At 69.3% G+C, this 57,671-nt stretch carries 42 protein-coding genes and 1 pseudogene (2 of these 43 cut by a window edge); 22 read left to right on the top strand and 21 right to left on the bottom strand.

Translation table 11 applies throughout. The features are described 5' to 3' along the window. The 3 genes from KDB89_RS13450 to KDB89_RS13440 all read left to right on the top strand — a co-directional run. On the top strand, window positions 1–632 hold the 3' portion of the coding sequence (locus KDB89_RS13450) for a DUF3800 domain-containing protein (RefSeq protein ID WP_219081860.1). The gene continues 124 nt to the left of window position 1, outside the view; only the last 632 of its 756 coding nucleotides appear in the window; the start codon falls outside the window, past its left edge; the stop codon is at window positions 630–632. 243 nt (window positions 633–875) lie between these two features. Further along, the gene (locus KDB89_RS13445) at window positions 876–1,283 is read left to right on the top strand and encodes an ImmA/IrrE family metallo-endopeptidase (protein ID WP_219081859.1); all 408 of its coding nucleotides are present in this window, start codon (window positions 876–878) and stop codon (window positions 1,281–1,283) included. Between the two features lie 87 nt (window positions 1,284–1,370). Further along, entirely contained in the window at window positions 1,371–1,925 is a 555-nt protein-coding gene (locus KDB89_RS13440; RefSeq protein ID WP_219081856.1) for a hypothetical protein, read from the top strand. 56 nt (window positions 1,926–1,981) lie between these two features. On the opposite strand, the gene KDB89_RS13435 is transcribed toward KDB89_RS13440, so the two are convergent. From KDB89_RS13435 to KDB89_RS13420, 4 genes and pseudogenes are all read right to left on the bottom strand, one after another. Beyond that, the gene (locus KDB89_RS13435) at window positions 1,982–3,496 is read right to left on the bottom strand and encodes a recombinase family protein (protein WP_219081854.1); all 1,515 of its coding nucleotides are present in this window, start codon (window positions 3,494–3,496) and stop codon (window positions 1,982–1,984) included. Window positions 3,497–3,507: 11 nt separating this feature from the next. After that, a pseudogene (locus tag KDB89_RS13430) lies at window positions 3,508–4,602 on the bottom strand (TadA family conjugal transfer-associated ATPase); the annotation flags it as partial. Continuing rightward, a complete protein-coding gene (locus tag KDB89_RS13425) occupies window positions 4,599–5,393 on the bottom strand; it encodes a CpaE/TadZ family protein (protein WP_219081853.1) in 795 nt (264 codons plus the stop codon). The pseudogene KDB89_RS13430 and the gene KDB89_RS13425, both read right to left, overlap by 4 nt. Continuing rightward, window positions 5,393–6,022 (bottom strand): SAF domain-containing protein, encoded by a 630-nt coding sequence (locus KDB89_RS13420; RefSeq protein WP_219081851.1) that lies wholly within the window; start codon window positions 6,020–6,022, stop codon window positions 5,393–5,395. The genes KDB89_RS13425 and KDB89_RS13420 overlap by 1 nt, the downstream gene beginning before the upstream one ends. A 358-nt stretch (window positions 6,023–6,380) precedes the next feature. Here KDB89_RS13420 and KDB89_RS13415 point away from each other — a divergent pair, with 358 nt between their 5' ends. From KDB89_RS13415 to KDB89_RS13400, 4 genes are all read left to right on the top strand, one after another. Next, entirely contained in the window at window positions 6,381–7,211 is an 831-nt protein-coding gene (locus KDB89_RS13415; RefSeq protein ID WP_219081849.1) for a hypothetical protein, read from the top strand. 77 nt (window positions 7,212–7,288) lie between these two features. After that, window positions 7,289–9,220, top strand: a complete 1,932-nt coding sequence (locus KDB89_RS13410; RefSeq protein ID WP_219081847.1) for a BCCT family transporter — start codon at window positions 7,289–7,291, stop codon at window positions 9,218–9,220. Window positions 9,221–9,296: 76 nt separating this feature from the next. After that, window positions 9,297–10,349, top strand: coding sequence for an NAD(P)-dependent alcohol dehydrogenase (locus KDB89_RS13405; RefSeq protein ID WP_219081846.1), 1,053 nt, complete (start codon window positions 9,297–9,299; stop codon window positions 10,347–10,349). A 92-nt stretch (window positions 10,350–10,441) separates the two neighbouring features. Beyond that, window positions 10,442–11,755, top strand: a complete 1,314-nt coding sequence (locus KDB89_RS13400; RefSeq protein WP_219081844.1) for an MFS transporter — start codon at window positions 10,442–10,444, stop codon at window positions 11,753–11,755. A 1-nt stretch (window position 11,756) separates the two neighbouring features. Here the strand turns inward: KDB89_RS13400 and KDB89_RS13395 are convergent, their stop codons facing one another. After that, complete coding sequence (locus KDB89_RS13395) at window positions 11,757–12,734, bottom strand: ribose-phosphate diphosphokinase (RefSeq protein WP_219081842.1); 978 nt, start codon at window positions 12,732–12,734, stop codon at window positions 11,757–11,759. Window positions 12,735–12,914: 180 nt separating this feature from the next. Here KDB89_RS13395 and KDB89_RS13390 point away from each other — a divergent pair, with 180 nt between their 5' ends. The 3 genes from KDB89_RS13390 (at window position 12,915) to KDB89_RS13380 (ending at window position 17,161) form a co-directional block, all read left to right on the top strand. Then, window positions 12,915–14,255, top strand: coding sequence for a hemolysin family protein (locus KDB89_RS13390; RefSeq protein WP_219081840.1), 1,341 nt, complete (start codon window positions 12,915–12,917; stop codon window positions 14,253–14,255). Further along, window positions 14,252–15,295: a CNNM domain-containing protein gene (locus KDB89_RS13385; RefSeq protein WP_219081838.1), complete on the top strand. Its 1,044-nt coding sequence runs from the start codon at window positions 14,252–14,254 to the stop codon at window positions 15,293–15,295. Before KDB89_RS13390 ends, KDB89_RS13385 begins: the two co-directional genes overlap by 4 nt. A 156-nt stretch (window positions 15,296–15,451) precedes the next feature. Then, window positions 15,452–17,161 (top strand): long-chain-fatty-acid--CoA ligase, encoded by a 1,710-nt coding sequence (locus tag KDB89_RS13380; RefSeq protein ID WP_219081836.1) that lies wholly within the window; start codon window positions 15,452–15,454, stop codon window positions 17,159–17,161. Window positions 17,162–17,226: 65 nt separating this feature from the next. On the opposite strand, the gene mmsB is transcribed toward KDB89_RS13380, so the two are convergent. From mmsB to KDB89_RS13360, 4 genes are all read right to left on the bottom strand, one after another. After that, complete coding sequence (mmsB, locus tag KDB89_RS13375; protein WP_219081833.1) at window positions 17,227–18,402, bottom strand: multiple monosaccharide ABC transporter permease; 1,176 nt, start codon at window positions 18,400–18,402, stop codon at window positions 17,227–17,229. Beyond that, the gene (mmsA, locus tag KDB89_RS13370) at window positions 18,403–19,941 is read right to left on the bottom strand and encodes a multiple monosaccharide ABC transporter ATP-binding protein (protein WP_219081831.1); all 1,539 of its coding nucleotides are present in this window, start codon (window positions 19,939–19,941) and stop codon (window positions 18,403–18,405) included. 88 nt (window positions 19,942–20,029) lie between these two features. After that, a complete protein-coding gene (gene chvE / locus KDB89_RS13365) occupies window positions 20,030–21,196 on the bottom strand; it encodes a multiple monosaccharide ABC transporter substrate-binding protein (RefSeq protein ID WP_219081829.1) in 1,167 nt (388 codons plus the stop codon). A 691-nt stretch (window positions 21,197–21,887) separates the two neighbouring features. Then, the gene (locus KDB89_RS13360; RefSeq protein WP_369408086.1) at window positions 21,888–23,222 is read right to left on the bottom strand and encodes an MFS transporter; all 1,335 of its coding nucleotides are present in this window, start codon (window positions 23,220–23,222) and stop codon (window positions 21,888–21,890) included. A gap of 215 nt (window positions 23,223–23,437) precedes the next feature. Here KDB89_RS13360 and KDB89_RS13355 point away from each other — a divergent pair, with 215 nt between their 5' ends. The 7 genes from KDB89_RS13355 (at window position 23,438) to KDB89_RS13325 (ending at window position 32,298) form a co-directional block, all read left to right on the top strand. Continuing rightward, entirely contained in the window at window positions 23,438–24,724 is a 1,287-nt protein-coding gene (locus tag KDB89_RS13355) for a citrate synthase (RefSeq protein ID WP_219081827.1), read from the top strand. Window positions 24,725–24,894: 170 nt separating this feature from the next. Further along, window positions 24,895–25,704, top strand: coding sequence for a hypothetical protein (locus KDB89_RS13350; RefSeq protein ID WP_219081826.1), 810 nt, complete (start codon window positions 24,895–24,897; stop codon window positions 25,702–25,704). A 23-nt stretch (window positions 25,705–25,727) separates the two neighbouring features. After that, window positions 25,728–26,894 (top strand): DUF2207 domain-containing protein, encoded by a 1,167-nt coding sequence (locus KDB89_RS13345; RefSeq protein ID WP_219081824.1) that lies wholly within the window; start codon window positions 25,728–25,730, stop codon window positions 26,892–26,894. Window positions 26,895–27,259: 365 nt separating this feature from the next. Continuing rightward, window positions 27,260–29,065: a glycosyltransferase family 2 protein gene (locus tag KDB89_RS13340; protein ID WP_219081822.1), complete on the top strand. Its 1,806-nt coding sequence runs from the start codon at window positions 27,260–27,262 to the stop codon at window positions 29,063–29,065. After that, complete coding sequence (locus KDB89_RS13335; RefSeq protein WP_219081820.1) at window positions 29,062–29,796, top strand: efflux RND transporter periplasmic adaptor subunit; 735 nt, start codon at window positions 29,062–29,064, stop codon at window positions 29,794–29,796. The genes KDB89_RS13340 and KDB89_RS13335 overlap by 4 nt, the downstream gene beginning before the upstream one ends. Window position 29,797: 1 nt before the next feature. Continuing rightward, complete coding sequence (locus KDB89_RS13330; RefSeq protein ID WP_219081818.1) at window positions 29,798–31,795, top strand: glycosyl hydrolase; 1,998 nt, start codon at window positions 29,798–29,800, stop codon at window positions 31,793–31,795. Window positions 31,796–31,893: 98 nt separating this feature from the next. After that, window positions 31,894–32,298 (top strand): hypothetical protein, encoded by a 405-nt coding sequence (locus KDB89_RS13325; protein WP_219081816.1) that lies wholly within the window; start codon window positions 31,894–31,896, stop codon window positions 32,296–32,298. 300 nt (window positions 32,299–32,598) lie between these two features. Here KDB89_RS13325 and KDB89_RS13320 read toward each other — a convergent pair whose 3' ends face one another. Continuing rightward, window positions 32,599–38,109, bottom strand: a complete 5,511-nt coding sequence (locus KDB89_RS13320) for an ATP-binding protein (protein WP_219081814.1) — start codon at window positions 38,107–38,109, stop codon at window positions 32,599–32,601. A gap of 185 nt (window positions 38,110–38,294) precedes the next feature. Here KDB89_RS13320 and KDB89_RS13315 point away from each other — a divergent pair, with 185 nt between their 5' ends. The 4 genes from KDB89_RS13315 to KDB89_RS13300 all read left to right on the top strand — a co-directional run bounded on the left by KDB89_RS13315 (window position 38,295) and on the right by KDB89_RS13300 (window position 42,920). Further along, a complete protein-coding gene (locus KDB89_RS13315) occupies window positions 38,295–39,749 on the top strand; it encodes a sensor histidine kinase (protein ID WP_219081812.1) in 1,455 nt (484 codons plus the stop codon). Continuing rightward, the gene (locus KDB89_RS13310) at window positions 39,746–40,408 is read left to right on the top strand and encodes a response regulator transcription factor (RefSeq protein WP_219081811.1); all 663 of its coding nucleotides are present in this window, start codon (window positions 39,746–39,748) and stop codon (window positions 40,406–40,408) included. The genes KDB89_RS13315 and KDB89_RS13310 overlap by 4 nt, the downstream gene beginning before the upstream one ends. 80 nt (window positions 40,409–40,488) lie before the next feature. Then, a complete protein-coding gene (locus KDB89_RS13305; RefSeq protein WP_219081810.1) occupies window positions 40,489–40,992 on the top strand; it encodes a macro domain-containing protein in 504 nt (167 codons plus the stop codon). 62 nt (window positions 40,993–41,054) lie between these two features. Then, the gene (locus KDB89_RS13300; RefSeq protein ID WP_219084331.1) at window positions 41,055–42,920 is read left to right on the top strand and encodes a potassium transporter Kup; all 1,866 of its coding nucleotides are present in this window, start codon (window positions 41,055–41,057) and stop codon (window positions 42,918–42,920) included. Window positions 42,921–43,069: 149 nt separating this feature from the next. Here KDB89_RS13300 and KDB89_RS13295 read toward each other — a convergent pair whose 3' ends face one another. Beyond that, a complete protein-coding gene (locus KDB89_RS13295) occupies window positions 43,070–44,308 on the bottom strand; it encodes an MFS transporter (protein ID WP_219081808.1) in 1,239 nt (412 codons plus the stop codon). A 304-nt stretch (window positions 44,309–44,612) separates the two neighbouring features. On the opposite strand from KDB89_RS13295, the gene KDB89_RS13290 reads away from it, so the two are divergent. Then, window positions 44,613–46,349 carry a S8 family serine peptidase gene (locus tag KDB89_RS13290; RefSeq protein ID WP_219081807.1) on the top strand — a complete coding sequence of 579 codons (1,737 nt, stop codon included), beginning with the start codon at window positions 44,613–44,615 and terminating at the stop codon, window positions 46,347–46,349. Between the two features lie 76 nt (window positions 46,350–46,425). Here the strand turns inward: KDB89_RS13290 and KDB89_RS13285 are convergent, their stop codons facing one another. The 10 genes from KDB89_RS13285 to KDB89_RS13240 all read right to left on the bottom strand — a co-directional run. Next, window positions 46,426–48,126, bottom strand: coding sequence for a fumarate hydratase (locus KDB89_RS13285; protein WP_219081806.1), 1,701 nt, complete (start codon window positions 48,124–48,126; stop codon window positions 46,426–46,428). Between the two features lie 475 nt (window positions 48,127–48,601). After that, entirely contained in the window at window positions 48,602–49,618 is a 1,017-nt protein-coding gene (locus KDB89_RS13280; RefSeq protein WP_219081805.1) for a nitronate monooxygenase, read from the bottom strand. A gap of 14 nt (window positions 49,619–49,632) precedes the next feature. Continuing rightward, on the bottom strand, window positions 49,633–50,439 hold the full coding sequence (locus KDB89_RS13275; protein WP_219081804.1) for a siderophore-interacting protein: 807 nt from the start codon (window positions 50,437–50,439) through the stop codon (window positions 49,633–49,635). A gap of 264 nt (window positions 50,440–50,703) precedes the next feature. Further along, window positions 50,704–51,267, bottom strand: coding sequence for a type 4a pilus biogenesis protein PilO (locus KDB89_RS13270; RefSeq protein ID WP_219081803.1), 564 nt, complete (start codon window positions 51,265–51,267; stop codon window positions 50,704–50,706). Window position 51,268: 1 nt separating this feature from the next. After that, a complete protein-coding gene (locus KDB89_RS13265) occupies window positions 51,269–52,099 on the bottom strand; it encodes a hypothetical protein (RefSeq protein WP_219081802.1) in 831 nt (276 codons plus the stop codon). Beyond that, window positions 52,096–53,235: a type IV pilus assembly protein PilM gene (gene pilM / locus KDB89_RS13260; protein WP_219081801.1), complete on the bottom strand. Its 1,140-nt coding sequence runs from the start codon at window positions 53,233–53,235 to the stop codon at window positions 52,096–52,098. The genes KDB89_RS13265 and pilM overlap by 4 nt, the downstream gene beginning before the upstream one ends. A 31-nt stretch (window positions 53,236–53,266) precedes the next feature. After that, a complete protein-coding gene (locus tag KDB89_RS13255) occupies window positions 53,267–54,079 on the bottom strand; it encodes a prepilin peptidase (RefSeq protein WP_255555965.1) in 813 nt (270 codons plus the stop codon). Next, the gene (locus KDB89_RS13250; protein WP_219081800.1) at window positions 54,076–55,878 is read right to left on the bottom strand and encodes a hypothetical protein; all 1,803 of its coding nucleotides are present in this window, start codon (window positions 55,876–55,878) and stop codon (window positions 54,076–54,078) included. Before KDB89_RS13250 ends, KDB89_RS13255 begins: the two co-directional genes overlap by 4 nt. Beyond that, on the bottom strand, window positions 55,878–56,567 hold the full coding sequence (locus KDB89_RS13245) for a PilW family protein (RefSeq protein ID WP_219081799.1): 690 nt from the start codon (window positions 56,565–56,567) through the stop codon (window positions 55,878–55,880). Before KDB89_RS13245 ends, KDB89_RS13250 begins: the two co-directional genes overlap by 1 nt. Further along, window positions 56,564–57,671: the 3' portion of a carboxypeptidase regulatory-like domain-containing protein gene (locus KDB89_RS13240; RefSeq protein ID WP_219081798.1), read on the bottom strand. It continues 242 nt past the right edge of the window; only the last 1,108 of its 1,350 coding nucleotides appear in the window; its start codon lies off the right edge, out of view; the stop codon is at window positions 56,564–56,566. Before KDB89_RS13240 ends, KDB89_RS13245 begins: the two co-directional genes overlap by 4 nt.

Raw genomic sequence — 57,671 nt, 5'->3', positions numbered from 1 at the left:
GCGGGTTCTTTGTCCTTGGGTTCATCAAGGTGAGGGAGCCGGCAAAACTGGATCGTGAGATCAGACACCTGCGCCAGAAGCACAAGTTCTTCAGCGAGGCCAAGTTTGGGTCCATCAACCGAGATCACGTGCTGTTCTACTACGATCTCGTTGAGCTTGTCGCTGAAGCTGACGTGAGGGTCGGTGGCTCGGTCTACGACTCGACGGCGGCCTTTGCGGCACGCAAGGAGACGTGGCGGACCCAAGCGAGGATGTCCGCGCAGTTGATTGCTGCCAATATCAACAAGGGTGAGTTGGTGAATGCGGTTATTGATCTGGTCCAGACGCCTCAGGGGGCCAGCCTTGCGAGGGTGGTTCATGCTGACGTGCATCGGAAGCTGGGACACCGCGCATTGGTTGCTTGCTACGACATGGACTCCCAGTCCACGAACTTGCTCCAGGTGGCAGACGTCATAGCCGGCGCGATCGCTTACGAGCGGCGCCAATGGGCTGGGAGCACTCCTGAGCCGCCGATGTCCAACGACGCGCCCAAGGGTAAAGTATCGGCGCGTCTCCGGCGGGCCCTCGAGTTGGACTCCTTTGCGGATGCCCGAGAGGGGAAAGTCAACATCCTCACCATGGGGAGAGCCTGAAGCCGGGTTGAACTTGAGACGGTCATCAGGCATACTCATGGCTAGACGGTGGCCTTGGGCGTGACCCAGCACCCACCGGCTCGGTCAATGACCCGCATTGACTGTGCGCTATGGTTTGAGCGCGAACATACTTGCCTGTGGGCCCCGCATCTGCGGGGCCCACAGTGCTGTCTGGATTCGGTGCATCGAATACCCATGAGCCGGCCGCCCGCCCTTGTCGGACCTCCTCGCCACGATGGGGACATGTTCGACCCTTGGACCGCACTCGACCACCTCGGATGGAGCCTGCGCATCGCACCCACGCCCCGCCGCGGCCGATGCGACTGGGGCCGGGAGACAATCACCCTCGACCCCGGCCTGACGTCCGCTGAGCAGCGCGCCGTTCTCACCCACGAGCTCGTCCATGCGTGGCGAGGCCCGTTCCAGCGCCGCCGCCTAGCCCGCGAGGAGGCCGCGGTGCGGGCGACAGCGGCCAAGCTTCTCGTCGACGTGCCACGGCTCGCGGACGCCGCTGCCTGGTCGAGGCACCCTCTGGTGATCGCCGACCTGCTCGACGTCGACGCAGCGACCGTGACGACCCGCGCCGAGCAGCTCGACGACGACGAGCGCGCCATCATCGACGCCCGCCTCGCCGACCTCTACCTGCCCTGAAACTGGCCCCACAAGGGAATCTGTCAGTGAGCTGTGCCACGATGAAACCGACTCGTCGCGAAGGTGGCGATGGAGAGGAACCCCATGATGAAGAAGACGATCGGGCTCGCCGCAGTGGCCGTTCTGCTGCTCGCTGGCTGCGGGGCCCAGACTGACACCGCCGAGACCAGCCCCGCTGCTGCCACGAGCAGCCCAGCGCCCGAACCGAGCCCCACGCCGACCGAGACTGGCCCGACGATCGAGCAGTACGCCAGCGTCATTGCGAAGTATGAGACCGAGTGGCGCGAGGTGATCGACGGCGCGGGCGACTGCCGATTTAGGTGGACTATGGGCAACATGGACGATCCCACCGAGTCGGCCGAGGCGAAGATCTGCTACGCGCAGGAGTCGACCATGGCGCTACGTGCCTCGACCGCCGTCGATGAGCTCGACGCACTGGGAGAGGTGCCAGCTTCGATCGCCGATCTGGTCTACGACACCCGCAACGCATTACTGAAGGTTGTGCTCGCTCGGATGGATGAGCAGTGCGGCACGATGGGCGACGAGGCGGACACTGACGACTGCACCACGGCTGCGGGCAACGCCATGCGCGCCTACGACGCGGTCGAGGACGAACTCAACGCCTGGGGTCCTTACTTATGATCAACGGCGCCGCCCCTGCGCGAGCGCGCACTGATTGACGCTCGCCCCGCCGACCTCTACCTGCCCTGACGCCAGGTGATCCGGAGACTCTCCGGATTCAGCACCCGCGCCCGCCAATCCAGGTACGCCTTCTCCTTCGTCCCTGGCGCGAGGATCTCTACGACAGCGAGCGCGCCGATCGCAGAGCGCTTGTCCTCCTGGCGAAGGTTCGCCCACGCTTGGGGCACGTCGTCGGCGTCGACCAGGCGGCGGAGGACAGCGTTCTCGGGTGAGGGGAGTGACCCCTCTAGCTGGGCGCGGGTCTCGTCGATGCGTTCGTTCGCGGTGCGGAGCTGCGCCAAGGTCACGGCCCCGTCGGCGAACCCCTCGGCGAGCTCCTCCTGACGCACCGCCAGGGCGCGGAGCTCGGCGCGGATCCCGTCGACGTCGACCTCAGGGGTGGGTGGGCTCAGTAGCTCCCGTGCATCGGGGCGGGAGAGGCGCTCGATGATGACGGCTTCGACGTAGGTGTCGATGGGCTCGGACTCGCGGTAGGCGTGCGACGACTTGCTCGAGCAGCGGATCCGCCGGCGGCCGCCCCGCGTGCCACCGGACTGCATCGTGGCGCCGCACTCGCCGCACAGGGCCAGCCCTGATAGGAGCTGCCGCTCGGCAGACGGGAACTGTTGCCGATCGGGGGCGTTGAGGACGTCCTGGGCGGCGCGCCAGGTCTCGAGGTCGACGATGGCCGACCACACGCCGCGGACGAGCTCGCCGGTGGCCGGATCTCTGACGAGTTCCCCGCGGTACCGTCTCAGTCCAGCCAGGCGGGGGAGTCGCAGCGTTCGGCTCACGACAGATCCGGTCCAGTCGCAGGGCACGAATGGCCGCGGCGGCATCGGCTCGCCAGCGGCCCGTGCCGCGGCCTTGGCCGTCTCCCACTCGGCCTTGACGTCGGCCGGGAGGCGGATCGCTCCTTGCGGGCCGTGGAGGCCGGCGGCGTTCCACATGCGGGCGATCTCGCCGAGGCTCGCGCCGGCGAGGAGTGCCTGGTAGGCGTCGCGGATCGCGTCAGCCTCCGCGGGGCGCAGAGTGAGGCCGTCTGGCTCGTAGCCGAAGCAGCGTCGGGTGGTGGGGTTGCGTCCTTGCTGGGCTCGTTGCTGGTTGGCGCGGCGCTGGCGCTCGCCTTTCTGCTCTGACTCGTATTGGGCGACGGCGCCGAGCTGGCGGGCGATCATGCGGCCGCTGGGTGTGGTCAGGTCGAGCGGGCCGGCCTGGACGGAGTAGGTGGGGACGCCGTGGACCTGGCAGGCCGCGATGTACTCCTCGAGGTCGGTGACGCGGCGGTAGAGGCGGTCGACGTGCCAGACGACGACGGCACCGACCGAGCCCTGGCGAAGCTCGTCGAGGACGGCCTGGTAGCCGGGGCGCGGGGTGCCGCTGTAGGCACTTGTGTCGTTGTCGGTGTGGACTGATGTGATGGTCCAGCCGTGGCTTGCCGCGAGTGCCCGGCAGTCCGCCTCCTGGCGCTGGACGCCGGCGGCCATGCCGGTGGTGTCGCGGGAGATGCGGGTGTACACGAGGACGTCCATGGGTATAACTGTAAAGCGCTCGTGCCTGACTGCATGGCCTCGAACATCGCCCCTGCCTCTTCGCCGCGCACCTCGCCGACGACCAGCCGGGTGAGGTTCTGGCGCAGCGCCTCCGGGATCAGGTCGGCGACGGTGTAGGACCCGACGGCGGCGCCCCCCGAGTTTTCGCCCATTCCGACCCTGGCCTGCAGCGCCAGCACGTTCGGACGGTTGGCGAGCAGGTGGGTGAGCAGTTCGTAGTCCGTCTCAAGCGTCCCGAACCTCTCGTTGGGGTGGATGGCGGCGATCAGCGCCCGCAGCAGCGTCGTCTTGCCCGCGCCCTGGTCCCCGGAGATCACGATCGAGCGACGCGCGAGCACCGCGGCCTGCAGCAGCCGGGCGACGGAGGCGGGCAGCATGCCGTCCTCGGCGAGGTCGGCGAGGGTGACGTCGGTCAGCAGGTGCTGCCTGATGACGATGCTCGGGCGGAACGACAGCCCGAAGCCGATGGCGTGCAGCCGGAACCGGTTGCCCAGCGCCAGCGTCATCGTGGGGTGCAGGTCGTCGAACGGCCGTGGGGGAGCAGCCGTCTCCCCGAGGAAGCGGATGGCCTCGATCAGCTCCTCGTCGCTGTCTGCCACCGGAGGATGCGCGACCCGCCGCCCGTCGGAGTGCTGCACCCACACGTTGTCGTGCCCGTTGATCTCGATGTTCTCCGCGGTCTGCAGTTCGAACAGGGGCTGCAGCCGCCCATAGCCGAAGATGGCGTTCTCGACGGCGTCAGCATGCCGGTTCTCGAGGTCGATGGGCCACAGCGCCTCGCCCCTCTCACTCAGGGCCTGGGCGTGTGCGTGGACCACCGAGCGGATGATCGCGCGGCCGCGCACGCGACGGTCCTCCTCGGGCATCGGCCGCCCGTGGTCGCTCAGCCAGGCGTCCGCCGCTCTGGCAATGGCGTCGGCCGCCTCGCGGCGCAGCGGCACCACCAGCGCCCAGTCGACCGTGGGGACATCGCCGAGGACGGTGACGGTCGGGGTGGGGCCGGGCGACGGGAGGGCGACCGGGTCGTAGGTGACGCCCAGCTGGTTCAGGGCACCTGCGAGGGAGCCGATCTCGTCGACACTCATGCCGGGACCATCCCCGAGGCGCGCTCCCGGCCCCTAGCGAGGCGCTCCGAGATGACCCTGGCGTCGTCGCGGAGCGCGCCGAGCAGCCGTGACGAGGAGAAGTGGCGGGGCTCGTCCTCGCCGTCGCTCAGGACGGCCGCGGCGCGCGGATCCCAGGGCGGCCTGGCCCACACCGGGACGCCGAACTGGGCGGCGATCTCCCCGCTCGAGTATGGCCGGTCCGGGCCGACGACGGCGAGCCCCAGACCGACGGGCACCGGCAGCGAGGCCAGCTGGTCCGACAGCGTTGCGAGATGGATCCGCAGGCCGGCGAGCGACCGCAGTGACGACCGCACGCACACCACGACCGCGTCCGCCGAGGTGAGGAGCGCCAACGGGAGGCCGTGGTGGGTCACGCGGCCCGCGTCGACGATGACGTCGATACCGCGCCTGTCGAGCGAGGCGAAGGCCTCGCCCAGCGGTCCCCACACGTGTTCGAACAGGCGGGCGGTGCCGGCGGACGTGAAGCCCGGCAGGTGGCGACGCTGGGCATGGCCGTCCTGGTTGAGCGGTACGCAATGGCGCAGCAGGTCCGACTCCAGCGCTCCCGCCTCCCGATACACCTGCGCGAGCCCCACCAGCGACCGGCCTCCGGCGTCGAGCCCGCGGAGGTATCCGGCGAGCACGGCCTGTGACGGGTCTCGGTCGCAGTCGGCGAGCAGCACGTCGCGCGGCCAGCCGAGCGCGAGCCCCAGCGCTGTCGTCGTCGCGCCGGGCGAGCCAACGGGGGAACAGAGGACGAGAACAGCCATCACGCCACCCCTGTCACGACGACGGCCACCAGGTCGGTGGCCGCGAGCCGGGCCACCGTCGCGGCATCCGCGTCGGCCACGCGGATGTCGAGGGCGACGGTCACGCCGTCGTCGAGGAACACGGGCGACGAGGCGGCCGTGGCCTCGACGGCCGTGGTGTCCGCCTCGGCGAGCGACACGACCAGCAGCTCCGTGCCGGGGACCACCTCCGAGGCGGGCAGCCGGCCCGGCATGAGTTTGAGTCCCACCAGTCCCTGACCGTCGGGCAGCGGGTCGTCGCCGACGTGCCCGGGCAGCGGGAACGCGCCCGCCGGGAGGTCCGTGAGGGCGTGCTGGCCGACCATCTCGTCGATCCGTTCACCGTCGAGCGCCTGGGTCGCCAGGGTCTCGGGGACCTCGACCACCGTCAGCGACTCGCGCCCGATGACCTGGCCACGTGTGACGTCAGCTGCCATCGCGACCACGCTGCGGTGGTGCGTGTTGGCCGCGTACAGGCTGGCGGCGGCGATGCCGCCGAGGACGACGAGCAGGACCCCCAGCGCGATCAGCCGCGGGCTGCGCTGGGCTCGCAACTGGACCCCGTCCGGCCTCGCCGGCGCGGGTGTGGGTGGCCGCTGGGGTCTGTGCATCGTCGCTCCTCCCTTGGAGGCGAGAATCTACGTCCCGCAACGGGTCATTGCGCGGCCCTGCCGACGGCTGTTGACAACTTCCGGCATCCGGACGCCGAGACCGACGGCCGACAACGGGGTGCGCGGGCGTCGGTATCGGGGCAGCGTCGGCGAGTAGTGCCCGGCCGGCGAGGCTCCACTGCGCTCGGGGGCTGACGTCCGCAGGCGCACGTCCGGCTGAGCGGTTTGCGCAGCTGCTTCCTGGACGATCAATGTCCCCCTCCGCAGCAAGAATGGCTAGTCAGCCCCGTCCAACTTGACTTTCTGAGAATCCTGAGAGAATCTTGGTCCTCATCCACGACAGTCAGTAGGAGCAACCTTGCGCAGATGGATCGCAGCGGCCGCAACGGCTCTCGCCGTCGCCGTCGGATCCGTCACCGCACTGTCAGCACAGGCGCTGCCCGTCGCTCCGGAGCCCGTCGCGCCCATCACCGGCATCCCCGCACCCTGCGTCACCACGCACGCGTTCCCCGCCGACGACTCCATCTCCAGCATCAAGAAGAAGCTGACGAAGTACTACGGGTTCGAGCTGACCGGCTCCGGCTGGACCGAGGCCAACCGCGAGTCCATCCGCATCGTGTGGGAGACCATCGACGCGATGGAGTGCACGTCCTACATCGACGATCTGCAGGACAAGGTCGACGGCAACGTCGGCCTGAACGCGACGTCGATCAGCGGCTATGCCTGGGGCGACTGGAGCCTCACGAAGACCGGCAACGTCTCGTTCGACTTCACGAAGTTCAAGCAGGCCATCGCCGCCGACGACGAGGGTCGCCTGACCCGGCTCGTCGTCCACGAGCTCGCGCACGTGCTGAACTCCGACCGCTTTTCCAGCCCCGCCTACTGGAAGAAGTTCCTGGCTCTCTACGCGCAGGAGGGTCGCTTCTCGGACTACGCAGGCTCGTCGGTCACGGAGACCTGGGCCGACGTCGTCGGCTACTACGTCGGCCGCTGCGCGCTCAACAACCCCTATGACACGGGCCGCTACGACGCGTACTACGACTTCGTGAAGAAGAACGTCTTCGACGGCAAGGAGTTCGGCCCCGCCGCGGGCGAGACCTCCGACTGCAGCGTCCCCGACGAGGACGCAGAGACCCCCATGCCCGGCGCCGCCGACGGTTCGTGGCTCGAGGGGCTCTCCGGCGAGTAGCCGACCCCGCCGCGTCCGCGCGACGGGGCACCACCCGGCAGCGGGGCGAACAGCTGTGTGTCGACCCAAGGAGACGCATGTCCCCCCACTCTGGCAACGCCACGCCCGGACGCAACCGAGCCCGGGCCAAGGAGTTCCTGAGGGAGGTGAACTACCCCCACTCGATGCACCCGGCGCTCGTTCCGGGTGTCTCGATCGAGGACCAGCGCGTCCGCTACGGCGTCGACAGACGGCTCTTCGTCGTCGTCGGCACCCTGATCGTCGCCTTCATCGTGTGGGGCATCGCGGCCCCGACGGTCGTGCTGGACACGTCCAGCGCGGCGCTGGGCTGGGTCATGACGAACCTCGGCTGGGTGTTCAACTCGCTCGCCGCGGTGCTGATGGTGTTCCTGATCGTGCTCGCCTGCACGAGATACGGCCGCATCCCGCTCGGGCTCGACGGTGACAAGGCCGAATACTCGACAGCCTCGTGGACGGCGATGCTGTTCGCCGCGGGCATCGGCATCGGCATCATCTTCTTCGGCACGTACGAGCCGCTGTCGCACTACCTGTCGCCGCTGCCCGGCGCCTACAAGGCGGCCTCCGACGAGGCGCTGCGCGGCGCGCTCGTGACGTCCGCGTTCCACTGGGGCATCAACGCCTGGGCGATCTACGCCGTCGTCGGCCTCTCCGTGGCGTACGCGTCGTACCGCCGCGGCCGGGTGCCGCTCATGAGTTCCGTGCTGGCGCCGCTGTTCGGTGATCGGGGCACGACCACCAGCCTGCCGTCGCGCATCATCGACGGGTTGGCGATCATCGCCACGCTGTTCGGCACCGCCGCGTCGCTCGGCATCGGCGCTATGCAGATCGCGCACGGCACCGAGATCGTGACCGGGATCGGCACCACGGGCAACACCCTTGCGATGATGATCATCGTCCTGCTCACGATCGGCACGATCATCTCGGCCGTGTCGGGCATCGCCAAGGGCATCCGGATGCTGTCCAACATCAACATGATCCTCGCCGTCGGGCTGGCCATCTTCGTGTTCGTCGCCGGCCCCACCGCACTGCTCGCCAACCTCATCCCCGGCGTCATCACCGACTACATCGGCTCCCTGCCGTCGATGCTCAGCGCCAACATGGCTGACGGCGCGGCCACCGAGGAGTTCCTGTCGAGCTGGACGACGTTCTACTGGGCGTGGTGGGTCAGCTGGGCGCCCTTCGTCGGCGTCTTCGTCGCCAAGATCTCCCGCGGCCGCACCATCCGCCAGTTCGTGCTCGGCGTGCTGTTCATCCCCTCGACCATCATCGTGGTGGCCTTCGTGGTGCTCGGCGGCACCGCGATCTGGGTGCAGCGCACGTCGGGCACGCTCGCCCCTGACGGCACGGCGGCCAGCCTGCCTGCGCCCGAGTCGTCGATCTTCTCCGTCCTGGCCGAGCTGCCCGGCGGGGCCATCGTCGCCCCGGTCGTCGTGGTGATGCTCGCCGTGTTCTTCATCACGTCGGCCGACTCGGCTTCGCTGGTCAACTCGCAGTTCTCGCAGCGCGGGAACCCCGAGCCGAACCGGCTGATCACCGCCTTCTGGGCCGTGTGCATGGCCGGCATCGCGGTGGTCATCCTGATGTTCGGGGGGGCGAACGCGCTGCAGGGGCTGCAGAACCTCGTCGTGGTCGCGGCGTTGCCGTTCGCGGTGGTGCTGGTCGTGATGTGCGTGGCGATGGTCAGGGAGCTCCGCACCGACCCGCTGGCGATCCGCGACGAGTACGCCCGCATCGCCGTCACCGAGGCCGTCCGGCACGGCGTCGACGAGTACGGCGACGACTTCGCGTTGGCGGTCGAGCAGACCGACGTCGAGTCGTCCTACTCGGTGGCCGCGCACTTCGACTCCACCACCCAGGAACTCACGGAGTGGTACCAGCGCACGGACGAGGACGGCAACCCCGTCGGTTACGACTACGCGACCGGTGAGTATCTCGACGAGGGTCCCGGCGACGGGCCAGCGGAGGGTGATGGGAAGGATAATGCCTAGCCGGAGCCTGTTGCGGCGGCGAGGCGGCCCGATGGCCTAGTCTTGGGAGACCCGAGACTTCCACTGGAGGAACTCCATGCCTGAGGTTGCCGCCTACGCCGTCGACTCGCCCGACGGTCGTTTTCACCCGACCACCATCACCCGTCGCGAGCCCGGCCCCACCGACGTGTTCTTCGAGATCCGCTACGCCGGGATCTGCCACTCCGACATCCACACCGCCCGCGGCGAGTGGGGGCACACTGACTACCCGCTGGTCCCCGGCCACGAGATCGCCGGTGTGGTCATGAAGGTGGGCTCGGAGGTCACGAAGTTCCAGCCCGGCGACCGCGTCGGCGTCGGCTGCTTCGTCTACTCGTGCGGCGAGTGTGATCCCTGCCAGCGTGGCGAGGAGCAGTTCTGCACCTCCCGGCCGGGAACCGTCTGGACCTACGGCGGCCGCGACTGGGACGGCGTCCCGACCGCCGGCGGCTACTCGAAGGGCATCACCGTGGATCAGGACTACCTGATGCGGGTCCCCGAGACCATGGCGCTGGAGCACGCCGCCCCGCTGATGTGCGCCGGGATCACCACCTACAACCCGCTGAAGCGCTGGGGCGCGGGCCCGGGTAAGCGCGTCGGCATCGTCGGCCTGGGCGGGCTCGGCCACATGGGCGTGCAGTTCGCCGCCGCGCTGGGCGCCGAGACCATCGTGCTCAGCCGCACGCTGGCCAAGCGTGACGACAGCCTGCGCCTCGGCGCGACGGACCACGTCTCTACGCAGGACGCCGACCGCATGAAACAGCTACGCGGCAGTTTCGACATTATCTTGTCGACCATCTCCGACGGCATCGACCTCGACAAGATCCTCGGCCTGCTCAAGGCCCACGGCGTGCTGATCAACGTCGGGCTCCCCGAGAACCCGACGACGTTCTCGATCGGCACGCTGACCGGTCAGGCGCGCATCCTCGCCGGGTCGAACATCGGCGGCATCGCCGAGACCCAGCAGATGCTCGACTTCTGCGCGCAGCACAGCCTCGCGCCGATGATCGAGGTCATCGGGGCGGACCGGATCGATGAGGCCTACGACAACGTCGTGGCGTCGAAGGTGCGCTACCGCTACGTGATCGACGTCGCCACCATCGGAGACTGACCCCACCCCGTCGGCAACGGAGCGACCGGACGACAGCGCGACGGTGGGCGCGGGGGACAGCGGTGGCGTAGGGTGACCGCGGAGGTCGCACGTTGAACAGCTTCGCGCACAGCCGGATGGCATGGGTGGTGTGGGGGATCGGCGTCTTCGCGTACGCCGTGGCGGTGATGCACCGCGGGGCGCTCGGCGTCGCCGGACTCGAGGCCGCCGCCCACTTCGGCACCACGGCGGGCGTCGTGTCGACGTTCGTCGTCCTGCAGCTCGCCGTCTACGCCGTGGCGCAGGTGCCCGTCGGCGCCATGCTCGACCGGTTCGGTTCCCGCGCGATCATCACCACAGGGTCGCTGATCACGGGGGTCGCCCAGGTGCTCCTCGCCGTCGTCGACGACCTCCCGCTCGCCTACCTCGCCCGCATCCTGCTCGGCATCGGCGACGCCTGCATCTTCAACTCCGTCCTCCGGTTGCTGCCGCGCTGGTTCACGCCCCGCGCGGTACCCGTCCTGTCCCAGGTGACGGGCATGGCCGGGGCGGTCGGCCAGATCGCCGCCGTCGGCCTGGTCCTGCCGCTCATCCAGCACCTCGGCTGGACTCAGGGCCTCCTCGTCGCGACGATCAGCAGTGCCATCGCCGCCTCCATGGCGCTGCTGGGCATCCGCGACGCGCCGCCGGGGCAGGAGGCGAGCACCGTCGCTGACTCCTGGCGTGAGATGCCCCGCCAGGTGGCGGGCGTCCTGAAGCACCCGGCGACGCAGCTCGGGTTCTGGATCCACTTCACCTGTGGCTTCACCTACAACACCTTCGTGTTCATGTGGGGGATGCCGTATCTGGTGATCTCGCAGGGCCTGACGCAGCCCGTCGCCGGCGTGCTGTTCACGCTGCTGTCGGTCGCCGGCATGGTCGCGGGCCCCATCATCGGGACGCTGACGGCGCGCCACCCGCTGCGTCGCAGCACTCTCGCCCTCCTGGTCGTCGGCGCCCTCGTCGTCACCTGGACAGCGGTGCTGCTGTGGCCCGGCCGGGCGCCGCTGGCGCTGCTGGTCCTCCTGGTCCTCGTCATCGCCGTCGGCGGCCCGGGCACGGGCATCGGGTTCGACTTCCCCCGCACCTCCCTGCCGCACACGCGGCTCGGAGCCGCGAACGGCGTTGTCATCGCGGGCTCGTTCACCGGAAGCACCGTCCTGATCCTGCTGATGGGCGTGTTCCTCGATCTCATCTCCGGAGGACGAGGCAGCTACACGGCCGACGAGCTCCGGCTCGCCTGGACACTCCAGGCTCCGTTCTTCATCGTCGGCGTCGCGGGCATCCTGACCACCCGGAACGCGCTGCGCCGGCGCATGGCCGACGACGGCGTGATCGTGCCGACGTGGCGCGAGGTGGCGGATCGGATCCGACGATCCCGCTCCTGACTCAGAAGAGTCCCTCCGCCTCCGGGCGCGCATAGGAGGGGTCGACGTCGTTGAACAGCCGGCTGACCGACCGGCCGCGGTGGATCCGTCCGATCGCCTGGGCGAACAGCCGCGCGACGCTCAGCGTCGTCAGGCCGGGGAAGTCCTGGGGCGTCGGAACGGTGTCGGTGGTCACGACCTCCGAGATCCGTGCGTGCGACGTGAGCTTCTCGACGGCGTTGCCGGCGAACAGCCCGTGCGTGCAGGCGACCGAGATCTCCTCGCAGCCGAAGTCGCCCAGGCGGTTCACGATCTCGACGATCGACCCGCCGGTGGCGATCTCGTCGTCGAGCACGATGGCGCGCTTGCCGGCGACGTCGCCGACGATCGACTCGATGACCACGCGGTCATCGGCGAGTCGCTGCTTCGAGCCGGCCGCCACCGGCAGGCCGAGCTTCCGTGCGAGCAGGGTCGCCTGCTTGGCGTTGCCGAGGTCGGGGGAGACGATGACGGTGTTGCGCAGGTCCCGCTGCCGGAAGTGCTCGGCCAGCACCCCCAGGGCGGTCAGGTGGTCGACGGGCACGGAGAAGAAGCCGTGCACCTGCGGGGCGTGCAGCGCCATCGTGAGCACCCGGTCGACGCCGGCGGTGCTCAGCAGGTCCGCCACGAGACGGCCGCCCAGCGAGATCCGGGCCGCGTCCTTCTTGTCGGAACGTGCGTACGCGTAGTGCGGCATGACGGCGGTGATCTGGCCGGCCGACGCGCCGCGGGCCGCGTCGATCATCAGCAGGAGCTCCATCAGGTGCTCCTGCGTCGGGGGCACCAGCGGCTGGACGATGTAGACGTCGCGCTGGCGGCAGTTGGTCAGCAGTTGGGCCTGGAGGCAGTCGTTGCTGAAGCGGGAGATCTTCGCGGGAGATCGGTCGATGCCCAGGTGGTCGCAGATGTCGTCGGCTAGCTGTGGATGGGCGGATCCGGAGAATACGACGATGCTCTTCACGGCCGGTTTCCCTTTCCTGGGGGTCGCCTGAAGCCTACCGACGATCGGATTCGCCGTCAGCGGATGGTCCGACGGGCGTTCCGCTTGGGACCTCGTGCGTCGGCCTGACATACTTTCCGGCATGCCTAGTACCACTGACTCGGAGGGCCATAAACGCAGCTCTGAGATGAGGGCCGCCTCGTGAGCCCTGTCGTCTCGCTGCTCGTCGGGATCGCGGTCGTCCTGCTGATCACCGCCGCCACAGCCTATTTCGTCGCCCAGGAGTTCGCCTACGTCGCCGTCGACAGGTCCCGGCTCGGGAGCCGCGCCGCGTCCGGCGACCAGCGGGCGGCCGCCACCCTCGACATCACCCGCCGCACCTCGTTCATGCTCTCCGGAGCCCAGTTGGGGATCACTGTCACCGGGCTGCTGGTCGGCTATGTCGCGGAGCCGCTGATCGGCCAGGCCATCGGCCACCTGATCTCGGGCGGTGCGCTCACCGCAGCGTCCGTCGCCATCGGCGGTTTCGTCGCCATCGCGTTCTCCACGTTCGTGCAGATGCTGATCGGCGAGCTGTTCCCCAAGAACTACGCCATCGCCCGGTCCGGTCCCGTCGCGGACGCGCTCACACCGTCGACGCGCGTCTACCTCGCCGTCTTCGGGCCCCTGATCTGGGTGTTCGACAAGGCCGCGGAGCTGCTGCTCCGTGCGCTGCGCATCGAGCCGGTGCACGACGTCGAGTCGGCGGTCTCGGCCACGGACCTCGAGCGCGTCGTCGCCGACTCGCGCGCCAGCGGCACCCTGCCCGACGACATCGGCACCGTCGTCGACCGCATCATCGACTTCCCCCGCCGCGACGTGGAGCACGCCATGGTCCCGCGGGTGAAGGTCGGCTTCATGCGGGCCTCCGACACCGTCGCCGACGTCCGGGCCGCGATGGCCACCGGCCACACCCGCTACCCCGTCCTCGACGACCGCGACCAGGTCGTCGGCGTCGTCGAACTGGTCGACGTGCTCGACCGGCCCGCCGACAGCACCGCCCGCATCACGACCGTAACCCGAACCGCGCTGCTGGTGCCGGCCGTCATGCCACTGCCCGACGCGCAGGTCGCCCTGCGCGACGCCGGCCTCGACCTCGCGTGCGTCATCGACGAGTTCGGCAGCTTCGTCGGCATCGTCACGCTGGAGGACCTCGTGGAGGAGATCGTCGGGGAGCTCGTCGACGAGCACGACATCGACCCGACGCCGTTCGACGACGAGTGGGAGCTCGCCGGCGACACCCCGGTCGACGAGGCCGAGCGCCGCATCGGCTTCAAGCTGCCCGAGGGCGACTACGAGACCATCTCGGGCCTGATCATCCATCAGGTCGGCGACCTGCCCGACGCCGGGCAGCGCGTCGAGCTGCACCTCGCGCCGACGCCCGCGCAGCTCGCCCTCGACCCCGACGCCCCCGAGCGCGTCGTGACCTTCGAGGTGCTGGAGGTGACCCGCCACGTGCCGTCGCGGGTCCGCATCGTCCAGGGCGAGGAGGTCTCCCGATGATCGCCCTGGAGACGAACGGCTGGACCGTCGCCTGGATCACGGTCCTGATCATCTTCCTCAGCGCCTGCTTCGTCGCGGCCGAGTTCGCCATGATGGCCGCGAAGCCGCACCGATTGGAGGAGCGCGCGACGACCGCGGCGGGTCGGGCCGCGCTCAAGAACTCGCACGAGTTGACGCTGGTGCTCGCAGGCGCACAGCTCGGCATCACCGTCTGCACGCTGGCGTTGGGCGCCATCACGAAGCCCGCGGTGCACCACGCGCTGATGCCGTTCCTGGAGCGCGGCATGTCGACGGTGGTCGCCGACGTGGTCGCGTTCGTGCTCGCGTTGGTCATTGTCACGTTCCTGCACCTCGTCGTCGGCGAGATGGCCCCGAAGTCGTGGGCCATCGCGCACCCGGAGCGGTCGTCGGTGTTGCTCGCTCTCCCGCTGCGCGGCTACATGTGGCTGACGCGCCCCGTCCTGAAGGCGATGAACGTCGCGGCGAACTGGATGGTGCGTCGGGCCGGCGCGGAGCCGACCGATGAGCTCACGCAGGGCCAGGACGCGGCCGGGCTCAGGCACCTTGTCGAGCACTCCGCGAACGTCGGGGCCCTCGACGGCGCCTATCAGGGGTCGCTCGCCTCGGTGCTGGCGCTCAGGGAGACGACGGTGCGGGAGATGCTGCCCGCGTCGCAGGTGCTGGCCGCCGTGCCCGTCGATGCGACGCTGGCCGACGTGCAGGCCACCACCCGGGCCACCCGTCACCTGCGGGTGCTCGTCCGCGACGGTGAGACCACCGTCGGGGTGGTGCATGTGCGCGACACCCTCCTGGAGCCCGACCTGTCCCGCCCCGCCACCGAGCTGATGCGTGAACCGGTCAAGCTGCCTGCCGACACGGGGCTCGCATCGGCGCTCGCCACCATCCGCGCGGAGCGCACGCAGCTGGCGATCGTGACCGACGGCGACGTCGAGCTGGGCGTGCTCACCTTCGAGGATGTGCTGCCCGGCCTGATGCCGTCGGCGCTCCTCGGCGACGCGGCCGCGACTCCGGCCCACTGAGTCGCGATGAGCACGACACACTGCTCATCGTCGGAATTGGTCGATGTGTTCGGTCACATTCGCGACGACAAGTGTGTCGTGCTCATCGCCGGATGGTGACGCGGCAGTCCACCTGAATGGACTCCGTCACGTCACTGGTCCTGACAGGATGGGTCCATGACCATTGACGACGACATGCCCCAACCCTGGGTGCGTCACTACCAGCCCGGGGTACCCGCACAGATCGAGTTGCCAACCGACTCGCTCGTGAGCCTCTACGAGCGCTCCGTGCGGGAGGCGGCAGACTCGATCGCGCTGGATTTCTTCGGCAGGACGACCACGTACGCCGAGTTGGGCGACCAGATCGAGCGCGCCGCCGAGGGGCTCCGACGCCTCGGCGTCAAGACCGGAGACCGCGTCGCGCTGATCCTGCCGAACTGCCCCCAGCATGTCGTCGCGTTCTATGCGGTGCAGCGACTCGGCGCGATCGTCGTCGAGCACAACCCGCTCTACACCGCCCGCGAGCTGCGCCACCTCTTCGAGGACCACGGCGCCCGCGTCGTCATCGCCTGGGACGCGGCGGTCTCGAAGCTACGCGAGCAACCTGCCGACGTGCAGCTCGACCACATCGTCGCGGTCAACCTCCTCAAGGCGTTCCCGACGGTGAAGCGCCTGGCGTTGCAGCTGCCCCTGAAGAAGCTCAGGGCGACCCGCGCGAAGCTCACGCAGCCTGCCCCCGGCACCATGTCCTGGGAGAAGCTGCTCAGCGCGCCGCGCATCGCGGCCGACCACCCCCGCCCCTCCGTGGACGACCTGGCCGTCATCCAGTACACCTCCGGCACGACGGGGCAGCCGAAGGGGGCGATGCTCACGCACTCGAACCTCTTCGCCAACGCGCGCCAGGGCGAGGCGTGGATGCACGGAGCCGAGTACCGCAAGGAGGTCTTCTACGCGATCCTGCCGATGTTCCACGCGTTCGGCATGACGCTGTTCATGACCTACGGCGTCCTCAAGCAGGCCCGCCTGGTGCTGTTCCCGTCGTTCGACGTCGACATGGTCCTCGACACGGCGAAGAAGACCCCGCCGACGGTGTACTGCGCCGTCCCGCCCATCTACGAGGCCACCGCCAAGCGGGCCAAGGAACGCGGGATCTCGCTGCGCTCGGCCAAGTACTGCATCTCGGGCGCCATGGCGCTGCAGGACGACATCGTAGAGCTGTGGGAGTCCGTCTCCGGCGGACTTCTCGTCGAGGGCTACGGCATGACGGAAGCCTCCCCGGTGTGCCTCGGCAACCCGTTCGCCGACACGCGCCGCACGGGCACGATCGGCGTACCGTTCCCGAGCACCTGGATGAAGGTCGTCGACCCCGACGACCCCACCGTCGAGGTCCTGCAGGGGGAGCGCGGCGAGCTTCTGATCCACGGCCCGCAGGTGTTCCAGGGCTACTGGATGAACGACGAGGAGACCACCAGGACGCTGCTGCCCGGCGGCTGGCTGCGCACCGGCGACGTCGTCACGGTCGACGAGGACGGCTTCACCACCATCGTCGACCGCGTGAAGGAGCTCATCATCACCGGCGGCTTCAACGTCTCGCCGTCGGAGGTGGAGCAGGTGCTGCTCGCCCACCCGAAGGTCAGGGCCGCGGCGGTCGTCGGGATGCCCAACGAGGAGGTCGGCGGCGAGCGCGTCATCGCGGCGATCCACCCGGAGGAGGGATCCGACGTGACCTACGCCGAGCTCCGCGCCTGGTGCAGGGAGCGACTGACCGGCTACAAGACGCCCCGCGAGTTCTACGTGGTGGGCGAGCTGCCCAAGTCGATGCTCGGCAAGGTGCTGCGCGCGCAGGTGAAGGAGCAGCTCGGCTCCCTCACCCCGCTGCCGCACTGACCTGACGACACGAAAAGGGGCGCCCCGTGGCCGAAGCCACGGGGCGCCCCTCCTGTGTTGCGGGATCAGGCCTTGGCGCTGACCGCGCGACGCTTGTTCCACACGTCGAACGCGACCGCGAGCAGGAGCACCAGGCCCTTGACGATCTGCTGCATGTACTGCTGGAAGCCCAGCAGCTGCATGCCGTTCGACATGACGGCCATCACCAGGCCACCGACCATGGCGCCGATGACGGTGCCGACACCACCGGTGACGGCCGCGCCACCGATGAAGCAGGCGGCGATGGCGTCGAGCTCGACGCCGTTACCGGCGGCCGGCTGCGCGCCGTTGGTACGCGACGAGAAGACGATGCCGGCGATGCCGGTCAGCAGGCCCATGTTCACGTACACCTGGAAGATGCGGCGCTTGACCTTGACGCCCGAGAGCATGGCGGCGTTGAGGTTGCCGCCGATCGCGAAGACGTGGCGGCCGTAGATCGTCGACTTCGACACGAACGAGTAGATCAGGACGAGCGCGGCGAGGATGATCAGCACGATCGGGAAGCCACGGCTCGTCGACAGCTTCCACATGAAGAACATGACGACGGCGGCGACCACGACGATCTTGATGATGAACAGCGGCATCGACTCGACGACCTGGTCGTAGCGGATGCGGGCGCGGCGGCTGCTCCACTGGGTCCAGGCGTAGCCGACGCAGCCGACGACACCGATCAGGATGGTGAACAGGTCGAACCCGTTGCCGCCTAACAGGCCGTTCAGGAAGCCGCTGGCGATCATCTGGTACTCGGGCGTCATGGGCGACAGCGAGACGTTGTTCAGGACCAGGAAGGTCATGCCGCGGAACAGGAGCATGCCCGACAGGGTCACGATGAAGCCCGGGATGCCGACGTAGGCGACCCAGAAGCCGTGCCAGATGCCGATCACGATGCCGACGGCGAGGCCGGCGAGGACGCCCACCCACCACGGCATGCTCTGCTTGATGACGAGCGTTGCGGAGACGGCGCCCACGAGGGCCATCACCGAGCCGACCGACAGGTCGATGTGCCCGACGACGATCACGAACAGCATGCCGATCGCGAGGATCAGGATGTAGGAGTACTGCAGCACCAGGTTCGACACGTTGTTGGGGGCGAGCAGTGTGCCCCCGGTCACGATCGTGAACAGGACCACGATGGCCACGAACGCGAACACGATGCCGCTCTGGCGGAGGTTCTTGGAGAAGATGTCCTTGATGGCGTTCATTTAGGCGACTTCCCTCTCTTTGGTCATGAGCTTCATGAGGCTCTCCTGAGTTGCTTCGCCCTTCGGCTGCTGTCCGGTGATCCGGCCGAAGGCGAGGGTGTAGATGCGGTCACAGATGCCGAGCAGCTCGGGCAGCTCCGACGAGATGACCACGACGGCCTTCCCGGCGTCGGCCAGCTGGTTGATGATCGTGTAGATCTCGTACTTGGCGCCGACGTCGATGCCGCGGGTGGGCTCGTCGAGGATCAGCACCTCTGGCTCGGTCATCATCCACTTGCTGAGGACGACCTTCTGCTGGTTGCCGCCGGACAGCTGTCCGACGATGCTCATCACGGAAGGCGTCTTGATCCGCATGGACTTGCGGTAGCTCTCGGCGATGCGGATCTCTTCGTTGGAGTTGACCGCGACGCCCTTGGTGATCTTCGGGAGCGACGCGGCGGAGATGTTGCGGCGGATGTCCTCGATCAGGTTCAGGCCGTAGCGCTTGCGGTCCTCCGTCGCGTAGGCGACGCCTGCGTTGATGGCCTGATCGACGCTGGTGAAGTCGACCTCCTTGCCGTGCAGGAACATCTTCCCGTCGACCTTCCGGCCGTAGGACTGCCCGAAGACGCTCATGGCGAGCTCGGTGCGTCCGGCGCCCATCAGGCCGGCGATGCCGACGATCTCGCCAGCGTGGACGTTGAAGCTCGCGGCGTCAGAGACCTTGCGGCCCGCCTGCGTCGGGTGCATGACCGTCCAGTTCTCGACCCTCAGGATCTCTCCGCCGATCTTCGGCTCGTGGTCCGGGTAGAGGTGCTCGAGATCACGACCGACCATGCCCTTGATGATGCGTTCCTGCGTCATGTCGGGCCCGCGCTCGATGGTCTCGATGGTCGAGCCGTCGCGGATGACCGTCGTGGAGTCGGCGATCGCGGTGATCTCGTTGAGCTTGTGGGAGATCATGATCGACGTGATCCCCTGCTCCTTGAGGTGGCGCAGCAGGTCAAGCAGGTGCGCGGAGTCGGAGTCGTTGAGGGCCGCGGTGGGCTCGTCGAGGATGAGCAGCTTCACGCGCTTGGAGAGGGCCTTGGCGATCTCCACGAGCTGCTGCTTGCCGACGCCGATCTGGTTGATCGGCGTGACCGGGTTCTCGTCCAGGCCGACGCGGGCGAGCAGCTTTGCCGCCTCCGCGTTGGTCTTGTGCCAGTCGATACGGCCGTTCGTCTTCTGCTCGTTGCCGAGGAAGATGTTCTCGGCGATCGACAGCAGCGGGACGAGCGCAAGCTCCTGGTGGATGATGACGATGCCTGCGTGCTCGGAGTCGTTGATCGACCCGAACTGGCACAGCTCGCCTTCGAAGTAGATCTCGCCCTCGTACGTGCCCGCGGGGTAGACGCCGGAGAGCACCTTCATGAGGGTGGACTTGCCCGCGCCGTTCTCGCCGCAGATCGCGTGGATCTCGCCCCGCTTGACCTTGAGGGTCACGTCGGAGAGCGCCTTGACACCCGGGAAGGTCTTGGTGATGTCGCGCATCTCCAGGATGAGGTTGGTGTCGTCCATGGGTTCCTGCCTTTCTCTGATGGGCCGTTGGCGCGGATGGCCCGGCTCCGGCAAGCGGAGACCGGGCCATCCGTGTCTATCGGTCAGATCAGGCGACGCCTGCGTCGATCTGGTCCTGGGTCCAGTAACCGGTGTCGACGAGGGCCTCGGTGATGTTGTCGGCCGTCACGGTGACGACGTCCAGGAGGTAGGAGGGAACAACCTTCACGCCGTTGTCGTAGTCGGTGGTGTTGTTGGCCTCGGGGTCATTGCCGGCGAGGAGGTCCTTGGCGGCGGTGACGGCCTGCTCGGCGAGCGTGCGGGTGTCCTTGAAGATGGTCGAGAACTGCACGCCGTCCTGGATGAGCTTGACGGAGGCGATCTCCGCGTCCTGGCCGGTGACGACGGGGAAGCCGTCGCTGATGGTGCCGGAGTAGCCGTTGTTCTGCAGGGCGGTGATGATGCCACGGGAGAGGCCGTCGTACGGGGAGAGGACCCCGTCGAGCTTGGTGCCGCCCTGGTAGTTGGCGGTCAGCAGATCCTCCATGCGCTTCTGGGCGGTCTCCTGCTGCCAGCGCAGGATGGCGGCCTGATCGAACTCGGTCTGCGTCGACGGAACGACCAGGACCCCGGAGTCGATGTAGGGCTGCAGGACGCTCATCGCGCCCTCCCAGAAGAAGGTGGCGTTGTTGTCATCGGGCGAGCCGGCGAAGAGCTCGACGTTGAAGGGGCCCTTCTCGCCGGTGTCCTTACCGTCGGCGTCGAGGATGCCGAGGCCGTTCAGCAGGGAGCTGCCCTGGGCAACGCCCACCTTGAAGTTGTCGAACGAGACGTAGAAGTCGACGTTCTTGCTGTCACGGATCAGACGGTCGTACGCGATGACCTTGATGCCCTGCGAGGCGGCGGTCTCCAGCTGGGTGGCGAGCGCGGTGCCGTCGATGGCGGCGACGATCAGGACGTTTGCGCCCTGCGTGATCATCTGGTCGATCTGCTGGCCCTGGGTCGGGATGTCGTCGTTGGCGTACTGCAGGTCGACGGTGAAGCCCGCGTCCTCCAGCTGCTGCTTCACCGCGTTGCCGTCGGCGATCCAGCGCTCCGAGGTCTGCGTGGGCATCGCCACGCCGACGCGGCCGCCCTCGGTTGCCGCCGCGGAGGTCTCGCCTCCCGTGGCGCTGGTGGTCGACGTGCTGGTGCCGGCGCCGCCGCCGGAGCAGGCAGCGAGCGACAGGGAGAGCGCAATGCCCGCCGCAGCCGCAACGATCTTCCTGAACTTCATTGTTCCTCCTGAGAACATAACGGATGTGCGGGGAGAAGGATGTGAACGTTCACATTGCTTGTGATACGGAACCCCTTTTGCCCCTTTGTGTGCGTGGACCCCTGGGTCTCGAAGCTGAGATGGAGAGGTCGAAGCGCCTACAACAGGTAGTATGTTTTGTTCGGCCCGGTTGGTCAAGCTGGATTGGTTGCGAAATGATAACGATCACATCGACGTGAGTTCCCCCGTTCACGGGGCCAGCACATCACACTGACGAGGCCACTTGCTGAGCGTGTCTTCGGGTTCCCTGAGCCTGCTCCGGTTCCCTGAGCCTGCTCCGGTTCCCTGAGCACTTCGACGGGCTCAGCACATGCTCGTCGAAGGGCGCCGAGCGGAGCGAGGTGCGTGACTGGGTGAGGCTGGGACCCTTCGACAGGCTCAGGGCGTCTCGACAGGCTCAACGACCCGGTTCCCTGAGCCCGCTCCGGTTCCCTGAGCTCGTCGAAGGGCGCCGAGCGGAGCGAGGCGGGTGACTGGGGTGAGGCTGGGACCCTTCGACAGGCTCAGGGCGTTTCGACAGGCTCAACGGCCCGGTTCCGTCGACGCGCCACCCTCGTCGACGGACGCTACCCCTGTCGACACATGCCACCGCCGTGGCGGTGGCATGCGTAGTGACGAGTAGCGTCGGCGCGTCAGGGTGGCGTCCGACAGCTCAGCCGACCGTCCGGTCGTGCTTCGGGGGCTCCTTGACGAACAGTGCGACGATCAGGCCCGCGAACAGGACCACGACGACGCCCAGGATGCCCCAGTGCTGCGACGTGGCTTCGCTCGAAGTTGTCACCGAGGCGCCGACGGCGATGGCCACGCCGAACAGGGCGGGGGCGAGGAAGCTCACAGCCCGTCCGGTCGTTGCGTAGAGGCCGAAGATCTCGCCGCTCATGCCCTCGGGGATCAGGCGGGTGAGGAAGCTGCGGCTGGCCGACTGCGCCGGGCCGACGAACAGGCACATCAGCAGGCCGAGGATCCAGAAGACGGGCTTGCCGCCGTCGTGCCACCAGAAGATGCCCAACCCGAACATCACCAGGCATGTCAGCGACACGAGGATGACGGGCTTGGGGCCGAGCTTGTCGTCGACCAGGCCGAACAGCATGGTGGCGATGCCGGCGACGACGTTGGCGGCCACGCCGAAGATCACGACCTCGCTGAACTCGAAGCCGAACGTGCCCTGCGCGAGGACGCCGCCGAAGGCGAACACGCCCGCGAGTCCGTCGCGGAACAGCGCGGAGGCGAGCAGGAAGAACACCGTGTTGGGGGCGGAGCGCCACAGGCGGCGGATCGAGGCGAAGAGCTCGCGGTAGGAACCGACGATGCCGAGCGACGGCGCGGGTACAACGGACCGCGCGCGGTCCTTCAGCGCGACGAAGATCGGGATGGTGAACACCAGCGTCCAGGCGCCGCAGATCAGCATGGCGGCACGGACGTCGGCGGCGGGGAAGTCGGAGCCGAGTACCGCGATGATGACGAGCAGGATCGTGATGCCGCCCAGGTAGCCCATGCCCCAGCCGAGCCCGCTGACGCGGCCGACGTTGTAGCGGGTGCTGACCTGGTCGATCGAGGCGTAGTAGTTGACGGCGGCGATCTCGGAGACGACATTGCCCGCGCCCAGCAGCACCGCGCCGACCAGGAAGTACTCGGGGGCCGGGGCGACGAACCACATGGCGGCGCAGATGGCGGCGAGCAGCCACGTCTGCCAGCGCAGGTTGAACATGCGGCGGCCGCTGCGGTCCGAGCCCTGTCCGAGGACCGGGGCGAGCACGGCGATGAGCAGTCCCGAGATGCCGGTGGCCCACGCCAGCTTCATCGACACCTCGTCGGTCTCGCCGAAAGCGGAACTGGTGAGGTAGACCGCGAACACGAACGTCGTGATGACGGTGTTGAACGGCTGCGTCCCCCAGTCCCACAGCGACCAGGCGAAGACCTTGCGTCGGGGAGCGGGGGTGGTCTTGAGAGCTCCGGGGCCCGCCTCGGGAGCGTGAATGTCGGTCACGCGCCAACCGTATCGGGTCACCCCGCGCGACGGCGTCAACGACGGCGGCGGGCATGGTAGCCCCCGAGTGACGAGGCATCCAGGGGATTCCCGGACGGGTTATGAAACCCCCGCGCGTCCGGATGCAGGGCTGTATGGTAGGGGTCGCCAATCAGCCGACAAGAACCATGGTCGGGTGCCAACGACAGCCGCCCGGCCCCATAGAAAGGCGCAGCATGACCGACTCCGGAGTCCTGAAGTACGGGGACCACGAACTCGACCTGCCGGTCGTCAAGGCCACGGACGGAAACGACGGACTGGACATCGGCAAGCTCCTGTCCACGACCGGCGTGACCACGCTGGATCCCGGTTTCGTGAACACCGCCTCGTGCACCTCCGAGATCACCTTCATCGACGGCGACGAGGGCATCCTCCGCTACCGTGGCTACCCGATCGAGCAGCTGGCAGAGAAGTCGACCTTCATCGAGGTCGCGTACCTCCTCATCTACGGCGAGCTGCCGACGGCCGAGGAGCTGGAGAGCTTCACGTCGAAGCTGACCCGTCGCATGCTGCTGGACGAGCGGATGCGCGAGCTGTTCCGGTGCTTCCCGCGCGGCGCGCACCCGATGGGTGTCCTCGCCGCCGGCGTGATGGCGCTCGGCGCGTTCAACCGCGACTACCTCGATCCGCACAATCCGGAACATGTCGAGGAGGCGAGCTTCCGCCTGCTGGGCTCGATGCCGACGCTGGCCGCCTACGCGTACAAGTCGAGCGTCGGCGAGCCGTTCCTCTACCCGCAGACCGGGCTCGGCTATGTCGAGAACTATCTGCGCCTGTCCTTCGGATACCCGACCGAGGACTACGAGATCAAGCCCGAGGTTGTCCGCGCGTTCGAGACGCTGTTCATCCTCCACGCCGACCACGAGCAGAACGCCTCCACCTCGACGGTCCGCCTCGTCGGATCCGCCGACGCGAACATCTACGCATCGGTCAGCTCCGGCGTCAACGCGCTGTCCGGCCCGCTGCACGGTGGCGCGAACCAGGCAGTGCTCGAGATGCTGCGCAAGATCAGCTCCTACGGCATGGACATCAAGGAGTTCGTGGCCAAGGTCAAGGACAAGGAGTCCGGCGTCAAGCTGATGGGCTTCGGGCACCGCGTATACAAGAACTACGACCCGCGCGCCAAGATCATCAAGGGGCACGCCGACACGCTGCTTCGCCAGTCCGGCAAGAACAACCACCTCCTCGAGATGGCTCTTGAGCTGGAGGAGACGGCGCTGAACGACGACTACTTCATCAGCCGCAAGCTGTACCCGAACGTCGACTTCTACACCGGCCTGATCTACGAGGCGATGGGCTTCCCGGCGCAGCACTTCACCGCCCTGTTCGCGCTCGGCCGCCTGCCTGGCTGGATCGCCCAGTGGCGCGAGGAGCACGACAACCCGAAGCGCAAGATCGGACGCCCGCGCCAGATCTACACCGGTCCGGCGCGTCGCGACTATCTGCCGATGGCCGAACGCTGACACCGTAGAGCTGACCCCCGGCTGACCGCCCGGCGCCAGGTTGGCGGCCAGGCGCCAACGATACTTCCGCGACGCCAACGATATTCACGCGAATATCGTTGGCGTCGGGTCATTTCGTTGGCGTCTGCCGGAGGTAGATTGAGGCTGTCTGTTTCGGGGCGGAGACAGGGATGCGCAAGGAGCTCGTGGGGACGGTGCTGCTGAGCCTCGTCCTGCTGGTCAGTCCGCTGGTCGCCAGTGTTCTCGTGGCCGGGCGGCTGCTACGCAGCGCTCCGGTGGGGACCGGGCTCGTCGTGGCGACATCGCCCGTGCTGCTGCGGGAGTCGAGCGACGGCCGGGGCCAGGCCGGGCTCGTCGAGGCAGGCGGCCTGGTCGCCCACACCGGAGTCATCTCCGGGGACTTGCTGCAGGTGATCAGCGGAGGCCGGATCTACTGGGTCACGAAGCGGAACACGACAGAGGCCGCCGGTTGGGGAAGTTGCCCCGGGATGAGTCTCGGTGGCGTGTCCTTCCCGGCGGGACGCGTGGGGCCCTCCACCCGTGCGGTACTCGCCATCGACGGCTCGGCGCCCGGCAGCTTCGCCCAGGTGAGCCTCTGGGTGCGACGACGGGGCGTGCCATGCGCCTTCTCGCTGGTTCGGACGGAGTCCGGCAGCGTCGGCCCGGGGTCGACGGCGAACCGTGGCCTCCCGTCGGGCGTCTACACCGTCGATCCGGGTCGGCGGGCGTGCCCCCGGGTGACGGCCCGCTGCGTCCGCTGGGGGATAGTGCCGGAGCCGACGGCCTCCGGAGGTTCCGCTTCACTGCGGCCACAGGCCGCCAGGCACGTCGTCGTGAACTTCTCGACGTTGAGGTGCCGCTCCGGACAGGGGCTGCTCAGGGCGAGTCGTCCGAACTCATCGTGGTGCGTCGCGCTCTCGAACAGGATGACCAGGGAGGCCATCGAGCACGGCGCGAACCTGATGGGGGTGCGGGCGTGAGCCGCTGAGGCCACAATGGGGCGATGGACTCCATGGATCTCGGATTCATCGTCATCGCGGTCGTCGTCAGTGCACTGCTCCTGATGCTCGGCGCTCTCAGCCGGAGGTTCTTCCACGACCGCATCTACGTCGGTGTCACGCCGGGGCTCACGCCGGTGGGCGGCCAGGCCGTGCGAGAGGACCGGGTCCAGCCGGGGCCGGAGTACGCCGGAACGGTCGCAGTCGCGTTCAGCCCGCCCCGCGGCCTGACCCCCGGGTTGGTCGGCACGGTGGTCGACGGCGTGGCGGAGATGCGCGACATCACGGCCACGATCGTCGACCTGGCCCGCCGCGGACATGTGGTGATCCGCGCCGTCGACGTGGACTCCCGCCGCGTCGACGATCCGCGGAAGAAGGCCCGCGACTGGGAGGTCAGCTACGCCGACGGCCCACCACCCGGCGACCCGCTGGAGCCGTTCGAGAAGCAACTGCTGCGTTCGCTGTTGGGCAAGGGCCGCACGGCCACCCGGGGGCCGGTCAGCGTGTCGTCGTGGGCGAAGCACCATCGGGAGGAGGTGCGACAGCTGCGTGACCACCTCTACGCCCAGACGGTGCGGCGGGGCTGGTACGCGAAGGACCCGCGGCCGCGTCGCGGTGGCTGCCTGCCGATACTCGGCATCGTGCTGGTGGTGCTGTGGTGTGTGGCGATGCTGCTGACCGGGTTCAGCTGGGTCAAGCTCGCTGCGGCGGTGCTCCTGATCGGATCTGCGGTCTTCGCGAGGGTGAGGTTCCGGCGCCGCGAGCCCCGCACGGCGCTCGGCACGGCAGTGCGTATCCAGGCGCTCGGCTTCAAGCAGTACCTCGCCACCGCGGAGGCGAAGCAGTTCAGCTTTGAGGAGGCGGCGGGCATCTTCAGCCGTTACCTCCCCTACGCGATCGTGTTCGGCGTCTCCGCGCACTGGGCGAAGGTCTTCGGCGAGGTGCTGGAGGCGCACGGAAACGAGATCGGCGCGGGCGACGCCGCGCTGATGGCCCTCGACGCGATGAGCCAGCTCGCCTGGTTCGACGCGGCAGGTGCCGGGCTCGACCTGCTGGACATCGGCGACGCGTTCGACGGTTTCGACATCGGCGACGCCATCGATGGGATCGGGGACCTCGCCGACGGCGTCGGCGATTTCATCTCCGGCCTGGACTTCCTCGACTTCGGCTAGCCGCGGGAAGACTCGCCGCCGGTGCGGCCGGCGTCCGCCGCACCCGCAGCCCAGCCGAGGCCGGGCTGACTGCGGACGCCAACGGTATTTCCGCGACGCCAACGTCAATTACCCGGAGGTCGATCGCGGTTCCCGTCGGCCGGCCGACCGAAACCACGATCCACCTCCGGCCCTTTCGACCGTACTACTCCGGGTCGGGGCAGAGTCACCCCTGAAGCGGGAGAAGTCAAGGGGGTGTCCACCGCTGTGGAACGCCCCCTCGCCATGCGCGCCCTGCGCGTGCACCATGGTGGTGTCAATCAGCGGTGCTTTGGCCCGCCGAACGACGTGGCCGAGGTCCACCGCCCGATGATCGGAGGTGGCCGATGGCCTCCCTGGTACACGACTACGCGTCGGTCGACGCGTTCGACGACGCGACGAGACGGGCCGCGACCCGCGAGACCTACTCGCCCGTCATGATCCTGCTCACGACGATCGCGACGATCGGCATCCTGTTCTACGGCTGGTTCCTCTTCAGCCCCGGACACCGCGGCGACGTGCTGCCCTGGCTGCTGGTCATCGTCTCCGAGACCATCCTGGTCATGCACGCGTTGGCGGGCATGTGGACGATCCTGGCGGGGCGGGAACGCCGCGACTGGACCTACTACGCCACCCGCACCGCCCTCTACGACCCCAGCGACCCGCGCGTCCTCGCCAATCCCGACGACCCCACCACCTGGCCCCTGCGGCTGGGGGGCCGGATCATCGACGTCGACGTGCTGATCACCGTCTACGGCGAGCCGCTCGACGTGATCCGCCGCACCGCGGAGGCCGCCATGGCCGTCCGCGGCCGACACAAGACGTGGATCCTCGACGACGGCCGCTCCGACGAGGTGCAGGCGCTGGCGTCCGAACTCGGCTGCCGCTACGTGCGACGCATGAGCTCCAGCGGAGCGAAGGCGGGCAACGTCAACAACGCGCTGACCATCGCCAAGGGTGAGTTCTTCGTCATCCTTGACGCCGACTTCGTCCCCCTGCCCGGCCTCCTGGAGGAGACTCTGCCGTTCTTCGAGGACTCGACGGTCGCGTTCGTGCAGACCCCGCAGACGTACGGCAACCTGCACAACTTCATCTCCCGCGGCGCCGGCTACATGCAGACGATGTTCTACCGCTTCGTGCAGCCCGGCCGGAACTCTTTCAACGCCGCCTTCTGCGTGGGCACCAACGTGGTGTTCCGCCGCGCGGCCGTCGACGACATCGGCGGCATCTACACCGACTCCAAGTCCGAGGACGTCTGGACGTCGCTCACGCTGCACGGCCGCGGCTGGCGGTCGATCTTCCTGCCCGTCACGCTGGCGATCGGCGACGCCCCCGACACCATCGAGGGCTACTCGAAGCAGCAGCTCCGCTGGGCCACCGGCGGCTTCGAGATCCTGTTCACCAGCAACCCGCTGATCACCAGGCGGCGCCTCTCTCTCGACCAGCGGCTGATGTACTTCGTCACGGCCACGCACTACCTCACCGGCATCGTGCCCGGCCTGCTGCTCTTCGTCCCGGCGCTGGAGATCTTCTTCGACCTCCGGCCGGTGTCGATGGACATCGGCATCTGGCAGTGGTTCCTGGCCTACTCGGGCTTCTACCTGCTGCAGGTCGTGCTGGCGTTCTTCACGCTCGGCTCGTTCCGCTGGGAGGTGCTGATGCTCTCCGCCGCGTCTTTCCCGATCTACATGTTGGCGTTCTTCAACGTCGTGATCGGCCGCGACCAGGCCTGGAGCGTGACCGGCGCGAAGAAGGGCGCGGCGTCGCCGTTCAACTTCATCTTCGTGCAGGTCACCACCTTCGTGTTCCTGCTCGCCACCACCTGCGTCGGCGTCTGGCGCGACCTCCTCAACTCCCAGCTCACCATCGCCACCGTCTGGTGCGGCATCAACACCGTGATCCTGGGGGCGTTCATCCTCGTCGCGTTCGACGAGGCCCGCAGCCTCCGCAGGGGCACCGCCGAGGCCGAGGCGATGGACGCGAAGTCCGTCGCCCTCAGCGAGTTCCTCGGCGCGCCCGAGCCGCGCAGCACCCCTTACACGCGGGTCCGCGACGAGCTCGCCGCCCGCGCCGTCGAGCTCGACGAGGCCGCCCCCAGCCGCGCCCTGAACACCTACGTCACCGTGCCTCTCGTGAAGGAGCCCGTGAAATGACCTGGACCAACCGACTCAGACTCGCAGCCACCCTGCTCGTGACCCTCGTGGTCATCGCGGCGCTGGTGGTCATCTTCAACCAGCGCCAGCACACCATCGCGTCGACGTCGGCGACGATCGTCGCGCCCAGCGTGACGGTCGCGTCGAACTACGACGGCACGGTCATCCGCAGCTTCGTCGACGTCGGCAGCGACGTGACGAAGGGCGAGAAGCTGTTCGAGGTCAGCAGCGTCTCGCTGCAGCAGGACCTGGCAAACGAGGTGAAGATCGCCGACTCCGACGCCCTTCGCGTCGACGAGGAGACCGGGACCCTGACCTACCTCGCGACCACAGACGGAACCGTCACGCAGATCGACGCGGAGCCCGGGAGCTACCTCGGCGCGACCCAGCCGCTGGCGGTCATCACGGGCGAGAGCGGCCGCGTCGTCGAAGCGCAGTACACGCTCACCCCGGGGCAGTACGGCCTGATCGACCGGGGCGCGACCGTGGAGCTGTCGCTGCCGGACGACTCCACCGTGATGGGCGAGGTCGACTCGGCCGTCGTCGAGACCGTCGAGGGCAAGGCCGTCGTCACGGTGCGGGTCACCAGCGACGAGCTCAACGACCGCGACCTCAACCTCGTCGCGACCGACGGGGCCCCCGTCAGCGCCGTGATCCAGCTCCGCGACGAGGGGGTCTTCGCCGGCCCCACCGACGCCCTGAGGTCCTTCGTGCGGAAGGTGGGCCTGTGACATGGGAGCCTTCGACACCCCGATCGGCCGGCGCGCGGCGCTCGGCATCCTCGGCTCGGGCGCGGCGGCGGGCCTGGTCGCGTGCGGCTCCGGCCCGCCGACGCCCAAGTCCGTGTCCGTGCCCAGCAGCGTGAGCGGTGACGCCGTGACGGGCCTGCTCGCCGCGGTCCCGAAGCGCAGCATCAAGGACCTGAACGCCAGGCGGCTGGCCGGGGGCCTGACCCCGCCGACCAACCGGTGGTTCTCCGGCCTTGTCTTCGGCGACGAGCCGCAGGCCGTGTTCCCGATGCCGATCGGCTTCGCGGTCGCCGACGCCGGCTTCGAGATCTGGCTGCCCCAGGTCAGCGCCAACGGCACCTCCATCATCGGCGCCCGCGCCGGCGGGCTCGCCTGCGTGATCGACGGGGCGAGCGTCTCCGCGATGGTCACCGGCTTCGACGTCGCCTCGGTCCTCGTCGAGCTCCGCGACGGCGACGACACCCTGGCCGAGCTGAGGCTCGTCCAGGGGTCACCGGCCGTCAGCCTCACCGCCCGGCGCGACCTGAGCGTCGCCGCCCCCGTCGCCTACGAACGGGCGGGCGACGCGTGGCAGGTGACGGTCGAGAGCACCATCTACGGGCTCGTCGGCGCCGAAGCGGTCGACGGCACGTCCGTCCAGGTCGCTGAGGGGAGCACCGTCACCTGGTTCGCGGTACACCCCGGTGGATCGGTCGCGGACCTCGCCGAGAAGGTGGCTCCCGTCACCGCGACCGGCGTGACGTGGGACCTCGCCGACGATGAGGTGACCACCGCGCTGCGCTTCGACGGCGGCCCCACGCTGGTGACCGCCCTGCCGCACCACTCCCTGGTCGACGCCGGCGAGCAGCTGGGCGCCTACGACACCGTCCTCGGCGAGGCCCGTCTGTTCTCCGTCGAGACACTTCGATGGACGTCGAAGCGTTGGCCGATCGAGCCTTCCCTCGACCTGTCCGGCATCGGGTCCGACGACAGGAGAGCGCTGGCTGAGCAGGTGGCGGCCGACGTCGCCGCGGCCCCGACCTACCCCACCGACACCTACTTCGGCGGCAAGGCCCTCTACCGGGAGGCGATGCTGCTGCAGATCGCCACGGCGGTCGGGGCCGACGATGCGGCCGCGACCCTCACCGGCCGCCTGACCGATGCGCTCACCACCTGGACCGAGCCGGCCGGCGCGGACCAGCGAGCGACGCAGTGCTTCGTCTACGACGAGGCCAACAGAGGGATGGTCGGCCTGGAACCATCTTTCGGGTCCGACGAGTTCAACGACCACCACTTCCACTACGGCTACTTCCTGTACGCCGCCGGCGTGCTGTGTGCCGACAACCCCGACCTGACGGCGAAGCTGTCGCCCGTCCTCGACCTGGTGGCTGCCGACATCGCCTCCCCGACGGACACGGGCGACTTCCCCCAGCTGAGGCCCTTCGACGTGTACGCGTCGCACTCCTGGGCGTCGGGAACCGCTCCCTTCGCCGACGGGAACAACCAGGAGTCCAGCTCCGAGGGCGTCAACGCCTGGGCCGGGCTCGCGCTGTGGGCTAGGGCCCGCGGCGACGAGGGGCTCGAGCAGCAGGCGGTCTGGATGCACGCGCTCGAGTCGGCCGGTGCCCTGGCGTACTGGCTCCAGCCCGAGACGCGTGCGGGGTTCGACCACACCGTCGTCGGGATCGGCTGGGGCGGCAAGCGCGACTACCTCACCTGGTTCTCCCCCGACCCCGCCGCCATCCTCGCGATCCAGGTGCTGCCGGCCAGCCCGAGCCACGGCTACCTCGCCGCGGCCCCGGACAAGGTGCCGGCCGCCGTCACCGAGGCGCTGCAGGGGGAGGCCTACGGCCGCCAGTACACCGACTGGGTGCTGCTGTACTCCGCGCTCGCGGGGGGCGACGGGGCCGCGTCGGCCGTCGACCAGATCGCCGCCTTGACCGACAAGCTCGACGACGGCCTGACGCTGAGCTACCTGCGCGCGTTCCTGTTGACCCGCTGAGATCCTCCGCCCGTCGTCGCGTGCGACAGGCCCGACTCTGCGATTCCCATGCCCGGGTGGTTCAATTGGCTCCGCGAATCTGACAGCTGAAGGAGCACATGAGCGTGGCGGGACTGACCGGTGGGATCCAGGAATGGCGCAGGAACCTGAACGACGAGGACCGCGTCACCATCCAGCGGGAGCTCGTGAGGCTCCAGGTGAAGACCCTCGCCCAGCCGAACAGCGGCAGGTTCATCAACTGCAAGAACGCCGCCGGCCGCACGGTGCTGAAGATCTACCCCGACCGCATCGCCTTCGCGCCCGGCTGCGCCGAGACCGAGAAGATGGCCACCGAGGGTCTTCCCCTGTCGGCGTTCGCCGTCAAGGAGCGGGAGAAGGCCGCCAAGGTCGCCGCCAGGCCGAAGACGAAGGCCGCGCTTGAGATCCAGGTCGAGTCCCCGGGCGTGTGCCAGACGTGCTTCCTGCAGCTGCCCGTCAACGGGCGCTGCGCCTGCGACGAGTAACCCTCGTTGACCGACCGCCGTTGCTGAGACGCTAGCCCCGTCGACCGGTCCCCTCGACGCCACCCTTGTTGACCGACGCCACCCTTGTTCGCACATGCCACCGCCATGGCGGTGGCATCGGTAGCGAAGGGTGGCGTCCGTCGGTAAGGGTGGCGTCCGTCGGTAAGGGTGGCGTGTGGGTCGGGGGGCGACGGCGAGCGTCAACGGCGAGCGTCAACGCCCAACTGTGGGAGGGCCACTCGGCCGACGGCGAGATGACCCGCGGCCGGACATCGCCCCCAGCCGACCCCTGACCACGGATCAGACCAGGGGCTGCTCGATGGTCGAGATGATCGCGGGGCGCAGCTCCGACGGGGAGATGACGCGGTCGACGGAGCCGACCTCCACCGCGCGGTGGATGCTGTGCACGCCGTCGAACTCGGCGGCCACCTCCGAGATCTTCTCGGCCCGCACGGCCGACCGCACGTCGGCGAGCTCCAGCTGCAGCTCGCCACGGGCCTCCGGCGAAGCAGAGCGGAGCCTGGCATCGAGCTCGGCGACCCGGGGGTCGGCAGAGGCGCGCTTGTCGACGTCGCGGGCGAACACCACCGCCGCGGCCGGGGCCCCACCGATCACCGAGGCGTAGGAGCCCTCGATCGCCAGCACCGTCATGTTCTCGTTCAGGCGCTTGGAGAACACGACGAACGCGCCGCCGTGGTAGCGCGAGATCACCACGAAGACGATGCGACCCTGGAAGTTGACGATCGCACGGCCGATCTCGGCGCCGTACTCCAGCTGCAGGTTGCGCATGGACTCGGGGGAGCCGTCGAAGCCGGACAGGTTCGCCAGCACGACAAGCGGTCGGTTGCCCGACGCGGCGTTGATCGCGCGGGCCGCCTTCTTCGATGACCGTGGAAACAGAGTGCCGGCCGTGAACGTGTCCGGCCCGTCGGTGGGCGGGAAGCCAGTGCGGGTCACGGGCGTCGACTCGATGCCGAGCACGCTGACCGAGTGGCCGCCGATCCGGCCGTCCATCACGACGGCGGTCTCCGCGTCGGCCATCCCGGCCCAGCGCTCGACCTGCGGGTGGTCCTGGTCGCACACCGACGCGATGACCGTGCGGATGTCGAAGGCCTTCTTGCGGTCCGGGTTGTGCTCGGCCGAGAAGATCTGACCCACCGTCGAGAAGTCGGATCCGGGTGCGTGGTGCGGGAAGTCGCTCACGTCGCGGTCGGACGGGTCTGTCGTGGGGGCGACGCGAGGAGCATCCTCGCCCGGAGCGACGTAGGTGTGGTCGTAGTGCCCGAGCAGGATGCCCATCGCGGCGCCCAGGTTCGGCGCCCAGTACTGGGCCTGGCCGTTGGGGCCCATCACGCGGTCGTAGCCGCCGATGCCGAAGTTGTCCTCCGCGCTCACGCCGCCGGAGAAGTCCAGCGACTGCTTGCCGGTCAGCACCATGGCCGAGTCCGGGGTCATCACGAGGATGCCGCGGGTGTGCATGAGCATGGTCGCCTCGGCGTTCCAGTACGGCTGCGCGCCGACGTTGATGCCCGCGACGACGACGTTGATCTCGCCGCCGGCCTGCGTGAACTCGACGATCCGGCGCAGCGCGGCGCCGACCCAGTCCATGTTCTCCGTGCCCGAGTCCATCGAGATCCTGGCACCGGAGCTGAGCGTGAACCACTCGACGGGGATCCGCTCGGCCTCGGCGAGGTCGATGGCGGCCATGATGCGGGAGCACTCGGGCTCCGCGACGGCGCCGAGGCCCTTCGTCGGATCGCCGGACAGCACGATGCGGCGCACGCCCTGCGGGTGCAGCGCCGTCGGCGTCGTGACGTCGGCGACGATGATGCCGGCGGTGTTGAGGCCGGGGGCGCGGTCGACGGGCACGAGGTTGCCATCGCCGTCGAGGTCGAGTTCCTGCAACGAGCCGCCGGCGCCGGTCAGCGTGCCGACCAGTTCGTACGGGTAGACCAGCCCGCGGCGTCGGGCGCGCAGCACCTTGCCCGCGTAGTCGTCGAGCGGCTTCAGCGGCTCGGTGGGCGGCGGGGTGACCGACGCGGTGACGCCCGAGCCCGCCTGAGAGTGGAAGCGCACGGCGAGCGGCGTCAGGGTTCCGTCGGGCTGCACGAAGCGGCCCTGGCAGAGCACCTCCTCGATGCCCGCGCCGTCGGACAGCGGCGTGATCTTGTTCTGCAGCGGGACGATGTCGTCGAGCGACAGGTCGACCTCGGGCCAGACGTCGATCCAGACGTGGTTCATGTCCAGCTGGCTGCCGGCCTTGCCGCGCGAGGTGCGGGTGCGGCGGATCGCCTCCAGGCAGTGGGCGACCGCGCGCTCGGCGTGCGGGAGGCCGAGCAGGGTGCCGTCGGCGTCGCGCACGGCGGCGAGCTGGCGCACCTGGGCCATGGCGACCAGGCGCCGGTCCTGCGGGTTGGACCGTGCGACGCACTCGAACAGCCAGACGTCCTCGGGGGAGGGCAGGCGGGTGGTCTCGAACTCCGACAGGCGCCACAGGTCGAGGCGACGCCCGGCCATCGGGTGCGTGCCGCGCACCCGCGGGTCCTCGACCAGCCTGCCGCCCTCGAAGCGGAAGGTGTAGTAGTCGACATCGCCGTTGCACACGCCGATCGCCACGCGGGCGATGTTCGGACCCCACGACCACGCGGAGAGCGTGTCGGTCAGGGCGGCGGCCAGCGCGTCGGGGTCGGACTCGTCCGCCCCGGTCACGTACAGCTCGACGACACCGTCCGTGTGCTCGTCGCGACCCTCGAAGGCGCCGCTGACAAGGGCCTCCAGCGGGCCGCCGGCGTCGAGCTCCTCGACGGTGCCGGCGGTGGTGATGAAGCGGCGCGGCCTGCCCTCCAGCGTGTAGGCGGCCGTCACGACGGCGCGGCCGCCGGGGGAGGAACGGACCACGTCGCGCAGCCCGTACTCGGCGTAGTACTTCTGCAGCAGCACCTCCAGCATCGGCAGGGTGGCCGGAATGCCGTCGTCGAGGGCCCGCGCGAGGTAGGTCGCCGTCCACTCATGCACGCCGGCGAGCCTACGGATGCGCTCCTGGTAGTCGGGGGCGTCGACGTCGGCGGCCAGCGCGGCCACCTCGTCGCCGAAGCCGGCCAGCACCTCGGCACGCTCGGCGTCGACCTGGGGCTGGTCGAACCAGCGGAACCGGACGGAGCGCGACATGTCGCCGATCGCGGGGAAGCGCAGCTGCGTGACCCGTAGCAGGCGCTCGAGCACCGCCCGCGCCCGGCCGGAACGGCCGTTCTCGGGCGACGCCTCGCCGAGCCACCGCTCCAGGACGCCCAACACGACGGGGACGCCGTCGGCGACGCGCTTCTGCGCGAGGAAGATCCGGAACACGGCCTCCTCCAGCTCCGAGGTGCGGTCCAGCGACTCCACGTCGTAGTGACGCAGCACGCGTCCCAGGCGGGCGACGAAGCTCTCCGGCAGCCCCGCGCGGTCGGCGTCGAGCGTTGTCAGGTAGCTGTGGAAGTACTCGCGGTCCGAGTGGATCCGCAGCTCGGTGGGGTCCTGCTCGCCGAAGGGACGGTTCCGGGTCAGCTCCGCGAGGTCGGCGAACAGGTCGACCAGCGCGATCTCGCCGTCGACGATGGCTCCGCGGGCCTCCTCGGGCGCCTCGGCCCGGGCGGCGAGGTAGGCCGCGAGAGGTCTGTCGGCGGGATCGACGTCGAAGCCGAGCAGCGCGGCGGACAGGCTGGAGCGCAGCGCCGCCAGCCGCGCGTCCGGGGCCGCCGCAGGCGGGGCCTCCGGCAGGTCGACGGTGGCCGCCGAGGCCTGCTCCGGCTGTTCGTCGCCCGACTCGATGGGCTCGAGGCGTGCGAGCGGGGCCATGGTCTCGACCTGCGAGCCGGTCATGACCTGGAGCTCCTTCACCCGGGCGGTGAAGGGGGCGGGGATCGCGGTCTCCATCTTCATTGACTCGAGCACGACGACGGGGGAGCCTGCCTCGACGATCGCACCGACGGCCACGGGGGTCGCGACGACCAGGGCCGGGGCGGGCGAGCGCAGCACGCCGCCCTCGTCCCGGGAGACGCGGTGCGTGACCCCGTCGACCTCGATCAGGTGCACGGGGCCGTGCGCCGCGTGGACGATGCGGTGCTTCTCGCCGTTCACCACGACGCGGCCGTGCACGTCGTCCAACCGGGTGACCGTGGCCTCGACGCAGGCGCCGTCGACGACGACGCGGTACCGGCCGGGGGCGGTGCCGAACGTGGTGACGGTGTGTACCTGGCCGCGGAGCTTCAGGTCACCCGTGACGCCGGAGGCGTGCTGCGTCTGGGGCCGCCCTCCGCGGGCGGTGGACAGCAGGCGCTCGGCCTCGGCGCGGGTGGCCTCCTCGTAGGACTCGATGGCGGCGACGACCAGAGCGATGCCGGCGTGCTCGTCGGCGACGAGGCCTCCCTCGGCGCGAACCCGGTCGATCCAGCCGGTGTCGGCCCACTCGACGGGGGCGCCGCGGCGCGACGTGTCGGCGGGGGCCGACGACGGGCCGACGACCTCGGGCCGGGCCAGCAGTTCGAGCACGAAGCTCTTGTTCGTGGCCCCACCCTCGATGACGACGGTGGTCTCGCGCATGGCGCGGCGCAGGCGGCCCAGCGCCTCGGAACGGGTGCGGCCGAACGCGATGATCTTGGCGATCATGGAGTCGAAGTCGGCGGGGATGGTGTCGCCCTCGGCGACGCCCGTGTCGACGCGGATGCCGGGGCCGGCGGGCAGGTCGAGCCGGGTGATCAGGCCGGGCGCCGGCGCGAAGTCGCGGTCGGGGTCCTCCGCATTCAGGCGGGCCTCGACCGCGTGGCCGAACTCGGTCGGACGGTCGGTCAGCAGCCCGCCGCCCGCGACGTGCAACTGCGCCTTGACAAGGTCGAACTCATTGGTGACCTCGGTGATGGGGTGCTCGACCTGCAGGCGGGTGTTGACCTCGAGGAACGCGAAGAGGCGGTCCGCCGGATGGTAGAGGAACTCGACGGTCGCGGCCCCGCGGTAGCCCACCGACAGGGCCAGCCGCTCGGCCGACTCCTTCACCTGGGCCGTCTGCTCGGCCGTCAGGAGCGGGGAGGCGGACTCCTCGATGATCTTCTGGTTGCGGCGCTGGACCGTGCAGTCGCGCACGCCGAGCGCCCAGGCGGTCTCGCCGTCGGAGATGAGCTGAACCTCGACGTGACGCGCGCCGGTGACGAGCTTCTCCAGGAAGACGATGCCGGACCCGAAGGCGCGCTCTGCCTCGTCGCGGGTGCGCTGGTAGGCATCCTCGAGGTCCGCCGCGGTGTCGACGCGGCGGATCCCGCGGCCGCCGCCGCCGGCCGTTGCCTTCAACATCAGGGGGTAGCCGATGCGGTCCGCCGCCGCCAGGGCCTCGTCGAGCGTGTCGACTCCGCCGCGGGACCACGGCGCGACGGGCACTCCAACCTCCTCGGCGAGCAGCTTGGAGCCGATCTTGTCGCCAAGGCGGCGCATGGCCTCGCCCGAGGGGCCGACGAACGTGATGCCGAGGCTCTCGACCAGGTCGGCGAAGGCCGCGTCCTCGGCGACGAACCCCCAGCCCACCCACACGGCGTCCGCGCGGGCCTCGACCAGCACGCGGGCCAGGAGGTCATGGTTCAGGTAGGGCCGCTCTGAGGCCGGGCCCAGTGGGTAGGCCTCGTCGGCCTCGCGCGCGAACATCGCCGAGCGCTCCTGGTCGGTGTACAGCGCGATGGTGACAAGTGGCTCGGCCTCGGGGTGCTCGGCGTTGAGATCGCGGACCGCGTGGATGAGCCGCATGGCGGACTCGCCGCGGTTGACGATGGCAATGCGCCGGAGCATCTGACCTCCTGGGAGCCGGGCGGCCCGGGAATGCTCGGACCTTAGGTACAGATTTCCCCATCGGCGGGTGATCGGGGCGGAGGTCGACGGCCAATGTCGGCTGGTGTTGTTTGTGGAGGTCCGACAACCTGACTGTGGGAACCGCTGCACTGGTCGCTCTGGGCGAACGCCCTACGATGGGCGGCATGCCGATGTCCCCTCCCCTCCCGAGGAGAACGTCGCTGCGCGCCCGCATCATGCTGCCGATGATCCTGCTGGCCGCCCTGGCGCTGGTGCTGGCCGGCGTCGTCGCGGCGTTCATCCAGCACAACGCGATCATCAGCGGCATCGACGACCAGCTGGAGGGCACCCGCGACGAGCTGCGCGTGCTCGCGACCCAGGGCGTCGACCCGTCGACCGGCCAGCCGTTCACGACCCCGTCCGCCCTGCTGCGCAGCTACCTGGCCCGCTCAGCGGTGGTCGACGCGGCGGGCGAGATGGCGATCGTCGACGGGAAGGTCGCGTGGGTGTCGTCGAGCGATGTGCCCGTGCGCCCCGAGAACGACGCCCAGCTCGTCGAGGAGGTCAAGGTTCTCGCCGAGGACGACGAGAGCGTCATCCGCACCGTCGCCACCGACTCGGCCCGCTACCGCGCGCTCGTCGTGCCTGTGCAGTTCCCCGGGTCGACGGGGGCGCTCGTGACGGTCTACGACCTCGGGCTCGCCGAGGCCGGGCTGCGGCAGACCATGCTCGTCTACTCCCTGACCGGCCTCATCACGCTGCTGCTCGTCGCCCTGGCGTCGTGGCGGGTGGTGGGCACGGTCCTCAGGCCCATCGAGGAGCTGCGCCGCACCACAGAGGCCATCGGGGAGCGCGACCTCGCGACCCGTGTCCCCGTGACCGGGCACGACGAGCTGGCCCGGCTGTCCAGCACGGTCAACCTCATGCTCGACCGCGTCCAGCGGGCCGTCGAGGGGCAGCGGAACCTCCTCGACGACGTCGGGCACGAGCTGCGCACGCCCATCACCGTCGTGCGTGGGCACCTGGAACTCGTCGACGCCTCGGACCCAGACGACGTCGCCCAGACCCGCGACCTAGCGCTCGACGAGCTCGACCGGATGGGGGTGCTCGTCAACGACCTCCTGATGCTGGCGAAGTCCACGGAGTCCGACTTCGTGAACCCGACCTGGACCGACCTGGCTGTGCTGACCGATCAGGTCGCCGAGAAGGCCCGCGCGCTCGGCCCCCGCGCATGGCGGCTGGCGTCGGTCGCGGACGCTGAGGCATGGCTGGATCCGCTGCGCATCACGCAGGCGTGGCTGCAGCTGGCGGCCAATGCGGTGAAGTACTCGGCGGAGGGGTCGCCGGTCTCGATCGGCTCGCGTCTCCACCGCGGGGAGGTCCACCTCTGGGTTGCCGACGAGGGGATCGGCATCGCGCCCGAAGAGCTGGACCGGGTGCGTGAGCGCTTCGGCCGCGCCCGCAATGCCCCCGACCAGCAGCACGGCGCCGGGCTCGGGCTCAGCATCGTCGAGTCGATCGTCGGCGCGCACGGGGGGCGTCTCGACATCGAATCGGAGGCGGGGGCCGGGTCCACCTTCACGCTCGTACTCCCGCTCGGACCTGCGGTAGACCCGACGACAAGGGACGATGAAGCATGAGCACAGTGCTGATCATCGAGGATGAGGCCCGGATCGCCGCGTTCATCGCGAAGGGACTGCGGTCCGCCGGGTTCACGTCGCATCAGACGGGATCGGGGATCGAGGGCGCAGTGCTCGCCGTACACGGGGACTTCGACCTGGTCGTCCTCGACGTCGGGCTGCCCGACATCGACGGGTTCGAGGTGCTGGAGCGGATTCGTGGGCAGGGCGTGAAGGTGCCCGTCATCATGCTGACGGCGCGCACGTCGGTCGCCGACCGCGTCGCGGGACTCGAGGGCGGCGCCGACGACTACATGCCGAAGCCATTCTCGTTCGAGGAACTGCTGGCCCGCATCCGGCTCAGGCTCCGCACGGAGGCGCCGACGGCTGCCGAGCCGACGCAGCTCAGCCACAACGGGTTGACGCTCGACCTGCGGACGCGCCGGGCCGAGGTCAATGGCCGCTCCATCGACCTGTCGGCGCGGGAGTTCACCCTGGCGGAGACGTTCCTGCGGAACCCGGGCCAGGTGCTGAGTCGCGAGCAGCTGCTCAGCAACGTGTGGGGATACGACTTCGACGCGGGCAGCAACGTCGTCGACGTGTACGTGCGGTACCTGCGGGGGAAGCTGGGCCGCGAGCGGTTCGAGACGGTCCGTGGGATGGGGTACCGGCTCGTCTGACCTAGTCACACGGCGGCCGGGATGGATCTTTCGGCCGCTCGGCCTGCTCCGGCGGCCGCTCCCGGGTGGATGATGTGGCCATGAAGGTCACCGTGGAGCAGGGCGACATCACCGCCCAGCGGGTCGACGCGATCGTCAACGCCGCCAACCATGCGATGCGCGGGGGAGGCGGCGTCGACGGCGCCATCCACCGTGTCGGTGGGCCGGCGGTCCTCGCCGACTGCATCCGCCGCTTCCCCGGAGGCCTGGCCACCGGTGACGCCGGCTGGACCTCCGCGGGGGACCTGCCCGCCCGCTGGGTGATCCACACCGTCGGACCGGTGCACGGGCACGGCAGCCGCGACCAGCTGCTGTCGTGCTACCGGCGGGCGTTGGAGGTTGCCGACGAACTCGGCGCCCACAGCGTCGCGTTCCCCCTGATCAGCGCCGGGGTCTACGGCTGGCCGAAGGCCGACGCCGTCGCCGCCGCGATCGAGGGCATCGTCTCGTCGGGCAGCGCCGTCGACGAGGCGAGGATCGTCGCGCACGACGGCGCCATCTACGCGATGGTCGGCTCTGCGCTCGACGCCGCGGGTCTGAAGTGAGCGGCGCTGCGGCGGTCGCCGCACGGCACGGCGCCACCGATTCCCCGTCCAAGACCACCTCGCTGCCGCTCGCGTTTGCGGCGCTCGGCATCGTGTTCGGCGACATCGGCACCAGTCCCCTGTACGCGCTGCAGACGGTTTTCTCCATCGAGCACAACACCGTCGCACCCACTCCGCTCGACGTGTACGGCGTCATCTCCTTGATGTTCTGGTCCGTGATGTTCGTCGTGTCGATCAAGTACGTGCTGCTCGTCATGCGCGCCGACAACGACGGCGAGGGAGGCATCCTCGCCCTGGTCGCGCTGCTGCGTCGCTGCCTCGGGGGTCAGGCCCGCCTGCTGGGGGCCGTGACGCTCATGGGCATCGTCGGCGCGGCCCTGTTCTACGGCGACTCCGTCATCACGCCGGCCATCTCCGTGCTGTCGGCGATGGAGGGGCTCGAGCTCGTCGCGCCGGCCGCGGGGCACTTCGTCCTGCCCGGCGCGATCGCCGTCCTGACATGCCTGTTCCTGATCCAGCGCCACGGCACGCACGTCGTCGGCCGGGCATTCGGTCCGGTGATGTCGCTGTGGTTCCTGACCATCGCGATCCTCGGGATCCCCAAGATCGTCGCGCATCCACAGATCCTCGCCGCCGTGTCGCCGCACTTCGCTGCCCAGTTCGTGCTTGGTCGGCCGTGGGTCGCGTTCATCGCGCTCGGCGCCATCGTCTTGTGCATCACCGGAGCCGAGGCGTTGTACGCCGACATGGGTCACTTCGGGCGTCGGCCCATCCGGCTGGCCTGGTTTGCAGCGGTGCTCCCGTGCCTGCTGCTCAACTACTTCGGCCAGGGCGCCATGATCCTGAAGGAGCCCGCGACGGCGGCGAGCCCGTTCTTCTCGCTCGCCCCGGAATGGGCGCGGATCCCGCTCATCGTGCTCGCGACCGCTGCCACGGTCATCGCGTCGCAGGCGGTGATCTCGGGGGCGTTCTCCGTGTCGCGGCAGGCCGCCAGGCTCGGCCTGATGCCGCGGCTGCGCGTGACCCAGACGTCGCGGGAGGAGGGCGGCCAGATCTACATCGGAGCCATCAACTGGCTGCTGTTCGTCGGCGTGCTCGCGCTGATCGTGGCGTTCCGGTCGTCGGAGCGTCTCGCCACGGCATACGGCCTCGCCGTCACAGGCACCCTGCTGCTGACCACCACGCTGTTCCTGCTGGCCGCGCGGTCGCTGTGGCACTGGAGCTGGTGGCGGCTGGCCCTGGTGATCGCGTTCGTCGGGGTCGGGGAGCTGCTGTTCTTCGCGGCCAACATCACGAAGTTCACCAGCGGTGGCTGGATCCCGCTGGTCATCGCCGGCGCGCTGATCACGCTGATGCTCACCTGGGAGCGGGGGGACCAGGCCAGGTCCGCTGCCAAGGCACGGCTCGAGGGCCCGATGGACGAGTTCATCGGCCAGGTGCGGGACTCCGGGGTCATCCGGCTGCCGGGCATCGCGGTGTTCCCGCACTCGGACCGCAACACCGTCCCGCTGGCGCTGCGCGACAACGTCGAGTTCAACCACGTGCTGCACGAGAACACCGTCATCATGCGGGTCATCAGCGAGAACGTCCCGCACATCCGGCACGTCGACCGGGTGTTCGTCGACGACCTCGGCGACCCCGACGACGGCGTCGTGCACATCAGCTACCGGGTCGGCTTCAACGACTCCCAGAACATCCCCAAGGCGCTGGCCGAGGCCGTCGGCATGACCGAGGAACTCGACTTCGACCCGGCAGAGGCGAAGTACTTCGTCTCCACGCTGCGGATCTCCGATCACCGCAGTGGCATCCTGTCAGCCTGGCAGTGGGCGCTGTTCCACTGGCTCACCACCGTCGAGGCGCCCAGGGCGGCGGTGTTCCACCTGCCCCCGGATCGCGTCGCGGTCCTCGGCGCGGCCGTGGAGCTCTGACCGTACCCGGTCGCCCGGGCACAAGAATGCCTATATCGGGAGCGGTGGCGGTATATGACACGTGCTGGCCCTGGGGCATTCTTGTGCGCGCTCTGGAGGCAAGTGCCCACTTTGATGCACGACGGTGGCGGGTGTGAGGCGGCGGAGGGTCAGCGGATGTCGGCCGTGAGGTGGCGGCTGATGCGCCACAAGGGGACGGCGCTGACGAGGCCGAGCGCGACCATGACCCACAGGATCGTCGTGATGCCCAGGGCGGTGCTCAGCCAGCCGGCGGCGAGCGCGCTGATCGGCATGGCGCCCCAGACGATGAACCGCACCGACGCGTTCATCCGGCTCAGCAGCGGGAGCGGGCAGAGCCGCTGGCGCAGCGAGACCTGCGTGATGTTGTAGATCAGCACCGCGATGTTGCCGAGGAAACCGAGCGTGAAGATGATCCCCATCGCCAGAGGGCGGCTGTCGGCGGCGAGCAGCGCGAGAGGATAGGCCAGGAGCATCACCGTCGCGCCGAGTGCTGAGAAGCGCACGACATCCGCGGTCCCGTACTTGGCGGTCAGGCGCCCCGAGAGCGACGCGCCGACGAGCCCGCCGGCCGCCCCGACCGCCATCGACAGGCCGTACTGGATCGACGTCATGCCGATCAGGCGCAGCACAACCAGCGGCACCAGCGTCATGGCGAACGTGTAGGCGACGCTGCTCAGCAGGTTGGCCAGCGTGATGCGGCTGATCGGTGCGCTGTGCAGCACGTAGCTGAGGCCCTCGCGGATCTCCGCCCACAGGTTCCGTTCGCGGGTGGGCGGCCGGCGCAGCGACTTCTCCTTGTCATGCGTCGCGATCAGGAAGATCGAGCTGATGAGATAGCCGACGCCGACCGCACCCAGCAGCACCGGAGCCGCGAGCACCTTCAGAAGCAGGCCACCGATCGACGGGCCCGCCAGCCGCGCCAGCTGCACGCTGGCCTCCATGCGGGAGTTGGCCCGACCGATGCGCTGCACGCCGACGAGGATCGGGATGAAGCTCTGATAGGCCACGTCGAAGAACACCGTCGCCAGCCCGACGACCGCAGCGACGATGTAGAGGTGCCACAGCTGGAGGGCGCCGGCGAAGTACAGGACCGGCACCGCGCTGACGGCTAGGGCCCGGGTGAGGTTGGCGGCGATCAGGGTCGGGCGCTTCAGCCACCGGTCAACCCAGGCGCCAGCGGGCAGCCCCAGGACCAGGAAGGCCGCCGTCGACGCCGCGTTCAGGTAGCCGAGCTGCGCCTCGGAGGCGTGGAGCAGCTGGACCGAGATGATCGGCAGCGCGATGGTGCCGAGCTGGACGGCGAACTGGGCGAGCGATTCTGTCGTCCAGAACCGGTTGAAGTTGGGGTCCAGTCCGGCCTTGAACACGCTGCTCCTTCTCGTACCCGGGAGCGGGCACGGCGGATGAGTCTACGCCCGACCGTCGCGACGTCGCGCACCGGCTCCCACTGGCGGCGGCTCACCTCTCGCCGTCCGGCATGTCCCCGATCCGTTGGCGTCCGCGGACTGGCGGACGGTGCTGGCAGCCCCAGCGCGGGTTGCACAAGCATGGTCGGCGGGGCAAGGGCGTCTCACAACGACTTCGGCGGCGTGCAGCGCCGGGAATCCCGCTAGGTTTCTGCTGAGGTCGGGGGCGTCTGTGCGACCGACTCACGTGAGAAAGGTTCGCCCAATGGAACGTGCGAGTAAGTGGCTCGCCCTCCTGTCTGTCGGAGCGCTGCTCGCGGGTGTCGCCGCGACGCCCGCCACGGCAGCCCCCGCCACGGAGGATTACGTCGTCCTGACCAAGAAGGCCGGCTTCAGCGCCCAGAGCGGCGCCAGCATCGCCCAGATCCAGGGCCAGTTCGAGCGCGAGACGCGCGAACTGACCGCGGCTCAGGCAGAGTCCCTGCGCCGCGAGGACGGCGTCCTTGCCGTCCTGCCCGACATCACAACCTCCTGGATCGGGTCCGAGTCGCTGACCGCCCAGGCGAGCACATCCACCGTCAACTCGTGGGGCCTCGATCGCATCGACCAGCGCTCCAAGTCGCTCGACAAGAAGTTCAACACCACGACCTTCAGCGGCACCAACACCATCGCGGTCGTCATCGACTCCGGCGTGAGCCCCAGCACCCAGTTCGGCGGTCGACTCCTCCAGGGCTACGGCTGGGACTACGTCGACGGTGATTCCGACACCACCGACTGCAACGGCCACGGCACCCACGTCGCGGGCACGATCGCGAGCACCGGCTACGGCGTCGCAACGTCCGCGAGTGTGCTCCCGCTCCGAGTCCTCGACTGCGAGGGCAACGGCAGCCCCGAGAGCCTCTACCTGGCCCTGACGGACCTCCTCACCTGGTACCAGGAGCAGCCCCAGCTGGCCGGTCGCGTCGTGGTCAACATGTCGCTCGGTGGGTACGTCTCCGTGGTGGGCGAGGACGTGGCCGCGGTCATAGAGTCGGCCGTTGCCGACCTCGTCAGGGCTGGGATGCCCGTCGTGGTGGCCGCCGGAAACGACGGAACCTCGGTGGCCAACACGACGCCGGCCCGCTCGACCGTGCCGGTCGTCGTGGGCGCCACCACCAAGACCGACGCCAGGGCGTCGTTCTCGAACTACGGTCGCTCCGTCGACGTCTTCGCCCCCGGGGAGAAGATCGTCAGCCTCTACACCGAGGGCCGGATCGCAACGGGCAGCGGCACCTCCATGGCCGCCCCGCACGTGACCGGCACCATCCTGCGCTCACTGGAGCGCAAGCGCGCCTCCGCAGCCACCGTCGTCAAGCGCGTCCTGTCAGAGGCCACGACCGGCACGGTCACCAGCCTCAAGGGGTCGGCAGGCAGGCTCGTCTATGTCCCCGTCAAGCCGAACACCCCGACCTCGGTGAAGGCGACCCGCAGCGACTCCAAGCACACGGTGAAGCTGACCTGGAAGGCGCCGACGACGGTCGAGGGCTTCTCTGTCACCGGGTACGTCGTCGAGCGCGCGGGCAAGAAGGTCAAGCTGAAGAGCTCGGCCCGCTCCTACACCTGGAAGTCACTCAAGCCGGGCACCAAGACGACGATGTCCGTCCGCGCGGTCAGCGCAAGGGGGACCGGCGCGGCGAAGTCCGTGACCGCCACCATGCTGGCGCTGCCGGGCAAGCCGAAGAGCGTCAAGGCCACGTCGGGGTCGAAGAAGGACAAGTCCGTCTCGATCATCGCGACCTGGAAGAAGCCCACCACCGGAGGCGGGAAGATCTCCGGCTACCTCGTGACCGCGGAGCGCAAGTCGGACGGCAAGAAGAAGACCATCACGGTCTCCTCCTCGGCCCGCAAGGCCACGTTCAAGGGCCTCAAGAAGGGCAAGGGCTACGTGGTCACCGTCAAGGCGAAGAACGCGGCCGGCAAGGGCTCGTCGTCGAAGAAGTCGTCGAAGGCCATCGCCCGCTGACCCTGTCAGCCGGCGCAGACGGGTCGGGCCCCCTCCACTTCAGGAGGGGGCCCGACCTTTCGGTTTCAACGCCAGATCAGATGCCGGGGCGTTTCTGGATCGTGGTGGCCAGCGGTTTGTTGACCTCGGCGAAGAAGTCGTTGCCCTTGTCATCGACGACGATGAACGCCGGGAAGTCCTCGACGTCGATCTTCCAGATGGCCTCCATGCCCAGCTCGGGGTACTCGACCTGCTCGACCTTCTTGATGCAGTCCTGCGCCAGACGGGCGGCGGGGCCGCCGATCGAGCCGAGGTAGAAGCCGCCGTGCGCGTGGCACGCGTCGGTGACGGCCTGCGAACGGTTGCCCTTGGCCAGCATGACCATCGAGCCGCCCGCGGCCTGGAACTGGTCGACGTAGGAGTCCATGCGGCCGGCGGTCGTCGGGCCGAACGAGCCCGACGCCATGCCGGCGGGGGTCTTGGCGGGGCCGGCGTAGTAGACGGGGTGGTCCTTCAGGTACTGCGGCATCTCCTCGCCGTTGTCGAGGCGCTCCTTGATCTTGGCGTGCGCGATGTCGCGGGCCACGATCAGGGAGCCGGTCAGCGAGACGCGGGTCTTGACGGGGAACTGGCTCAGCTGGGCGAGCACGTCGGCCATCGGCTGGTCGAGGTTGATCTTCACCGCCGCGCCCTTGCCGGTGCCGGAGACGCCGTCGGTCTCGGCGTCGAGGTCGTCGGCGACGACCTCGGGCATGAAGCGCGCCGGCTCGGTCTCGAGCTGCTCGATGAACACGCCCTCGGGGGTGATCTTGCCCTTGCACTGGCGGTCGGCGGAGCAGCTGACCGCGATGGCCACGGGCAGCGATGCGCCGTGGCGCGGCAGGCGGACGACGCGCACGTCGTGGCAGAAGTACTTGCCGCCGAACTGCGCACCGATGCCCAGCTTGCGGGTCAGCTCGAGGACCTTCTCCTCCAGCTCCAGATCGCGGAAGCCGTTGGCGGCCAGCGAGCCTTCGGTCGGGAGCTCGTCGAGGTACTTCGCAGATGCGTACTTGGCCGTCTTCAACGCGAACTCCGCCGACGTGCCGCCGACGACGATCGACAGGTGGTAGGGCGGGCACGCGGCCGTGCCGAGGCCACGGATCTTCTGCTCCAGGAACGTCATCATGGAGTCGGGGTTCAGGATCGCCTTGGTCTCCTGGAACAGGTAGCTCTTGTTCGCGGAGCCGCCGCCCTTGGCCATGAACAGGAATTTGTACGAGTTCTCGTGCCCCTCTGCGGTGTCGGCGTACAGCTCGATCTGTGCGGGCAGGTTCGAGCCGGTGTTCTGCTCGTCCCACATCGTCAGCGGCGCGTTCTGCGAGTACCGCAGGTTCAGCTTGGTGTAGGCGTTGAACACGCCCTGCGACAGTGGGCGCTCGTCGGTGCCCTCGCTGAGGACCTGCTGGCCGCGCTTGCCCATGATGATCGCGGTGCCGGTGTCCTGGCACATCGGCAGCACGCCGCCGGCGGCGATGTTGGCGTTCTTGAGCAGGTCGAGGGCCACGAACTTGTCGTTGGCGGAGGCCTCGTCGTCGTCGAGGATGTTGCGAAGCTGCTGAAGGTGCGCGGGACGAAGGTAGTGGGCGATGTCGTGCATCGCCGTCTCCGCGAGCAGCGTCAGCGCCTCGGGAGCGACCTTGAGGAAGGTGCGACCCTCCGGCCCCTCGATCACCTCGACGCCCTCGGTGGTCAGGCGCCGGTACGGCGTCTTGTCCTCGCCGATCGGCAGCATGTCAACGTAGCGAAACTCCGGCATGGTCCTTCTTCCTCGAATGTTCGAGGTCAGTTTCTCAAACCGGATCGGGGCTTCTGTGAGCGGGTCGGGGCAAGGGGATTGGGCGTTTTATGCTTGAAATGCCTGTCGAAAAGAACGTGGTTTCGGCAAGACCCTTCGCTGCGCTCAGGGCGTTTCGACGAGCTCAACGACCCGGTTCCCTGAGCTTGTCCTCCGGTTCCCTGAGCTTGTCCTCCGGTTCCCTGAGCTTGTCCTCCGGTTCCCTGAGCTTGTCGAAGGGCGCCGAGCGGAGCGAGGCGGTGGGCTCGGGTGAGCCCCTTCGCTGCGCTCAGGGCGTTTCGACAGGCTCAACGACCCGGTTCCCTGAGCTTGTCGAAGGGCGCCGAGCGGAGCGAGGCGTGGGCTCGGGTGAGCCCCTTCGCTGCGCTCAGGGCGTTTCGACAGGCTCAACGAGCCGGGGCTGCGTTTCGACAAGCTCAACGGCCCGGGCGGCGCCTCAGTCGCCGACGAGGTGACGGACGACGTCGGCGGCGGGGCCGGTGGGGGCGCTGCGCCAGCCGGTCCCGGCCCACAGGTGCAGCCGGTCGGCATCTCCCGCCGCACCCGCGGCCTGCCTCAGCGCGCGGGTGAGGTGATGCACGGCCGGGTAGCCGACGATCCCGTCCGGGTGCCGGTCGACGAACCCGTTGCGCAACGCCCGGGCCGGTCGACCGGTGAATGCCCGGGTGAGCACCGTCTCGACGAACGACGGGTCGCCCAGCGCCCGCCGGTGCGTGGGCGAGGTGCCAGCCTCGTCCGTGCGGAGCAGCAGGGTTCCCACGGCGACCGACTGCGCGCCAGCGTCCAACAGCGTGCGCACCGCCTGCGGGCCGTCGACACCGCCCGTCGCGACGACCGGCAGGTCCACCTCTCGGAGCACGCGTCGGAGAAGCGTGGCCGTAGGCATGGGCCCGGGTGTGCGGGTGGGGTCGAACGTGGCGGAGTGGCCGCCGGCGGCAGCGCCCTGCACGACGATCCCGTCCACGCCCGCGTCGCGGGCCAGGCGTGCCTCCTCTGGGGTCGTCACCGTCGCGAGCACCCGCGAACCGACAAGGCGCAGCGCGGCGATGTCCCCGTGATCGGGGATCCCGAAGGTTAGGGACACCGCGGGCACGGGGTGGGCGAGCAACCAGGCGAGCTTCTCGCCCCACCCGTCGTCGTCCCTGACGGGCGTCGGGTCCAACTCCAGCCCGAACTGCGCCGCCTCCGCGCCAAGCTCGGCGGCGTACGCGGCGAACGCGCGCTCGTCGAGCGTGTCGTGGCCGGGGACGAACAGGTTGACCCCGAAGGCGACATCCAGCAGTCGGAGCTGCTCGACCTCTGCCTCCAGCGCTTCGACGGTCTTGTAGCCGCCGGCCAGGAACGGGAAGGCCCCTGCGGCGGCGACCGCGTGGGCGAGTGCGACGGTCGACGGGCCGCCGGCCATCGGCGCGGCCACGATCGGCAGCGGTGAGTCCAGCAGGCGGTCGGTCATTGCGTCTGAGCGGGTCAGTGGGAGGTGGGGCAGCGCCAGTAGCCGCAGAAGGTCACGCGGTCCTTCGGGATGCCCCACTCGCCGACGAGGTGGCGACGACCGCCCGTGGCGAGCTGCGACTCGCCTGCGACGAAGGCGTTGACGCGGTGCGAGGGCGGCGTCAGGTCCTGCAGGGCGCGCAGCGCGGCCATCCCTGGGCGGTTGCCGGGGCGGCCCTCGATCCAGCGCAGGCCCACGCCGGCGGGGCGCTCGGCCTCCTGGTGGTCGTCCTCGTCCTGCACCTCGATGATGGCGGTGCCGCGTGCGCTCTCGGGCAGGTCGCGGAGGATGCCGAGGATCGCGGGCATGGCCGTCGCGTCACCCACGAGCAGCACGTCGTCGGTGCCGCGCTCAGGGCGGAAGCCGTGTCCCTGGTCGATCAGGCCGACGGTGTCGCCGACGGGCAGCCCGGCGGCCCAGGAGCCGGCTACCCCCTCGTCGCCGTGCGTGAGGAAGTCGACGTCCAACTCCGCCTGTTCGGGTCGCCAGTTTCGGACCGTGTAGTTGCGGATCTCGGGGCGGGTGGCCTTCGGGGTGGTCAGGTACCGCAGGTAGCCGCCCATGCCGTAGCGCCCAGAGAGGTTGTCGAACCGCGTCCCCTCGGACGTCGGGACGGCGAGGCGGAACCACTGGTCGTAGCCGACGTGTCGCCACTGGCGGAGCGCGTCGCCGCCAAACGTGAGGCGCACGAAGTTGGGCGACAGCTGACTCGCGCCCACCACGTCGCAGACGAGAAGCCCGTTGTCCGCGTGGTCGACTGTGACGTTGGTCGAGCCTGCCATCGCACGCCCCTCCTACCCGCGCATTTTCGCGCGCCTCGTATGCGGTAATTCCAACGCCACCCTAACGGGTCGGGGCGTGGCGTGGAAACCGGTCCAGACGCGCGATCCGGACGGTTCGCCGACAGGTCCGAATGAGCACTTCCTCCTTGTCGTCGCCCGAAAATCGGTATGTGAACGCTCGCAGCGGCGATGACAAGTGTGTCGTGCTCATCGCAGCCCCGGGACCGACGATCCCGGCCCGGGGGGGGGCGACGACGGGGCGGGTCAGGAGGGGAGGAGGACCCAGGTGGTGCCGGAGAGCTGGAGGGTGCCGTCCTCCTGGCCGTTGAACTGGGTCGAGGCGATGGTGATGATCCGCTTGGACTTCTGCAGGTTCGTGACGAAGGCCTCCAGCTGCGTGCGTGTGCCGTTGGCGGTCATGGTGAGCGGCACCGCGACCAGCGAGCTGTTCGGCGGGGCCGTGATCGTCAGGCCGGTCGGCGGGGTGTAGGCCGCGGCGGCGTCGAAGCTCAGGGTCCGCACGTCGACGTCGGCCGACGTGGCGGCCGCGTCGATCTGGTTGATGAGCTCCTGCTGCGAGCGGGCGGCGGGGATCGCCTGCTGCAGCGATTTCCACTCGTCCTGGTAGTCGTCCATGTTCACCATGTCGGCCGCGAGCTCGTTGTTCTTCGCCTGCTGGGCGTCGTTGAGCTGGCGGATGCCCTCGGTCTGCGTGGTGGCCTGATCGATGCGGTCCAGTTGCGGCTGGATCCCGACGGCCCATCCCCCGAAGAGGATGGCGACGGCGAGGACGCCGATGATGATGAGGCTGAGGCGGTGCTTGTCCATGTCACTCCCCTTCGGTCGAGCCGTCGATGGTCGTGTCGTCGGTCTCGGTATCGGCCGGCTCCTGGTTTGCGCCGGTCGCGACGTCCTGCAGCTGCTGGTGGAGGTCGGCCATCAGGTCCTCGTCGAGATCCTTGACCCGTGACGTCCCGCCGAGCGCCTCGCTGCCGAGCTGGACGACGCCCGTGATGACGTAGCCCACCTCGTCGGACGCGGAGACCGCGTCGACGGTGGCGCTCTGGAACCCGGTGAGCTCGCTCAGCGCGTTGAGCAGCGGGGTGGGGGAGTCGAACCTGTCCGCGTTCGCGGTGAAGGAGATCTGGATCACGCCCTGGGCGTCAAGGCCGCCGTTGTCAGACACGGACCCGTCGTCGTTCCCCAGGCCCCGCACCGCGACGTCCTCGGTCACGAGCGTGACCTCGTCCGGCAGCACCGTGTCGAGTTCGGTCATCAGTCGCGCCCAGTTGGCCTCGGCGAACAGCGCCTCGGGCAACGCGAACTCGTAGTCGGCGAGGCTGCGCTTGACCGAGATCAGCTCGCTGTACTCGTTCTGCTGCTGGACGAGCAGCTGACCGCGGGTGCGCTCGTCGTCGAGCGTCGTCTCGGCCTTGAGGGCGAGCATCGACATGGCCAGGATTGCCATCACCACCGCGACGATCAGCGCCACCAGCCCGTAGACGAGGGCCCGGATGGTGCGGGCGCTCCTGCGTCGCGCCTCGACGATCGGCGGCACCAGGTCGACGCGGACCACGCCCATCACGGGGGTGCTGACGACGGCCCCGACGGGGAGGTCCTCCTGCCCGGCCTCGGGGCCGGTGGCAAGTCCTGCGCTCATTTCCTCGCTCCTCGTTTCGCGGCGGCCTTCTCCTTGGCGGTCGGGGCGGACCGGCCCGCCTTCCTCGACGTCGGCGCCTGTGCCTGGGTCGCCGGACGCGCCTTCGCGCCCAGCGCGACGCCCAGGGGGGCCGCGAGCTCGAGTGCCCAGCGCTCCATCTCGGAGTCGCGCAGACGGCGCGCCATCTGGAACGCGCCCAGCGGGTTGCCGTAGCTCACCTCGACCCCCAGCGCCTTCGACAGGACGAGCGGGAGCCCCATGAGTCGGCTGCCGCCACCGGTCAGGACCACCGTCTCGACGGGCGACTCGGGGTGCGAGTTCGACCAGTACGTGAAGGTGTTGCGCACCGATGTGATGAGCCCTGCGATGTTCTCGCGGAGCACGGTCTCGGCGTCGATGTCGCGGGCTGTGGTCGCCCCGCCCTGCAGTCCGCGGGCGATCTTGTCCTGCTCCGCCTCGGCGAAGCTGACGCCGAGCGCCCGCTCGATGCTGCGGGACACGTCGTCGCCGCCGCTCGGCACGACGCGGACGAAGCCCGGCGTCCCGGCGCGTGAGATGACGACGGTGGTGCTGGAGGCGCCGACGTTGACGATCGCGTGGGTGCCCGGGTGGGGCGCAGGCAGCGCGCGGAGCAGCGAGAACCCGGAGAAGTCGATCGCGTCGATCTGCCGGCCGGAGTCCTCGATGGCCGTCACCGTCGTCTCGAGGCTGCTGCGGACCGTCGCGACAAGGAGCCCCTCCTGCCGGTACTCGCCGTTCTCGTGCACGTCGCGCAGCGGCAGGAAGTCGAGGATGGCGTCGTCGAGGTCGATCGGGACCTGCCCCTCGACCGCGAACCGCAGGCTCGTGCGGCGGCTGGTGCCCAGCAGGGCCGGCAGCGAGACCTCGCGCACGACGACCTTGCGGTTGCTGATGGCGAAGGCGACCTTGCGGGTCGTGAACCCGCCGATCTTCCACAGGTCCTTCAGGGCCCGGATCGCCCGCGTCTGGTCGACGATCTCGCCGTCGTGGACGGTCCCCTCGGGGATCGGGATCGACGCGAACCGGCTGATCGCCGGCCGGGCGGTATACGGCGACTCGACCTGCACAGCGCGCAACGACGTACGGCTGAGGTCGAGTGCGACTACTGCTGCCATGTGGTCCTCCGGGTTGGGTGTGCCGTGCGCATCAGGCGAGTCCTGTCGCTGTCAGGTAGAGGTCGGCGAGCGGTCGCCCGGCCCAGATGCCGAGGGCGGCGCCCAGCAGCATGAAGGGGCCGAACGGCAGCGCCGTCTTGCGGGTGGCCCGGCTGCCGGCCATCAGCCCAACGCCGACGAGCCCGCCGATCAGGAAGGCGGCGAAGGCGCCGACGAGCAGCTCGGCCCAGCCGAGCCAGGCCACCAGCATGCCGAGCGCGCCGGCGAGCTTCACATCGCCGAGCCCCATCCCGCCGGGGCGGAGCAGCGCGAGCGCCAGGTAGAAGCCGCCGAGCGCGATGCCGCCGATCAGCGCCGCGACCAGTCGCGCATAGTCCCCGGTCAGCACGGAGGCGAGGACCAGCAGCGCGACGGTGACGACGTAGGAGGGCAGCACGATGGCGTCGGGCAGGCGGTGATGGTCCACGTCGATCAGGGCGAGCGCGATCGCGACGGCGGCCCAGTACAGCAGCACGGGGAGCACGGCCGCGGGGTAGCTGCCCGCGTACGCGCCCCAGACGACGACCCCGAAGGCCGCCGCGGTGCAGCCCTCGACCGCCGGGTAGCGCGCCGAGATCGGCTGGTGGCAGTGGCGGCACCGGGCGCGCAGTACCAGCCACGACAGGATCGGCACGTTGTCGTACCAGGCGATGTCGGCTCCGCAGCCCGGGCACGCGGAGCCGGGGCTGACGATGCTCTCGCCGCGGGGCACGCGCCAGATCACGACGTTCAGGAACGAGCCGATCAGGGCGCCGAGGACGACGGCCAGCGCGATGCCCACGACGGGCGGGAACAGGTCGCTCATGATGCCGACCCGTCGGCCGCGAAGACGGCCTTGCTCTCGACCCAGCTCGTCACGCCGTAGGTGGTGGTGACGGGGTTGAGGAACTTGGGCGGCGCGTAGAACTTGAACCGGTCGTCGTAGCGGTAGTCCTTGGCATAACCGGTGGCGATGCTGCCGCCGCTTGTCGTCGCGACCGTGCCGCGGTACTTCTGCGCGATGGCGCCCAGCACTGTCAGCGTTCCGCGGCTGCTGCCGGCGTCGTAGTTCTGCACCTGGAACGTGTGCGCGACCGACAGGATCGCGGCCTCGATCGTGCGGTTCTTCGCCAGCAGGGCGTTTCCGGAGCTGGTCAGCGGGTTGTACACCCACACGGCGTTGTTCCCCACGAGGCCGAGGATGTCCTCCTGGTCGTTGACGTAGGTGATGTCCCCGGTGACGAAGACGTAGTTCTCGGCGGCCAGCGTCGCGGCACCGTTGAACTCGCCGCTCACGAAGACGTCTCCTGCGCGGCAGCCGTAGGTGGTGGTGGTCGGGGGCTTCTCGGTGCTCGAGGGGAAGGCGATCTTGTTGGTGCCTGTTCCGAAGCTCCAGCCCGGCTTGCCCGCGGAGGTGCTGCTCGCCGTCGTGCACGTGAAGTTGGTCGGGTTGGTGCTGGAGGACCAGTAGTTGACGTCGCTGGTGACCGACGGGACGTTCTGCACGTACATCACGTTGTTCTCCGGCACCGTGATGGTGGCGCCGGCCGAAGACTGCAGCGCGGAGATGGTCCCGCACTCGGCCGGCGACGTGCCCGTGGTGGAGTTCGCGTTCCCGATCCGGGTCTTCTTCGTGAACGGTGACTTGATGTTGACCGTGCCGTTCGCGTAGAAGGTGAACTGCGTCGGGCCTGTGTACAGGCACCCGGGCCGCGGGACCTCGGTAGCGACCAGGTCGGTGCGGGTCTCCTTCTTGAGCTCCGAGTTGGTGGCCGGCATGCCGACGACGCCGCCGCTGTAGCTGGGGTAGCCCGCCAGCTCGAACGTCGGGCCGGTGCATGAGGAGCCGCTCGAGTTCCTCGCCGAGTAGTAGGGCGAGCGGGAGTCGGCGGTGGTCACAGTGCCCTCGAACCTCGACCCGCAGGCCCGGATGGTGTCGTTGCTGTGCACCGGGCCCTGAAGGTCGTCGGCCGCGCCGAACGAGATCTCGTTGCAGGTTGAACCCACGGTGCGTCCGGCCCAGCTGTACTTGAGCGTCGTCTTGGTGCTGTCGGTGAAGCAGGAGGTGTTCGACGTGCCCGCGACGGACGGGTCCTGTGCCTCGTAGTCGGTGAAGTACAGGTAGTCGATGAACCCCTGCTGCTTCAGGTCTGCCGTCACGGTGCGGGTCGCGTCGCCCACCCTGCCCGTGGCGCGCACGCGGATGCGGCCGGTCGTCGCGTACTTCGAGTTGTCGACCTCGTAGCGGAACTGCGCCCGCTCGGTGCTGCCGCTCACGTTGGCCCAGGTCCCCGTGGTGCCGACCCCGAAGGCCTTGTTGGTCTCACTCGGCAGAGTGACGGTGCTCGTCGCGCTGAAGGACGAGGCGGGGTTGCCGAAGCGGTAGTAGCTGGTGTCGGCGGACAGGCGGCTCTGGTAGTCGTCGACCCCGGCGTAGGCGGCGGCCAGGGCCGCGTTCCAGTTGGCGTCGGCGCGGGCCTGTTTCATGCCGTTGACCGTGGTCACCACCAGCAGCGACATCAGCATCGCCAGCACCAGCCCGACGCCCATCACGGTGATCATGGCGGCCCCGCGCTCCCGGTCGCGGCGCGAGTCCTTGGCGGGGAAGTCGTCAAACTCGTCCATCACTTGACCTCCACTCGGGCGACGCCCAGGTTGGGCAGCCCCACCAGGTTCTGCAGCCTGACGGGGTCGGTGCGGCCGGAGCCGTTCGCCTGCACGTTCATGGTCACCTGCACCGCGGCGATGTTGCGGATCTGCGTCGTGCTCAGGCTGGCACCCGCCGACGGGGTCAGCTGATCGCCGTTCTTGTCGTAGTAGCGGAACAGCGGGCTGGCGCTCTCGGCGGGCAGCAGCGAGCGGGCGACGATGCGGGAGTAGCTGGCCGTCGTGGCGAACGCCCAGTACGTCGTGTACACGTGGTGGGCGGCCCAGCGGGTCTCCACCAGCTCGTTCTTCGCGTTGCGGGAAAACTGGATGCGCCATGGCGCCGGGTCGGTGGTGGAGCCGGCATCGATGAACGAGTTGATGATCATCTTCTCGGCGCCCGCGTAGTCGAAGACCGGGTTGTTGACGCTGTTGCCGTACACGGGGATCTCGGTGCCCGCCCGCACGACGCGGGTGACCTCGTTCATGGCCGTCGAGGCCAGTCGGCTGCTCGCGACGGCGCCCTGCTGGTCGGTCACCGACCGCGTCGAGGTGACGAACATCGCCACGACGAGCGTCAGCAGCAGGCCGGAGACGCCCATCGCCACCATCAGCTCGACCAGGGTGAGCCCCTGGTCCTCGCGGCGCAGCCGGCGCAGCAGGCTCATGATGTGGTCCTCGGGTCGAGCGTGATCCTGCCGGAGGTGACCGACCCGTTCGAGGTCACCGAGATGCCGCTGGTGATCTTCGTGGTCTTCGCCCCGGAACTCGTCCCGCGGTAGAGCTCCCAGGTCCCGAACGGGAGGGCCAGCGTCGGCTTCGCGCTGCCCGACAGCACGGTGCCGAACGTGTAAGTCATGTAGGTCGACCCCGTCGTGGTCGTCGCGGCCGCGCAGCCGGGATCCCCGTCACCTCCGCCGACGTAGACGGCCGTCACGTAGGCACCGCTGCCGTTGGGGGAGGAGAGCTTGACCGTGCCCATCGCGACGCTCGCCGTCACGGTCGTGCCGCGCAGGCCGGCGACCGGATCGGGGCGGGCGCCGGCGACGGTGGACGTCGCCGTCCACTGCCCGGGGTCGGGGGCCAGGCAGCTTGTCGCCGCGTTCTCGGGAGTCTCGGCGTAGGGACCGGCCAGCATGCTGTACCCGGAGGAGATAGGGAAGGCGGCAAGCGACTTGGGGTTCGCCGCGGTGGTCGATGTGAAGAGCGAGGAGCCGTACGTCGAGACCAGTGAGGTCGTCAGGTTGGTCGGCAGCGTCGCCGAGCCGTCCGCGTACGTGGTGGTGAAGGTGACGGCCCGGTCGTAGGCGAAGCTCAGGCGCGAGGCCCCGCCGGCGGTGACCTCGACGGTCGCGGTGGGCGTGCTCAGCTGCTGCTCGTTGACGTAGCCCGTCTTGCTGACGGAGGCCGTGAACTCGCCGGCGGGGACCTTGAGGAGGTAGGCGCAGCCGTCGCTGTCGGTGGTGGCGGAGGCGACGGAGGCGGAGGTCGAGGTGGCGAGGTTGACGGTGACGCCGGAGACCCCGGCGCCGGCGGCGTCGATGACGCCCACCAGCACCGTGCCGAGCGTCGGGTCGTTGATCTTGGTGCGCGGCGTGAGCGTGGAGTCGCTGTAGACGGGCTGCGCGCTGGCGGACATGTTGTCCCAGGTGACCTCGACCGTGAACTCCTTGTAGCGGATGGAGCCCGTCGTGTCGCCGGCCTGGCAGGTGGCGCTCACGCCGCTGCTGAAGGACCAGGAGGTGCTGACGGCCACGTGGAACGTGTCGCCG

It is taken from the genome of Tessaracoccus palaemonis (assembly GCF_019316905.1).
Classification (GTDB): Bacteria; Actinomycetota; Actinomycetes; order Propionibacteriales; family Propionibacteriaceae; genus Arachnia; species Arachnia palaemonis.
Note: the sequence above shows the minus strand (reverse complement) of the source record. Positions and strands in the feature narration are given on the sequence as shown.

Bases quoted from the DNA above. Each gene is read 5' to 3' on its own strand.
- KDB89_RS13340 (WP_219081822.1), top strand. From the start codon at position 27,260: ATGGCCTCCCTGGTACACGACTACGCGTCGGTCGACGCGTTCGACGAC.
- KDB89_RS13335 (WP_219081820.1), top strand. From the start codon at position 29,062: ATGACCTGGACCAACCGACTCAGACTCGCAGCCACCCTGCTCGTGACC.
- KDB89_RS13270 (WP_219081803.1), bottom strand. From the start codon at position 51,267: ATGGACAAGCACCGCCTCAGCCTCATCATCATCGGCGTCCTCGCCGTC.
- KDB89_RS13265 (WP_219081802.1), bottom strand. From the start codon at position 52,099: ATGAGCGCAGGACTTGCCACCGGCCCCGAGGCCGGGCAGGAGGACCTC.
- KDB89_RS13420 (WP_219081851.1), bottom strand. From the start codon at position 6,022: ATGCACAGACCCCAGCGGCCACCCACACCCGCGCCGGCGAGGCCGGAC.
- KDB89_RS13410 (WP_219081847.1), top strand. From the start codon at position 7,289: ATGTCCCCCCACTCTGGCAACGCCACGCCCGGACGCAACCGAGCCCGG.
- mmsA (WP_219081831.1), bottom strand. From the start codon at position 19,941: ATGGACGACACCAACCTCATCCTGGAGATGCGCGACATCACCAAGACC.
- KDB89_RS13385 (WP_219081838.1), top strand. From the start codon at position 14,252: ATGATCGCCCTGGAGACGAACGGCTGGACCGTCGCCTGGATCACGGTC.
- KDB89_RS13310 (WP_219081811.1), top strand. From the start codon at position 39,746: ATGAGCACAGTGCTGATCATCGAGGATGAGGCCCGGATCGCCGCGTTC.
- KDB89_RS13275 (WP_219081804.1), bottom strand. From the start codon at position 50,439: ATGGCAGGCTCGACCAACGTCACAGTCGACCACGCGGACAACGGGCTT.
- KDB89_RS13250 (WP_219081800.1), bottom strand. From the start codon at position 55,878: ATGGACGAGTTTGACGACTTCCCCGCCAAGGACTCGCGCCGCGACCGG.
- KDB89_RS13425 (WP_219081853.1), bottom strand. From the start codon at position 5,393: ATGGCTGTTCTCGTCCTCTGTTCCCCCGTTGGCTCGCCCGGCGCGACG.
- KDB89_RS13330 (WP_219081818.1), top strand. From the start codon at position 29,798: ATGGGAGCCTTCGACACCCCGATCGGCCGGCGCGCGGCGCTCGGCATC.
- KDB89_RS13290 (WP_219081807.1), top strand. From the start codon at position 44,613: ATGGAACGTGCGAGTAAGTGGCTCGCCCTCCTGTCTGTCGGAGCGCTG.
- pilM (WP_219081801.1), bottom strand. From the start codon at position 53,235: ATGGCAGCAGTAGTCGCACTCGACCTCAGCCGTACGTCGTTGCGCGCT.
- KDB89_RS13350 (WP_219081826.1), top strand. From the start codon at position 24,895: ATGCGCAAGGAGCTCGTGGGGACGGTGCTGCTGAGCCTCGTCCTGCTG.
- KDB89_RS13255 (WP_255555965.1), bottom strand. From the start codon at position 54,079: ATGAGCGACCTGTTCCCGCCCGTCGTGGGCATCGCGCTGGCCGTCGTC.
- KDB89_RS13435 (WP_219081854.1), bottom strand. From the start codon at position 3,496: ATGGACGTCCTCGTGTACACCCGCATCTCCCGCGACACCACCGGCATG.
- KDB89_RS13380 (WP_219081836.1), top strand. From the start codon at position 15,452: ATGACCATTGACGACGACATGCCCCAACCCTGGGTGCGTCACTACCAG.
- KDB89_RS13305 (WP_219081810.1), top strand. From the start codon at position 40,489: ATGAAGGTCACCGTGGAGCAGGGCGACATCACCGCCCAGCGGGTCGAC.
- chvE (WP_219081829.1), bottom strand. From the start codon at position 21,196: ATGAAGTTCAGGAAGATCGTTGCGGCTGCGGCGGGCATTGCGCTCTCC.
- KDB89_RS13320 (WP_219081814.1), bottom strand. From the start codon at position 38,109: ATGCTCCGGCGCATTGCCATCGTCAACCGCGGCGAGTCCGCCATGCGG.
- KDB89_RS13405 (WP_219081846.1), top strand. From the start codon at position 9,297: ATGCCTGAGGTTGCCGCCTACGCCGTCGACTCGCCCGACGGTCGTTTT.
- KDB89_RS13325 (WP_219081816.1), top strand. From the start codon at position 31,894: ATGAGCGTGGCGGGACTGACCGGTGGGATCCAGGAATGGCGCAGGAAC.
- KDB89_RS13280 (WP_219081805.1), bottom strand. From the start codon at position 49,618: ATGACCGACCGCCTGCTGGACTCACCGCTGCCGATCGTGGCCGCGCCG.
- KDB89_RS13355 (WP_219081827.1), top strand. From the start codon at position 23,438: ATGACCGACTCCGGAGTCCTGAAGTACGGGGACCACGAACTCGACCTG.
- KDB89_RS13440 (WP_219081856.1), top strand. From the start codon at position 1,371: ATGAAGAAGACGATCGGGCTCGCCGCAGTGGCCGTTCTGCTGCTCGCT.
- KDB89_RS13285 (WP_219081806.1), bottom strand. From the start codon at position 48,126: ATGCCGGAGTTTCGCTACGTTGACATGCTGCCGATCGGCGAGGACAAG.
- KDB89_RS13345 (WP_219081824.1), top strand. From the start codon at position 25,728: ATGGACTCCATGGATCTCGGATTCATCGTCATCGCGGTCGTCGTCAGT.
- KDB89_RS13445 (WP_219081859.1), top strand. From the start codon at position 876: ATGTTCGACCCTTGGACCGCACTCGACCACCTCGGATGGAGCCTGCGC.
- KDB89_RS13245 (WP_219081799.1), bottom strand. From the start codon at position 56,567: ATGAGCCTGCTGCGCCGGCTGCGCCGCGAGGACCAGGGGCTCACCCTG.
- mmsB (WP_219081833.1), bottom strand. From the start codon at position 18,402: ATGAACGCCATCAAGGACATCTTCTCCAAGAACCTCCGCCAGAGCGGC.
- KDB89_RS13315 (WP_219081812.1), top strand. From the start codon at position 38,295: ATGCCGATGTCCCCTCCCCTCCCGAGGAGAACGTCGCTGCGCGCCCGC.